Below are 56713 nucleotides of genomic sequence, written 5' to 3'. Positions count from 1 at the left end.
CTCCCTTCCCTATCACCCTGATCATCCTTCTTTTCAGGTCTATATCATTGGTTCTGAGGGAGAGAACCTCTGAAAGCCTCATTCCAGTGGATAGAAGGAGGGCTATTATTGCAGCCTTCTCTCCCTCCATTTCAGATATTCTTCTCTTCAGCTCCTCCATTCTCCTGAGCAGATCCTCATCGACCCTGGGTATCGGGCTCGACATCCTGATCTCCTTTGCCCTGTCCCTACAGTGCTTTGATAGATCCTCTCTCTCCACATACCTGAAGAACCTGGAGAGAACGTAAAGGTAGGTCTTCATAGTCCTCCTAGATATCTCCTTTTTTGAGATCCAAAGATCTATATCCTTCTTCTCCAGAGATTTCAGATCCTTGCCTACATCTCTCAGAAATGACTGGACTATGTATCTGTAATTCCTTCTGCTGATCCTGCTGAGGCTGGATGCAAACGCAGCTATCTCCTCCAAGCTTCTCCCTCCATAATTCTCAAAATCTCCTCCTTTATCTTATCCCAGTCCCTCTCAAGCATCTCCCTGTTTGGATAGTTGTAAATAGGTCCCTCAGGCCTTTCATTGTAAAAAGGCCTGTTGCATCCGGGACAACCGCTCGTCAGAAAGGCATCCTTAAGCTCGCTTCCTCCGCTCAGCAGATACCTGTAAAGCTGGACAGCTCTGTATCCAAGAACATCAGGATATCCACCGTTTTCATTTGGGGTGAATGAGAACAGAGCTATCTCTGCTCCCATCGATTTTATCCTTCTCATTATCTTCATCATCTCCTCGATGGTCTCCCCTATGCCATATATCAGATGAACATACACTTTCCCCCTCCCAAAAACTCTCACAGAGTCCTCTATGAACTTCATGTAGGCTTCCCAAGAGAACGGCTTTCTTACAAGCTTAAATACGCTTTCAGATGAAGCATCAAGCCCTATTCCAAGGAAATCAACTCCTTTTTCTGCTGCTCTTTTCAAAAAATCTGCTGGAAGAGGAGTTGTTGCCAGAGAAATGCTTTTTCCACACTTGGACAGCTCATCCAGTATGCTGATGGTCTCCTCCTCAAATCTGGGCTTTATTATAGTTTGAAAACATATTCTATCAAAGCTATGGAATTTATCAATTATATTTTCAAGCTCCACCAAGGGCCAAGTTATCCTGGAAAGCTTGTCCTTTCTTGCTGGATTATACATTGACTGAGCGCAGAAGGAACATGATCCCATGCATCCATTTTCGCTGTGCTGAAGGAGATATGCTGTCCTTGGCTCAGCCTCCATTCTCCCTCTAAGCATCCCCATCTTCACAAGAGTTCCATAAGATGCCCTTATAAGCACACTAAGTGCAACCTGAAGGTTATTTAACTTTTTTGCTATAAGAACAGTGAAAATATATGAAGCTAGACAAAAGGAAATTAATAAGGGGGATGTTTTAGGCTTAATGAGGGTGCTGAGGGAGTTTGATCCATGGAAAGGGGAGCTCTGCACATGTCCCAAGAAGTTCTCCTTCTCCCCATACACTGGATGCGGCCACTCATGTTTGTACTGCTACATCTCAGCTTATATAAGGGATCCCTTCAATCCAAGGGAGAAAAAAGATGTCTTGAGATTTCTTAGCATGGATCTCAGGGAGATAAAGCCCGGAAGCATCGTGGCAATGAGCACAAGCTCCGATCCATACACCCCTCCTGAGAAGGAGAGAGGGATAACCAGAAGGGCAATAGAGATCATAAGAGGAGCTGGAATGAGGCTTCTGGTCATGACAAAATCTGATCTTGTCGTCAGAGATTCTGATCTCTTGGAAGGAGCTGCAGTGAGCTTCACCATAACAACTCTGGATGAAAAAATAGCAAGCGTATTGGAGCCTGGAGCACCTCCTCCTCTCAAGAGGATAGATGCGATGAAAAGACTTTCAGAAAGGGTAAACTTAATCTTAAGGCTTGATCCGATAATACCCGGCCTGAACGATGATTTTGAGGACCTGCTCGAGCTGGCAAAGGAGGCAGGGGTATCTCATGTCGTTTCATCAACATACAAGGCCAGACAGGACAGTTTAAAGAGGATGGAGGAGGCATTTCCTTGGCTAAAGCTTCATAAGCTCTACTCCGAGGGCACGAGAATATCCGGATACCTATATCTTCCATATAGAATCCGAAGAAATCTTATGGAAAGGGTTAGAAGAAAAGTTTTGAGCCTTGGAATGACATTTGCCACTTGCAGGGAGGGAATGCCGGAGATTCACAGCCCAGGTGTTTCGTGTGATGGCTCCCATCTTTCCTCAGCTATAAGAAAATTTTTTGTATAAAGTATTCATGTTTAAATTATGTTCTTTTATCTTTATGGGGGATGGATTCTCGTGAGGACTCCGGCTGTCGTCATATCTGGATATAGAGGGAAAATAGGAAAAACCTCCATCACAATGGGCATAATAGAGGGCCTGAAGAGGATGGGTCTCAGAGTTCAGCCGTTTAAAATAGGCCCGGATTTCATAGATCCATCTTATCACTCGCTTCTAGCTGGCAGGGAGTGCAGAAATCTGGACTCGGTTATGTTCACAAGGAGGACTCTGGTGTCCCAGTTCATCAGGAACACGAGAGATGCAGATATAGCAGTTGTAGAAGGGGTTTTTGGGCTTTATGACAGTTATGATGGGATAACAGAGGCTGGCAGCACAGCAGAAGTGGCAAAGATAATTAAAGCACCTGTTATACTCATACTCAGTGCGGAGAGGACGAACAGAGGATTGGCAGCTGTCCTAAAGGGCTTTCTCTCCTTCGATAGAGAAGTGAGGATAAGAGGGGTCATAGTTAACAACATTGCAAATGAAAAGCAGAGAGATAAAATAGAAAGAATATTAAAAGATTATGGAGTTGAGATTGTCGGAATGATAAGGAGGGATGAAGAGATCGAGAGGATAATGGGGTACAGGCATCTAGGTCTTATCCCAATTGAGGAGAGAAGGGAGGAAGAGAGAAGGATAGAGGAAATGGCCAGAAGAATATCGGAACAAATAGATCTGAAAAAAGTGCTGGAGATAGCGGAGGAGGCTGAGGAAATAGAGGCAGAGCCAGAGACCTCGGATGAGCGGAGAGTAAATGTAAAAGTTGGTGTTATAAAGGACAGAGCATTCTCCTTCTACTATCCTGAGAACATAGAGTTCATTCAAGCCCACTCCGATAGAGTTTACTTCATAGACTCCCTGAACGATAAGATTTTGCCTGAGATAGATCTTCTTTATGTTGGAGGAGGATTTCCAGAGGTATATGCACCCATGTTGAGCAGAAACGAGGAGCTTCTGAGGGAGATAAGGTCCAGATATGAGAGGGGAAGGATCTCAATATACGCTGAGTGCGGTGGGCTGATGTTGATGTGCGATAACCTTGTGGATCTAAACGGCAAAGAGCACAAACTCATTGGAATAATAGATGGAGATGTTTTCATGGAGAGAAAGCCTGTTGGTCACGGATATGTTCGCTTAAAGACTGTAAAGGACACAATATTCGCCAAAAAAGGGGATACGCTGGTAGGACACGAATTCCATCACTCAAGATTGAAGCTGAGGGGAGAGGAAAGCTTTGCTTATGAGGTTATAAGAGGTCATGGGATCGATGGAAGGCATGATGGCATAGTTAAGGACAGATTTCTCGCATCTTACACTCATGTGCATGTGCTGCACAATAGAGAGGTATTCTTAAACCTGCTTCTCTCCTCAGCCGATATTAAATAAGGAGCTTTATGTCGTTTTTGGACGGAACAAACTCAATTAGCTCAGATGGATGCTCCGTGAGGAAAAGCCTGTCAACGCTGATGTAATACCTGTACCTATTGTCCTCTAACTTTCTCCTGAACCTGAATATGCCGTCCATGCAGTAGAGAAGGGGGCCAATCATTTTCTTGTATACATTTGAATAAAGTATGTATAATTGGGTGTAACCGTTCTGCTTGAGCATCGCCTTCAGCACCTTGAAGACCTCACTTATCTCCCTCTGAGTCTCCCCATGACTCACAGATATCACTCCAGTGAGAGAATCTAGGACAAGTCTTCCATTTTTCTCAGAGGACGATATCTCCTTTAACCTCCTGTAGACATTCTGAAAGTCCACAGGGTTGCTTACTCCCTCCTCCTCAGCAGCCCTTCTTATTCTCCAAGACCAGCAGTCCACCAAGTGAAGCTTCTCAACTAGGTCAGGACTCCCCCCTCTTGCTGCGATAATCCCTCTAAGAGCCTCCCTCACCATTTCAGGGGATCTATCGTAGGTCACATAGATGACAGGCTCCCCTCTCATAAGACCTTCTGATGCAAAAATTCTAGAGAAAAGGGATTTATAAGTTCCAGGAACGCCTAGCAGTGCCACTGAAAATCCTCTCAGTATTCCACCTTCTATCAGCTTGTCCAGTTTCTCTATCCCCAGAGGGACCCTTTCCATTCTATCTCCTCCTGAACACAAGCTCAAAAACATTTCCCCTCTTGATGGAGTTTATGAGCTTTAGATCCCTCTGAACTGCTATCCTCATCATGCAATCCCTAGAGAGCTCATCATCGGTGCAGACCATCAATATCTCCCCGTAATCTAGGTTTTTAGCCACCCTTCTAAACCTTATGATGGAGAAGGGATACTCGCAGCCTATCAAGTTCAGGACTCTTCCTCCATCCATCTTATCCAATGTCCCACAGGCCTCACATAGTATCTCATCAAGGCTTTTTGCTAGGACATAGACATTCTTGGGCCTCCCAACCCCCTTTCTCATCTTTTCAACTCTAACCCATCCGCTCAAATGCAGAAACCTCAGCATGAAATATAGGCCCTTCAGGGAACATCCAACAGCGGAGGCTATATCCTCAACAGTCGCTCCATCAGCCCTGTTCGCAAGATATTTTAATATCTTAATTTCAGTTTTTGAAAGAGGACCCCTCAACATTTTCTCCTGCATTTTCATCTAGAAAAAACATGGACAAAGCCTAAAAATTTATCTGTCTTAGGCAGAAGTCGAACAAAAAGCTTTAATTAATTAGGCCTGCCTAACTTTCATGTGAAAAAAGCACTAAAGAATCTTCAGATAGAGGTATCAACTTTCTGCGGGATGAGATGCTCCTTTTGCCCCAGAAATCTGTTTTCTTTCAAGTGGAAGCAGAAGAACATGGATTTAGGCCTGTACAGGAGGATATCGAAAGTATTTCCATTGGTTGAATATGTACATCTTCAGGGATGGGGAGAGCCCCTACAAAACCCAGATCTCCAGGAGATGATAAGGATTGCTAAAGAAAATGGCTGTAAAGTTGGTTTAACAACAAATGGTGTTCTAATAGACGATAAAATGGCCGAATTTCTGCTTGAGAGTGTGGATAGAATAACCTTCTCCTTGGGAGGTGCCTCCAAGGAAACTCATGAAAGAATAAGGGTTGGATCTAGCTATGAGAGGCTTTTGAACAGGATAAGGATAATATCCAAGGGGAGAAAAGGGAAGAAGCCGATTATAGCAATAACATTTCAGCTGACAAGGGATAACATAGAGGAGTTGAGCTCTGTTGTGAAGCTGGCATATGAACTTGGAGTGGATGAGGTCATAGCTCCAAATGTGGATTATGTGCCAAACAGAGAGGTGGAAAAGATGGTGGTCTTTTCCTGCTCTAAAGCTGACAAAAACTTTCTCAGGAAAATAGAAGAAGCTAAAAAAACCGCAAAAGAGCTGAATATTGCCTTTGGAAGTAGATCTCTTGAGATGCTGGAAACTCCTGTGTGCGCAGAGGATCCTCTTGAGAGTGCTTTTATCTCGGTGAATGGGGATATATCTCCGTGCGTTTACCTGAACCTTCCAACAGAGGGAGAAAAAATAGAGAGAATCTTCTGCGGGAAGGAAGTTCGAGTAAACAAGGTGATATTCGGCAGTATTGCCGAAAAAACTTTTGAGGATATATGGAACTCTCCTAGATACAGAGAATTCAGGGATCATTTTCACAAAAGGTCGGTAGCATGGAAAGGTCCTGTTGATATTTTCAATTTGTCTGGGGAAGTTCCTTCCCTTCCGGAGCCATGCAAGACATGCTACAAGGCATACTCTATCTGACGATATCTTCCATTCCTTCCATGGGACTATTTTCCAATTTTTCCATGAGAGATTATATATTTTCCCTACCTTCACTAAAGGTCGGGGTGAGAGGTGATGCCCGAGATAGAATTCAAGGGTCAGAAATATATTATAGATGAGGATGGATTCCTGCAGGAGCCTGAGAAGTGGACTCCTGAGCTAGCCGAGTTCTTTGCCAAGACGTTTGAGGGAATAGAGAAGATGACAGAGGAGCACTGGAAGGTGGTGAACTACCTGAGGGACTACTTCCTCAAATACGGCATAGCTCCTCCGATAAGAATGCTGACAAAGGCAACTGGATTCAGCTTGGAGAAAATATATGAGCTGTTCCCGAGCGGACCTGCAAATGGTGCGTGCAAGATAGCTGGCCTGCCAAAGCCAACAGGATGCGTCTAAAAGAGGTGCTGGGATGTCCAGCACTGCTGAGGAGAAAACAGTGATGAAAGTTGCAGAGGAGGAAGTGATAAACGAGAGCAGAAGAAACTTCCTCAAAAGCATGGCTTTTTTATCTGCTGTCTTTGCATTTTCTGGAATCTTAGGTATTGTAAGAGCTTTAGGACCAATTCAGATGAAGATACCAGAGTGGCCTAGGATAAAAGTGGCAAACATAAAGGATCTGAAGGAGAAAGAGCCTATAATATTCAACTACCCCCTTGAGAACACGCCAAACATCCTAGTTAAGCTCGGGAAGAGGGTTACCAATGGAGTTGGGCCAGATGAGGACATAGTTGCATACAGCCAGATATGCCAGCATCTAGGCTGCATGGTGAGGTTTATGCCAGCTGGATCCTCAAGCGAGTTTCCGGACAGAAATCTGTTCTACTGTCCATGTCATGCAGGTTTTTATGATGCGGATGATGGAGCTAAGATTCTGGCAGGTCCTCCTCTGTATCCTCTTCCGCCTGTTAAGCTGGAGTACGATAGCTCCACTGGAGATATCTATGCTGTGGGCATGGGGCCTCCTGTGATATTCGGAAAGGGGCCTCCTGGATCAACTGAAGTGTGGCGCGATCTGGTAGGGGGCAAGCTTGTAGGGGGTGGTTGATATGGCTTCGGAGGAGAAGGGCACAATCTACAGAATAGTCGACTGGATAGACTCCAGATTTGGCTTCAGCAGGACGATATTGAGGCCCGCCCCCCGATATTCCCTGAGCCCCACATACTGGCTTGGCGCAATAGCATTCGTGGTCTTCCTCCTTCAGGGTGTCACCGGAATTCTGATGATGCAGTACTATGTCCCATCTCCAGATAAAGCATATGAATCTACGATGCAGATAGTATCATCAGTTTCCTATGGTCTATTCATAGAGACAGTTCATCTATATGGAGCATATGCGATGATACTTCTGGCATTCCTTCATCTGGTGAGAGGCTATTTTGTTGGAGTTTACAAGAGACCTAGGGAGCTCATGTGGATAGTGGGTATGGTGATGGGGCTGGCTGCATTGGCCATGGGATTCACAGGATACCTTCTCCCATGGACTGTCATATCAAAGAGCGCTGTTGATGTCTCAATAGGTCTGATAAACAACCTTCCGGATCCGATAAGAGGGATGATTGTATACATAATAGCTGGAACTGGAAGCGACGAGGAGCTCCTCCTGAGGTTCTTCTCATTTCATGTAGTTGTGCTTCCAGTAATAATAATACTGTGCTTTGCAATAAAGCTACACATGTTCGAAGTGCATGGTGCCTCAGAGCCTCTGTCCGAGGAAGCGGATAAAAGAGAGGTGAAGTGGTTCCCGGACGTATTAGTATACCTGCTGATGCTTTCCTTTGTATTCTTATCAGTTCTTTTTGCTATCTCGGCCATATTTCCGGTGGAATTCCCGCCAAAATTCTCTCCTGAGGTCGCAGCTCAATATGCACCTCAACCGGAGTGGTACTTTCTCTGGATGTATCAAATACTGAAAATACCTATATTTGAAGGGAAAACTGGAGTTCAGGCAGCTCTAGCTCTGTTTATGCTTATAGCACTTGTTGTCACATTTTTGCCATTCATAGACAGGTCAGAAAAGAGGAATCCGATGGAAAGACCTTTTGCAACAACAATAGGAGTTATAGCAGTTGTTGAAATAGTGATTCTAACAATATGGGGTGCTCTTACTCCAGGAAAGGGGGTCTCTCTAGTTGATGCAATAATAGTCTTAGGACTTCCCATACTGATAGTTGGCCTCATCTCCAGGGCAGTCTATCTGAGATATCAGCATGTGAAGGCATTGAAGATGCCGAAGAAATTCGCATGGGAGTTCGTGGAGGCATCCACGTCCAGCAATCTCCTGCTGTTCTTTGCCATGAGCTTCTTTATAGCAGTTGGCAGCTGCTCCATCTCCATGATAACGATGTCCACCAATTTGTTCAGCGCCATAATGAACACAATATCGCTGATAACCTCAATAATAATGTCGGTGTGGATTCTCTACTCAGCTGAACCGAGAAATGTGCTGAGGAGGTGATCCTTATGGATAGATTCCAGGCAGGAGTTTTAGCGATCCTTGTATTTCAGCTCGTAGTTCTGGGATATATCCTGTATCTTGATCCAATATTATCTCAAAATAAGTTTGCAGCAGGTCTTTCAGCAGAATTAGCGGCCTCTGCACTGATATTTTACCTCTACAAGAACATAAGGGAGGACTATGATCAGGAGTGGATAGCTGCGGGCATTGCATTCATAGCGCTAGTCGTCCTGTTGATGATATTCTATGTGAGGTGATGACATGGGAGTTCTGGAGTTCACCATAGGCATATTTTTGGCATACATATCTGTGATAGTCCTGATAGTGGGATCTATCTACAAGTTCCTCACTTGGATAAAAGTGCCAGTTCCCCTGAAGGTCCCCCTGACGCCAGGCCCTACAACATATACAGGTGTTGTTGCAAGGCTTGCAACAGATGCATTTCTATTCAGACCCCTGTTGAAGGGTGCAAAGAAGCTCTGGCTTGGGGGATGGATATTTCATGTGCTGCTTCTCACCACGATAATAGCCCACATAATAAATATCCTGTTTCACGATCTCTGGAGCGTCATAGGCTACACTTGGTATGATATAATAGGCTACACAGGAATAATATTTGCTGGAGCTCTAGCATTCCTCATAGTGAGGAGGATTGTGATGCCAAATCTCCGCTACATATCCCATCTATCCGATTACCTAATACTGCTCCTCCTGATATCGATAGTCCTGCTGGGGAATTATGTCAGGTTCTACTCTGGGGTTGATGTGAAGCAGGTGTCCGCATTTATCTACAGCTTGATATACCTTAAACCGATAGAGCCTCCTAGCAACATCTACTTCCTTCTTCACATGTTCCTAGTAGAGCTTTTGATGATATATATACCGTTTAGTAAAGTAATGCACTTCATAGGAATATTTCTCAATCCGGTGAAAAATCAGAGAAACGATGCCAGGATGAGGAGAAAGGTGAACCCATGGGACTTCCCGGTCGAGATAATGAGCTGGGAGGAGTATTACAATAAGTTCAAGGATGAGCTCGAGATGATAGAAAGGGGTGGTTGATATGAAGTTGGATTTCTCAAGGCCTGGGGAGAAGTTTAGGCTTCATGCATCTAAGAAGAGTGATATGGAGTTGATGAAGCTTCCGTTTCCAAGAGAGTGGTCAAGGGACGACTTCAAGCTTCCAGAAAATTGGAAGGAGATAGCTCTGAAGAAGTTCGATGAGGTGCTGAAGAAGTACAGATCTGTCAGGCTTTACATGGATCTCTGCGTCCACTGCGGTGCCTGCTCTGACAAGTGTCCATTTTTCCTAGCGACAAACGATCCATATAACATGCCTGTCGGAAGGCAGGATCTGATGAGGGCTGTCTACAGGAAGTACTACACAAGAGAGGGGAAGCTTCTTGGAGAAAAAGCTGGAGCTAGGGATTTTGATGAGGAAATGGTCAAGCTATGGTACACATACTTTTACCAGTGCTCGGAGTGCAGAAGATGTGCTGTATTCTGTCCATATGGAATAGATACAGCCGAGATAACTATAGCGGCAAGAGAGGTGCTAACAGCAATAGGGCTCAGCCCTAGATCCACTACCGAATCCATAGCAAAGTGCGAATATATAGGAAACCACATGGGCATCCCGCCAGCAGCTCTTGCCGATGCCTGCAGGTTCATGGAGGAGGAGATAAAGGAGGAAACAGGAGTGGAGGTGAAGATACCGATAAATAAGAAGGGAGCTGAGATTCTCTTTGTCCCTCCATCAGCAGACTTCTTCGGAGGACCTCACTGGGGTACATTCAAGGGATATGTGAAGCTGTTTCATCAGATAGGCCTTGACTACACGATAAGCACTTATGCAAGCGAGGGAGGAAACTTCGGTCTATTCCTCAACTATGAGCATATGAAGAAGATAAATGCAAAGATATATAAGGAGGCGAAAAGACTGGGTGTGAAGTGGATACTTGGAGGGGAATGTGGCCATATGTGGAGGGTCATACACGATTTCATGGGGACCATTAATGGTCCAGCTGATTTTCTGGAGGAGCCTGTATCCCCCATAACCGGGACAAAGTTCAAGAACGCTGTCTATACAAAGATGGTGCATATATGTGAATTCACAGCTGATTTAATAAAGCACAACAAGTTGAAGATAGATCCGAGCAGAAATGATCAGTACGTAGTCACGTACCACGATTCCTGCAATCCAACTAGGGCAATGGGGCTCATAGATGAGCCCAGATACATATTGAAGAGCGTCTGCAGGAATTATGTTGAACTGGATCCCTCTGTTAACAGGGAGAGAACCATATGCTGCACTGCTGGAGCTGGACTGCTTGCAGATGAGACGTTGGAGCTGAGGCTTAAGGCGATAAAACCGAAGATGGAGGCCATAAAGAGGACCGGAGCTAACTTTCTTGCGATGATATGTGCAATAGATAAGGCATCGTTTGACACATATGTCAGGCATTACAAACTCCCGATAAAAGTAGGGGGAGTTCACGAACTGGTCGGCAATGCTATAGTCCTTTGAGAATCCCCTTATCTTCTTTTTTATTTTCATAAAAAGGAGGTGGTCAGGTGAACATAGGGATAGTTGCATGCGAGAAGATGATGGACAGGATATGTCTGGGTTGCCTGAAGTGTCTTAATTCAGCAAAGGAGGGGTTGGGAATGTTCTCCGATTACGAAAAAGCAGATGTTCTGTTCATAACAAGCTGCGGTGATTGTCCCGGATTTATTGTGAACAAAGTGGGCCTGATGCTGAGAGAGGCGAAAAACTACGGGGCTGAGATAGATGTGATTCATATAGGAACCTGTATAATTAGTGCAACTAAGATAGGAAAATGTCCCATAAATGTGGATGAAACAAAGGCCAAGCTTGAGGAGAAGTTCAAGAAAAAGGTTGTCCTAGGCACGCATCCATATCCTCCATGATTTTATGAATTTTTCCATAAATATTTTTTTAATCTCCTCTAACGAGACTGCTGGGTGATTGCATGGCAAAGGTCAAGGTGAGGATATCTGTGGATTTTGCCACATGTCAGGGATGTGCTACATGCCAAGCTTTATGTCCGGAGCTTTTTGAGGTGAGAGAGGACGGAAAAGCTTGGCCTAAGGAAATAGTAGAGGTGGAGGAGAGCGAGCTGGAGAATCTGCTGAGCAGGATAAAGGAGGCAGCTTCTACATGCCCTCTCGGATGCATAACATATGAAGTAATAAAGTAAAGTTAGCTGTTCTTTTTCTCAATTTTTCCATCTCAAGGTTTAAGTCTTTATGTTTTCAGTAAAAACGGGGGAAAGCATGGTATCGAAGACCCCTCTTTTGGATGAGTTGAAGAAGGGACCTTGGCCCGGCTTCGTCCAAGAATATGAGAAAATGGCTGCAAAAAAGGAGATAGCAAGAAGAATGTTGAATCAACTTGAGCTTTCTTACAGAGACAAGCGCACATACTGGAAGCATGGTGGAGCTGTCACGGTGAAGGGGTATGGAGGAGGAGTTATAGGAAGATACAGCGCCATACCTGAGGTTGGTCCTCCTGCCGGATGCCATACTTTCAGAGTTGCACAACCAGCGGCTTGGTTCTACAAGACAGATGCACTAAGGACTGTATGCGATGTCTGGGAGAAGTATGGAAGCGGTTTGATGAACCTTCATGGATCAACTGGTGATATAATACTACTTGGGGCTCCGTCTGAGGTGCTGCAACAGTGCTTTGATGAACTTTCTAGCAAGGGATTTGATCTTGGAGGATCCGGATCAGACATAAGATCCCTTAGCTGCTGTATGGGACCTGCTCTATGTGAGTGGGCCTGTTTTGATACGCTGGATGTATATCACACCCTAACAATGGAGTTTCAGGATTGGATACACAGACCTGCATTTCCATATAAGTTCAAGATAAAGATATCCGGCTGCCCGAATGATTGTGTTGCGGCTCTTGCAAGAGCTGATTTCGCAATAATAGGAACATGGAAGGATGAGATACAGATAGATCAGGAGGCAGTAAGGGAGTATGCTAAAGCGGGAATGGATATAAAGGCGATAACGGAGAGATGCCCGACAAAGTGCATGAGCTGGGATGGAAAGGAGCTGAAGATAAACAATGAGGACTGCACAAGGTGCATGTACTGCATAAACAAGATGCCAAAAGCACTAAGGCCTGGAAAGGAGAGAGGAGCAACAATACTTCTTGGAGGAAAGGCCACAATACTGCAGTCAGCCATGCTCGGGTGGGTGATAGTCCCATTCATGAAAATAGAGAAGCCTTACACTGAGCTCATAGACCTGATAAAGCGCATTGTAACTTGGTGGGATGAGAACGCTAGGACTAGGGAGAGAGTAGCTGAGCTCATATACAGGGTTGGAATGAGAGTATTTCTGAAGGCTGTTGGACTTCCTCCAGTTCCTCAGATGGTGTTCAGGCCTAGGAATAACCCATACTACTTCTGGTCTCCTGAGGAGCTTGAGGAGGTGAAATGAGGGAGGTGATGGTGAATGCCCATAATGATAGGTCCTCCTCACTATGAGCAGATGTTACATCCTGCTATAAAAAAGAATTATGGAAAATGGTTATACCATGAACATGTAAAGCCGGGAGTGATAAAGCATGTATCCCAGACAGGGGATGAAGTTTACACGGTGAGGGCGGCTATTCCAAAGATAATAAGCGTAGATTTCGTGAGAATGCTGTGCGACATAGCTGACAAGTATTCAGATGGCTATGTGAAGTTCACAAGCAGGCATGCAGTGGAGTTCATAATAACGGATAAGAAAAAGATAGATCCCTTGATAGAGGAGCTGGAGAGCAAGGGAATGCCTGTTGGAGGGACTGGAAAATCATACAAGCCTATAGTGCACACGATAGGTTGGAATCACTGCCACACATCCGTGATAGATGCACCGGGTCTTGCAAAAGCTATATCAGATGCCCTATTCGAGTACTTCAAGAGGAATGATCTGCCTGCTAAGCTGAAGATAGCGATAGCCTGCTGCCTCAATATGTGCGGTGCAATTCACTGCTCAGATATAGCTATAGTTGGTATGCACAGAAAGCCTCCTGTTGTTGATGATGAGATAGTGTCCAAGTTCTGTGAGATACCAACAACAGTGGCAAGCTGCCCAACTCTCGCAATAAAGCCGAAGGTTCTTCCGGATGGAAAGAGAAGTGTTGAGATAAATCCGGAGAGATGCATGTACTGCGGAAACTGCTACACTGTATGCCCAGGTTTGAACATAATAAACCCGAAGTACGACTGCCTCTCTCTCTGGGTTGGGGGCAAGGTTCCGAATGCGAGGAGCCCGCCGATGTACTCGAGGCTTGTCATACCATATTTGCCCAACAATCCGCCAAGATGGCCCGAAACTGTTGAGGCAATAAAGAAGATAGTGAAAGCATGGATTGAGAATGCAAGAGAGGACGAGAGAATAGGGGAGTGGATAGAGAGAATAGGATGGGAGAAGTTCTTCAAGATAACAGGGATACCCTTCACAGACAAGCACATAGATGACTTCATATTCTCAATAAGAGACTTCAGGACGACAACTCAGTTCAAGTTCTGAGATTCCTTTCTCCTCTTTTTTTAGAAAATCTTTTAAGTTCCTCCTTCTGAAAGAGTAAGGGTGATGTATTGCACTTCCCAGCCTCAAGACCGAGAAGATTGAGGAGAACAAGATTAATCAGGGATCTTGTGGCGGAGACAAGAGTTTACCCAAGGGATTTGATATTTCCCCTTTTCGTTAAGGAGGGGCTGAGCAAAAAGGAGCCAATAGAGGCTATGCCCGGTCAATATAGGTTCTCCCTTGAGGAGCTTACAAAGGAGGTAAATGAGCTGGTAGAGCTTGGAATAAGAAATATTCTGCTGTTCGGCATACCTGAGAGGAAGGATGAGATCGGATCCTCTGCATATGATAGGGAGGGAATTGTGCAAAGGACAATCAAAAAATTGAGAGACGAGTTCTCAAATGAGATAACTATATTCACGGATGTATGCCTTTGCCAGTACACAACTCATGGGCACTGCGGTGTGGTGATAGGGAATTCTGTGGACAACGATGAGACCCTGAAACAAATAGCAAAGATAGCTGTAAGTCATGCGGAAGCTGGATCAGATGTTGTGGCCCCATCCGGGATGATGGACGGGGCTGTCAGAGCGATAAGAGAGGCTCTAGATGATGCGGGCTACAAGGATACAGCCATAATGTCCTATTCCTCCAAATATGCATCCGTTCTCTACGGGCCCTTTAGAGAAGCTGCCTCCTCAGCTCCTAAATTTGGAGATAGAAGGGGTTATCAGATGGATCCGAGAAACTCTGATGAAGCCCTGAGGGAGGCCCTCTTAGACATACAGGAGGGAGCTGATATCATAATGGTGAAGCCGGCTACTTGGTATCTGGACATAATAAAAAGGTTGAGCAGGCTTCCAGTTCCTCTAGCGGCATATAATGTGAGCGGGGAGTACTCGATGATCAAGCTGGCTGGCGAAGCTGGGTTTTTTGATGAAAAAATGGCTGTATGGGAGATTCTTCACTCAATAAAAAGAGCGGGTGCTGACATAATAATAACTTATTTCGCAAAGGACTATGCGAAGTGGCTCAGAAGTGGTGAGATTATCCCTTGAAATACAGGGTTGGCACAAGGGGAAGCAGATTAGCTCTAGCCCAGACAGAAGAGGTGCTGAATCTCCTGAGAAGGGAGTTTCCGGAAGCTGAGTTTGAGATAGTTGTAATTAGAACGAGAGGGGATGTCGACCTTAGGACTCCTCTGTATATGATGGAGTCAAAGGGGATCTTTGAGAGGGAGATAAATGCTGCTGTAGAGAGAGGAGAGATAGACTTTGCGGTTCACAGCATGAAGGATCTTCCGACTTCAGTAGATCTTGTGATAGCAGCAGTTCCACCAAGAAAGAGCCCGTATGATGTGATAGTTACAAGGGATGGATCTGGCCTTGCTGAGCTTCCCAAGGGCGCAAGAGTGGGGACTAGTAGCATGAGGAGGATAAGTCATCTTAAATATCTTAGGCCGGATTTGGAGATAGTTCCGATAAGGGGAAATGTTGACACTAGGCTGAAAAAGCTGAGGGATCTGGATGCTGTTGTAGTGGCCGAGGCGGCTCTGGAAAGGCTGAACTCCTCCATGAAAGGGAGAAGGATAGAGGAGATGACCCCGGCTGCAGGACAGGGTGCTCTTGCTGTTGTCTCAAGGAAGGAGATTGCTCCTCTGCTCAGCAGGATAAATGATGAGACAAGCTTTAATGAGGTAATGCTTGAGAGAAAGGTGATGTCTGGCTTGAAAGCTGGATGCAAAACTCCAATAGGAATACACGCAGACCTGAAAAGAAGAATTATCACAGTTTCGGCTGTATCGAAAGACTTCAGAAGGATTGCAAGGGCAACTGTGGAGATAAGGGATATCAGCTCAGCGGCTGATGAGGCAATAGAGGAATTTCTCTCATCAGGGGGTATGGAGATACTATCTGAGTGGAGGGGATCCTGATGGGCAAGGTGTATATTGTAGGGGCTGGACCAGGTGATCCGGAGCTCATAACTTTGAAGGGACTTAATATTTTAAGAAAAGCAGATGTTGTGATATATGATAGGCTTGTGAGCGAGGATCTGGTGGCAATGGCCGTGAATGCGAAGGAGCTTATATACATGGGAAAGCATGTCGGGGAGTCGGAGAGACAAAAGGAGATAAATAAGCTCCTGATAGAGAAGGCAAGGCAGTACGAAGTGGTGGTCAGGCTGAAAAACGGGGATCCATTTGTTTTTGGAAGAGGAGGGGAGGAGTGTGAAGCTCTTAGAGATGCGGGAATAGAGTATGAAGTTATCCCAGGGATAAGCTCAGCGCTTGCAGCCCCTCTTTATGCTGGAATACCGCTGACGCACAGGAATTTCTCATCATCTGTAACTATAACAGTAGGCCACAGAAAGGAAGGGAAGGAACTGGATCTCAAAAGAGCTTTCAGATCCGCTGATACAGTGGTTGTCCTCATGGGGGTTTCTAATCTGGCAGAGATAGTTAAGCAGGCAATGGAAGCTGGCCTCAGCACCAAGACTCCTGTAGCCATAATAGAGAGAGCCACAACGCGTGAGCAGAGGGTGATAACAGGAACTCTTGAGGACATAGTCAAAAGGGCAGAGGAGGAAAAAGTATCTCCACCTGCTGTGATAGTCTTCGGCAATGTTGTCAGGATGAGGGAAAAGCTTAGGTGGATATGATGAAGCTTATCGTGCTGGGAACCGAGGAAACCGCTCAAAGACTTAGAAAAATGCTGAACTGTATTGATGTAGAGGTATTTGAGCTGATAGATACAGCTTTCATACCAGAAGCAATAGAGAGGGTGAGATCCTGCTTAAAGAAAATGAAGCCGGATATAAGCGTGTTTACAAGCAAAAGTGCGGTGAAATATATCTGGGAGCTTGTTCCCGAGGCAGCTGAGGTGGCAGGGAAATGCTCTCTCGCCATAGGTCCCGGAACTGCTGAATCTCTCTTCAAAAGGGGTGTAAAAAATGTTTTAATTCCAAAAAGAAATTCATCAAAAGGTATAGTTGATTTTTTAAATTCTTTTAATGGAAGTGCATTTATATATTCTTCTGATAGAGTTGATCACAGCATTGAAGAGCTCTGTAGTGAGAGGTTCCTCCTGTTCAAGGTATACAGGCTTATTCCCAAGGTTGACAGGGCCAGAGATCTCCTCAGTGTTGTATCGGATGGGGATTTCATATTGCTGACATCAGCATCAGTTTTAGAAGCCCTTCTCACTATAAAGGATGATCTTCTCAGAAGGAATGTGAGAATAGCTGCTATAAGCAGGAGGATAGCAGAAAAGACCGTGAACACCATAGGGAGAATAGACCTGTTTTATGATGGAGATGATATGTCAGGGCTGAGCAAGTTCCTTTCACTGAATTTATGCTGACTCTAATGGATTTTCTACTGGTGAAAAATTTCTCTTTCTCCTCGGAGGATTTCCTGTTCTGGAGATTAAATGACAGCCTTTGAGGTGCTTATTTTCAACTCGGGAAGCCACTGGACGCAGAATATTCGAGATAGCATGCTCTTTCTTTTATTACAAGGAGTATAATCCTACAAGATCCAGAATAAGGGTGCTGAAGAACGAAAAGGACGGAATATACTGATGGTATGCCTTCAGTGCTAGTCCTTCATGCGAGAATGTAGCACAACAGGGGCAATGTACAGGTCAGGTTGTTCTGCTGAGCTTGATTTTTTTAAATGCATAAATTGTAAGATGTGAAATTAGAAATCTAGAGGCAGTAATATATGCAAATCATTCAGCTAACCTCTAAGAGATGCCATATCGACTGGACATCGATCTCATGAGCTATGAAGTGTTATAAGAGGGCTGGAAAAACTATATGATAGCTCTCTAAGGAATTTCTCCAGTATTCAACTAATAAAATAATGACCATGAGTTGCTCATTTTTATCTCATATAAGAGGCTATTACCCTTATTCCTCTCTTCTCAGCTTCTTTCTCAGCAGATGGGTGTATCAAAAACCCAAACATCAGCTTATAGATCTCACCTTTTATCACCTTTCTTGCCTTTTCTGAATTTCTATGGAACTTCTTCACGTCATCCCCATATATTCTGTGCTTTGCCTCTCCTATAACAACGATTTTCTTTCCATTTTTCACTCCTTCTCCGTACAGATTCAGGTCGATCTCCTCTCCATCCACATAAATAATCTTCCTCTCAAGCTCAACCTCTATGCCCTCATGCCTATAAAGCCATCCAGGAACAACAACTTTGGCTATGTCCTCAAGTCCGAATCCAATTGTACTGGAGAGGGAGCCTACTTCTTTTGCTAGGCTGTCAACCCTCTGGGTCAGCGTGTTCAAGCTCTCAGTGAGCTTTATGTGGCTCTGCTCTAGGCTGTCAACCCTCTGGGTCAGCGTGTTCAAGCTCTCAGTGAGCTTCTTCTGAGCCTCAGTTAGTGCACTGATGTTGCTGGTCAGTTTGTTCACATTCTCTGTCAGCGTGTTCAACGAGGTCCTTATGTCCTCTATTCCCAGATGTGCCATGACGGCATGTCTGAACATCTCATCCTCCTTCAGCATCTTGAGGAACCTTCTCTTTAGATCCGCGCTCATCCTAGGAATCTTTTGTAGTTCGCCTAAAAAACATTTCCATACGCCACATAATAATGTGATGATTATTCAGCTTCTTTTTATTGAATTTCATGCTATTTCGCATTCCATGCCAAGGGCATCTGCTAGATAGCAGAGCTCACGTGAGATATCAGCAAATGAGATGACATAATGGTTGCCCATCGGCTTTTTTATCATTATGGAGGGATCTCCCTCCATCCTCACCTTTATCTGGGTCCTGCAGAGGTCATCTCTCCATTTTACCTCATCAGTAACACCTTTCATTATTCTTATTCTTTTAAGGTCATCCGAAATTCTAATCAAAGTCACTTTAACGTTCTTCTCAACTTCAGCAGCTACTCCAACTCCTATTCCTGACTCAAAGTGGGTCATAAACTTATATCTCTTTGCAATAGATAATGGAAAAGTGCAGTGAGCTAAAACAACCTCTTTTTCATCTATTCCGCTGATATTTCCCATGAATGTTGGTTTCTCACTGAGAAGATACCCGAAAAGCATTGCTAGAAAGGCTGGAACATCTCCCTCGCATCCAGCCACTATTCCAGCTGAATTTAGCTCTGATAAAGCCAAGCATGCTGTCACTCCCATGGGCAAAAGATCAAAGCACCTTATGGTTATGCCATCTAGCTTTTCCCTTGCTATCAGCTTATTTATAGCTTCTCTCATCCTTTTTGCATTTTCCACCCCATCTTTGCTATCCCTTGGCATTTCCACCTTTTTATACTCATTTATCAGGGCCTCAATGGATATGCGCACCGGATGTATACCTATTATCCTCAGATCCTCATCAGAACTCCTGCTGTAGGTCAGCCATGGGCTTGGATCCCCTATTATCCCTAACCTGAAGCCCCTTATCCTTTTCATGGCCTTGATAGCAGATAGAATGACTGGAATCTCAGGTGATGACCAATGGGCTAACCACACAATCCTTCCTTTCTTTCTAAGAGATGAAGCAGCCTCTATAGCAGCAGGAAGGCTGTTCTCTGAGTCATGATATATGAGAAGGAGCGGCCAGCTTCCACCGATTTTCTCCACAATTTCCTCAGTTCCTCCCGTCATTACCAGTATTGCAGCTTCCTCAACAGCTGGAACATCAAAGAACAAGCCCAGAGGACAAAAAAGATCGGAAATTCTGTTTGATATCTCCCTGTACTTCTCATCTACATGGCGAAGCCTGCTTGCAATTCCAACCAACGGATATCTCTCCATTTTCTCGCCTTAAAATCCGATAAGCTGTCCCCTTGGAAGAAATGATATCAGTATAACGGATATCAATGCCGCTATTATTATGAAAATTAGATAGGCCAGAACTGTTATCAAGAAAGCCCTGAACCAACCAACCTCAAAAACCTCCTTGAACACAAGAAGTCCAGCTAGAAAGCCCAGAAGAAGGCCTAAGGGAGCTGTTATAATGGCAGGCCCAAGATGAAGCACTAGAAGGAACACCAAGGAGAAAAGAAGGCTGGATCCGAGTGATGCAACCATCGCTCTTATAAAGCTGGATTTTCTGGATATAAGCTTGGAGGCTATGTATATTGGGATGGAGACCACGATCCATGCGATTACTGATGACATGAGGAGAGCTAACTCAGGAGGCATAAAGCTGGATGAGGTGGATGGATAAAAACTCAGTTTTAATAAAAATATCATTCATTTTTACCAAATACAGTTAGATAGACACCTAGGATCACAATTCCTCCTCCTATTATCGTGCTAATTGAAGGTACCTCTCCCAAAAGGGCAGCTCCGAGCAGACTCGCCCCAACAGGTTCTCCCAAGATGCTAGCACTGACCACAGATGCTTTCATATATTTTAAGGCATAGTTATATGAATTATGGCCTAGGCAAGAGGGCCCGAGCGCCAGAAGGATGAATATGATAAGCTCCTTAAGATCTGCAGTTAAGCTGTTTCCAGAGACAAGAGCGGATAAAAGAAGAACTACTGCTGCTACCCCGTAAACTGAGAATGTGTAAGAGGCTAATCCCATCTTTCTTCTCAGGATCCTCCCTATAACTAGGTATATCGCGAGAAAAATAGCCCCTAAAAGCGCTAGAAAATCTCCATAAAGGTTCGATTTGAATTCAGCATGTCCTATTGCTATTATTATAGCTCCCATAATTGATATAGCTATCCCAAAAGCTTCTCTTGTGTTTACCCCTTCTCTCAGGAATATCCAGGATATCAACACAACGAATATGGGGGAGGAGTCCACTATGACAGTGCTTGCAGCTATGGATGTGTAAAAAAGGGATGCTGTCCAAGCGCCGAAATGTGCACCAATAGATACACCGGATATGAGGAGAAGAAGCGTCTCCTTTCGGTCTATCCTCCTCAGGTCACTGATTTCATTCATCCCTAGGAGGCCCATTATCATGCTTGAGAAAAGCATCCTGTATCCTGCTATCACCAAGGGAGGGGAGATGCTGAGCCTTACTAGTATGCTGGCAGTTGAAACAGCGGATATTCCTACAAGTAAAGCAATCCTTGGATCAATTTTCATCGGGACTAGCTCAGCAGATATCTTTTTAACCTTTTTCTTGAAGCTCTTGCTATGTCTCAGATAAGAGGAAAGGTGGTCTTTGAAGGGGATATGAAGTTCAGGGCATCGGTAGGTGAATCCTCAATAGAGATGTCAGAGGATGGGCTTAAGCCGATGGAAGCAGTTCTTCTTGCAGCAGGAACTTGCACTGCCATGGACATCGTGGCCATAATAAGAAAAGCAGGCTATGAAGTTCAGGGCATGGAGGTGGAGCTCGAGGCGGATAGGGAGGAGAAATATCCAAAAGTTTTCAGGGAGATAAGAATTATTTACAGGGTAAGGGGGAATATTCCTGAGGAGCTTGTCAAAAAGGCCATTGAGATGTCTCAGAACAGATACTGCTCAGTTGGCATAATGCTAAAGAGGGGAGGAGTTAAAGTGGTAACGTCGTTTCATGTAATAAACGCTTAGCATTAATGGAACGAAAGGTTTATAGGTAACTAAAAAAAAGAAATGCATATGCCGCATAATCTGCCTCTGTTTACTATAACATCGATCTCAAGACCCGAGGGATATGTTGTTTTGGAGCTCTCCCTGTTGCTCAAGGATGTTCCGGGAGCAATTCACTCGGTGAGCAATGTGATAAAATCCTATGGCGGGGACATAAAATGGGGAGTAACGCATGAGTCTGACAAGCCCGGCCTTGCATGGTGGTGTACTTTTCTCCTTGTGAAAGAGGATTCTGTGGATGAGATGATAGAATCCCTCAGAAAGTTGGATTTGGTCTCGGATCTAGAATATACAGTTCACAGGGACAGAATAATAATCACAAGGCATCATGATAGGATATTGAGCCTTGGAGGAAGGGCTATTCTCTTCAGAACTGAGTGGCTTAAGCACATACATGCAGCAGTTGGAAAGACATGGGGTACAGAGGGAGCAAAGGCGTTGGCCTACATAGTTGGAGTTGATATGGGAAAGGCAGCACATAAAAGTCATGTGAGCTTTATTGGAGACCTGAAAGATGAGCTTCTTAGCTTTCTGCTTGAAATGATGGGAGGAACTGGGTGGATATCAGGAGGAAGCTGGAGGAAAGATGGGGAGAAGTACATAATAAGGCTTTATGATCTTTTCGAATGCGAAATTGCAGGGGAAAGCCATTTGGTTAGAGGAGAGCTGGCGGGATATATAACGGCTATAAGGGGAAGGGATTATAAGGCGACAGAGGTGAAGTGCAAGGCAAGAGGGGATGAGTACTGCGAGTTTGTTGTTGAGCCAGTTGAGAGAGTATACGAAAGATGAAGTGCTTAGGAGGCTTAACCCGTTAGTAGCTAAATGGTTTGGCAGCAGATTCAAAGAGCTCACTCCTCCACAGAAATACGCAATAATTCCAATAAAGGAAGGAAGAAATGTGCTCGTATCCAGCCCAACAGGCTCAGGGAAAACTCTGGCTGCATTTCTCAGCATAATAAGCGAGCTATTTGACATGGCAGTAGAGGGAAGACTTGAGAACAGCATATATGCTGTATACATAAGCCCCCTAAGAGCTCTGGACAATGACATATACAGAAACCTGATGCTTCCTCTGCAGGAGATAAGGGAGATGGGCGATGGAATACCTGAGATAAGGCATGCAGTGAGGACAGGGGATACAACTCAATCGGAGAGGCAAAGCCAGCTTAGAAAACCGCCTCACATATTGATAACAACTCCAGAGACATTCTCAATAGTGATAACTGCCCCGAAATTTAGGGAGAAGCTGAGAACAGTAAAATGGGTCATAGTGGATGAGATACATAGCATTGTGGAGAACAAGAGAGGAAGCCACCTGAGCCTCTCCTTGGAGAGGTTCAGCAATTTTTTGGGCAAGTATCCGGTGAGAATAGGGCTTTCTGCAACAATAAACCCGCTTGATAGGGTTGCTCAGTTCCTTGTAGGCTATGAAAATGGAAAGCCAAGAGAATGTCTCATAATAGATGTATCATTCTTGAAGAAAAAGGATGTAGCACTCTTGGCTCCATCTGAGGACATGGTCAACACGCCAGTTCAGAAGCAGAGCGATGAGCTATACAACATAATAAGTAGGCTTGTCAGAAGGCACAGATCAACGCTGATATTCACTAACACGAGAAGTGGGGCTGAAAGGGTCACATTTCACTTAAAGCAGAAGTTCAAGGATGTGGAGGAGATAGATGAGGAGATAGCAGCCCATCACAGCAGCCTGAGCAGAGAGGTCAGGATGAAGGTGGAGGATCTGATGAAAAAGGGGAAGCTGAAGGCAATAGTGAGCTCCACAAGCCTTGAGCTGGGGATAGATGTTGGTTATATAGATCTAGTTGTGCAGGTAGGAAGCCCGAAATCGGTGACAAGAGCTGTGCAGAGGATCGGAAGAAGCGGACACGGTTATGAGGATGTGATAAAAGGAAGGTTCATAGCAATGGATAGAGATGACGCAGTCGAACTTGCAGTTATGGCGCAGAAAGTTATGGAGGGATTCTTAGATGAGGTTCACATACCTGAGAAGCCTTTGGATGTTTTGGCTCAGCACATAGTTGGCATGGCTCTTGAGAAGAAGTGGAGTGTGGATGAAGCCCTTTCTCTCATAAGAAGGGCATATCCATTCAGAAATTTGGAGAAGGAGGAGTTTATATCAGTTTTAAGGTATCTGTCAGGTTCCTATGAGGAGCTCGAGGGGAAGAAGGTTTATGGAAAGATATGGTTTGATGGAGAATACTTCGGCAGGAGAGGAAGAGCTCTGAGGGCGATATACTCAACTAATGTTGGGACAATACCGGAGCAGACCGGGATAAAAGTATACACTGAGCAGGGGAGGTTTGTTGGGAAGATAGAGGAGGAGTTCTTCGAGAGATTAAGCCCTGGAGATAGGTTTGTCCTAGCAGGAAAGGTGTTTGAGTACGTTAAATCCAGATCTGATAGGTTGATAGTAAGACATGCAAAGGATCAGAAGCCGACAGTTCCATCTTGGTACTCTGAGATGCTCCCTCTTAGCTTCGATCTCGCAGTGGAGATAGGAAAGTTCAGAAGGTATGCTGCAATGCTGCTGGAAAAAGGAGAGGATGGCGTGCTCCTTGAATATCTCAGGGAAAAGTGCAGAGCTGATGAGAGGGCGAGCAAAGCAATATACAATTACATAAAACTGGAGCTCGAGTATCTAAGGTCTCTGGGAATCTCAGCCGATAAAATACCAAGTGACAGGGTGATTCAGGGGGAGATCTTCTTGGATGAGGATGGAAGGTACAGACAGATATACCTTTCACTGTTTGGCAGGAGGACAAACGATGCTTTAAGCAGGGCCCTCGGTTACATAGCTTCCAGGAGATTGGGAAGGCCTGTTGGTATCACGGTGACAGATAACGGCTTTTCCCTATCTTATCCAATTGGAGAGAAGCCTGCTGCATCCTTCAAAGACCTTCTTGATGTCGATCTGGAGGAAGTTCTGAAAAAAGCTCTGGAAGCAACAGATCTGATGAGAAGCAGATTCAGGCATGTGGCTATAAGAGGGTTGATGATACTCAGGAACTACAAGGGATATGAGATAAGTGTTTCAAAACAGAGGATGAATGCAGATAGCCTGATAAAAATAGTGAAGAAGCTGAACGACTTTCCTCTTCTCAGGGAAACCTACAGGGAGATAATGGAGGACTACATGGACATAAAAAGAGCGAAAATCGTGATAGATAAGGTGAGAAGAGGGGAGATAGAGATAGTTGAGCTAGGACTGCTGGAAGTTCCAACGCCCTTTGCCCAGCTCATAGCTGTGGAGAGCTTGAGCGATGTGATATTCATGGAGGACAGGATGAAGGTGTTAAGGGATTTTGAGAGAAGGATAAAGGAGATGCTTCATGCAGGAGCTGGAGCTTGATGACTTCACGCTCTTCCCCTACGGTGTTTACATAGGGGAGTTATCCTCTTTGGTATTTGCAGACTTTCACCTCGGCTTGGAAAGGGCGATGGAGGAGGAGGGCCTTTACCTGCCCTACAGGCAGTTCCCTGAGGTAGCTGGAATTATCAGAAAGGCAATTGATAGATACGATGTAAAAAATATAATATTATTAGGAGATGTAAAACATGAGTTCGGAAGAGCTAGCGATCAGGAGTGGGGTGAGGTGCTGTCCCTCCTGAAAGAGCTGAGAGGGCATAAGGTCAGAGTTGTCAGGGGAAATCACGATAACTACCTCATACCCATACTGAAGAGGGAGGGAGTAGAGCTGGACGATCCATATCTGGATATGGGGAATTACAGATTTGCCCATGGTCATATAGACGTGCCATTGGACAGGAACTTGGTTATGGGACACGAGCATCCGGCTATATCGATAAGGGATGATTTTGGCACATCAGTTACGTACAAATGTGCTCTTTACAGGAGAAAGGAACCTAAAATTCTGGTGCTTCCAGCTATGGTGAGGCTTGGATATGGAAAGGATATTTTATTATCTCCTAGAGAGGAGCTGATCTCCCCAATACTAAGAAGAACGGGAATAGATGATATGGAGGTCATAGTTGTGGATGAGGAGGTAGGAGTGAGCGATCTGGGAAGCGTAAATGACCTCAGAAGGCTGATGAGATGAGGATTCTGCAGGGAAATCTGTTTCTTATCAACCTAATAGCTGATATTGTATAGTAAATGGAGAATGCTATAGCTATGAACTCACCCAGATACCTAAGGATATCCTGCAGCAGGATGGAAGATGCCTCCGCGCCTAGAAGAGGAAAAAGAGGCAGTACTGTGAAGCTACAGCAGGAGTAAGCTGTTGCTGCCTGCACAGTGAATATTGATCCAAGGGATGCTCTCGATCCCTTGCTCAGAGCGGAGTAAACAGCAGATACTATTGATACAATCAGTATCACCACAAGGACATCATTCCCAAGCCCTAGCTTCACAATACTGTTGGGATTTCTCTCGGCATATTCCGGCAGTTTGCTGGGATCGACAAAATAGAATGTGAGAAAATCCTGTCCTCTGAAAAGGTAAGCTGATGAAGGAGGATTTCCGGCAAGAATTGATCCGATCAAAATAGCTAAGAATATGGGGAGGAGAAATGCCAAGAAGAAGCTCATCAGAAATCTGGGCAAATTCTCTTTTATAGTGGTATATGCTATTTTAACATAAAATCCAAGGCAGCTCATAATGAAAGACACCTTAGCAATACTTAAACTTTTCATATAGCTCTTGCAACGATGTTCATATAGGATCTGGATGGATGGAACTGCTGGAGCTTTCTGAGATCTCCATATACAGAATCAACCCCCCACCCAGCCCTTCTCAGTATGGAGCTCATCTCTGTCACTGTGTAGACTCTTATCTCCATCGATATGCTGTTTATCACCTTTCTCATCACAGTTCCCTCATCCTCCAGTATGGTCCAGTCCGATATCAGCTTGGAGCTTATTGGGTCAAAAACATCTCTCTGGAGGACTATAACATCGCCATATCTCTGGTAGTAGCTCCTATTCCCATCAGCTGCTATTTTATCCCTGTGTATGGTATCTGCTATTATAAGAACTCCATTGTCATTTGAAAGCTTTCTTATCTGCTTCAGCACCTCTAGATCCGTCGCCTCATCGTAATATCCAAGGGAAGTCCAAACTATTGTGGCAGCATCAAATCTCTCATTCCCAATGAGCTCTACAAGCCTTCTCGCATCTCCGGCAACGAACTTCACTTTATCCGATACCCCATATTTCTCAGCTTTCATTATTGCATTTTTGATAAAAGGCATTGATATGTCAACTCCCACGACTTCATATCCCTTTCTAGCTAGATTGACTGCAACTCTCCCATTACCGCAGAATAGATCCAGTATTCTCCCCTTCCTCACCCCATAGCTCTCAAGCACTCTCGCAATTCCATCGGATAGGGCTTCTCCATCGGACCAGAGGGAGTCCATTATCTTAATGTATACATCAGCATTTTCTATAAACAATCTCTGTATCCAGTCGTAGCTCAAGCTGACACCGTGAAGTCTAGAGACACTGCTTAAAAAGATTCTCTATCCGAATCCATACAGATGTTAAAGATCTTTCTCATGGTAAAGAGGATCAGCTTGAACAAGGATTGATGATACTCTTGTCATATCAGAAAAGGTTAATTAGCGGGGTTGCAAACACCCGTTTATGAGGCCGGCTATAATAGTACATGGTGGAGCTTGGTCAATACCTGATGACGCAGTTGAGGATCATATAAAGGGATGCAGAGAAGCTGCTATAAGAGGATATGAATGCCTTAAGAGCGGATCTGCAATAGATGCGGTGGAGGAAGCTGTGAAGTACATGGAGGATGATCCAACTTTCGATGCTGGTTATGGATCCTTCCTTAATTCAGAGGGAGAAGTGGAGCTGGACGCTCTGATAGTTGATGGAAGAAGCCTCAGATTTGGTGCCGTTGCTGGAGTTAAAAGGATAAGAAATCCCATACTGCTTGCCAGAGCTGTTATGGAGAGGACTGAGCATCAAATGTTCATCGGGGAGGGAGCTGAAAAGCTAGCTGTTAGATTTGGGATGAATCTCTGCGATAACTCAGAGTTAGTGCATCCAAGGGAGCTTGAAAGATGGAGAAAAGGGGGAAATAAGGACATATTCTCAACAGTAGGTGCTGTTGCAATGGATTCAGATGGAAATCTAGCGGCAGCAGTTTCCACAGGAGGAACTCCAATGAAGCTGCCTGGAAGAGTGGGGGACACTCCACTAATAGGCTGTGGTGCGTATGCCGATAATTCGCTCGGTGCAGCTGCCTCAACCGGATATGGGGAGGCGATAATGAGAGTTATACTGGCTAAAAAAGCCGTGGATTTAATGGAGAACAAGCCATCTCCTCTGGCAGTAAAAGAAGCTCTTTTGATTATGAAGGAGAGAACAGGAGGTTTAGGTGGACTAATAGCAATAGACTCCAGGGGAGAGATAGGTTTTTACCACACGACAAGCAGAATGGCTTTTGCCTACGTGAAAGATGGGGAGATCAGGGCTGCTGCGAGCATAATATGATCACCATACCTTTGTTCCAACGGGCACAGCATCATCAACTGTTATCAGATGAACCTTTCCTGAATCCTCCTCAGCCAATATGAGCATTCCCTGACTTTCAACATTCATTATCTTCTTGGGCTTTAGATTAAGCACAAAGATCATCTTCTTTCCCACAAGATCATCAGGAGAAAACTGATCCGCTATTCCGGTTACTACAACTCTCTTTTCCCTTCCAAAGTCCACAAGAAGCTTGATCAGCTTTTTTGAATTCGGAACTCTTTCAGCCTCCTCTATCAATCCAACTCTCATGTCGAACTTCCAGAAGTCCTCTACATCGTACATAAGCTGTCTGTTCTTAGCTGGTTTTTAAATATAATGCCTCTTAAAGCAACTTCTGCTATACAAGTAGGTGAACAAAAAGATCAAGAGAAGGACATTTTCCTGCGATTGAGAGGCATTATAGGACTCTGTAAAGTGGCCTATCTTCTCCTTATCAACATGCCGAGCATCAGGCCCAGCAAGAAGCATGCTGCCATTAGCAAGTAGTTATCCAGCGATGGGACTGTCACCTTCTCAACAGTCCTGTTCACTGTTCTGTTCTGCGGCGGTGAAATAACAGTAGGGGTCAAATTCACCTGATATCCCTTTGATCTCGAGGCTATTTCTAGGGACATCGCGCTTATAGCTGACATCTCATAAAGGCTCAGGGATGTCAGAGGATCGCTTTTTTCATAAAAAGATGCAAGCTCATAATAACTCATTGCTAGAAGAGGTTCTAACCCTCTTGATTTGGCACGAGATATTGCTTCTAGGGCACTTTTCCTCACACTATCCATCACTGTGCTCACATCTGTGTAGTAAACAGCATGTATCGCTGTTGTTGCATCCGATATGGCCTCAATTGATAGGCCTAGAGCACCCACATAGTTGCCGGCTGAGTATGCATCCCTAGCATCTATTAGTCTCTGCTGGGATTCGTCCAGCAATGCGCTTGATGCACCGCTATAAAGAGTGTATGCGTATGATGAAGAGGTCTCAGCTCCATATAACATCGTGTCTGCCATGCTTTTCAGGGAAGTCTGGCTCATTAGAGTTCCCTGTTTGTAGAGGGAAAGCCATGTCTTTGCAGTGATTGCTCTCCATTTAGCATATGCAAGGTATGATATAGCGCCATATTGAATGCCTCCCCAAGTAGAGCTGTCCAAAATTGCTCCATTGGAGTAGGCGGAGGAGGATAGATCCAAGTTCCTCCTCGCATCATAATATCTTATCCAAGCTGCTGATAGCACATCAATTCCCTCTAAAGATGGTTTAAGGCCGACAATCTCCTTGTATAATTCATTCAAACTCAAGTTGACATCTTTGAATATCCTTTCAAAGGCTGATTTTCCCTCTGTCAGGTAAAGCGCTGTCTCATATGCTCTCTCAGAGTAAAATGCTGATTGGAATGCAGCGCTTGCTGCAGTGTAGTAAAATCCCCTGTTTATGAGGTCAGATGCATTTTTTGCATACTTCTCAGACTCACTTACTAGATAGCTTATGTAAGATCTCTGGCTTGAGCTCAGCTTGGATGCCAGATCCATGGACTTTCTGTTCATTGAGCTGGCATTGTTAAGGTACATGTCAACCCAAGATGATATCGCTTTTTTCACATCACTGGGAAGCTCCACTTTCTGAACCTCCGGCATCTCTATCTTCATCCCTGTGAAGTACTTGAATGCGTCGGCGACATTTGATACCTCCACTACATCCACGCCCAGTTTCTTCCCAAGATCCACCAGATCAACACTGCTCTGCACGGTTCTGGTCACTGTTATTATCCCTATTGTGGTTCTCTGCACCCTGCTCTCAGTTACCACTCTCTGGCCGGCCGGTATGAGGAAAATTTTTGCTCCTCCCTCAGCAGCAGCCCTCAGTTTATCGGGTATTCCGCCCACAGGTCCGATAGTTCCATCGGGATTTATCATGCCCGTCATCACCACATCTCCTCTTGGCTGTATCTCCATGAGGGCGGCCATTGTAGCTACAGTCATGGCAGCTCCTGCACTGGGTCCTCCTATTATCATGCTCTTGGATGACATGAGATAGAAGAAATCGTAGCTGTTCAAGTCCTTTCCCAGCAGATAGCATGCAACAAAAGCAGCAACTCTGGCCGATCCCTGAGTGTCAACATCTGTCAGAGGCTCAGCTGAGAAATACACTTTTCCCGAACCTGGATATGCTACAGTGACTGTGAGATTGCTCAGAACTCCTGCTGTGCCATTTTCAGTCTGAATAACTGCAGGAGCGCTTATCGTGACCTGATACACTTTTTGTGGTGATGATACCACAATATTGACCGTGAGAATTAGAAGAAGGAGCAATAGAAAGGGCCTTCGCATAATGCCTTTACCTCTTCTCTATTTTAACCTTACTTAAATAAATATAGCATATTATCCGGAACTGAACAGCATGCATCAAATGATTGAAAATCTTTATTGATTGCAGGTAGAGCTATTCTATCCACCCCCGCCTCTAGGGCAATTTCATCTATTTCTCTCATGTTTCTCGGCCTCATACAGCCAAGAGATAGCTCATTTGATTTCTTTCTAGCATAGGAAATGCACTTTCTTATCAGCTCAGGGGACAGAGTGTTTTGAGACGCGGAATTCGGGATAAATACTAGAATAACAAGTTCTTCAGCCCCATATTCATAGGATAAATCCACAGAGTGCTTAAAATCATCAAACGATGAGTATGGAAGCCCTATTATCGCATGGGGGACTACATGTTTTGGTCCTCTTTCCATCAGAATCTCAAAGCTTCTCTCATATAGCTCGGGGCTTCCCTTCATATAAGCAGCCTTACCGGATAAAAGCTCAAAATCCACTATGTCAACAGATTCCCTGAGAAGGGAGGATTCCTCCTCATCCACCAATCCAGGATGGATGCTGATTATTGCTCCTCTCTTTCTAGCCTCTATAATTTCATTTAAAAATGGCCTGAACGGAAGAACACCTCTTCTGTTGAATCCTCCGCTTATCAGAAAACCGATAACCCCTCTCTTCATCTCCTTCTCCATGCTCTCCCTGAGCAGGGAAGGGGATGGAGCGGGTATCATGCCCCTTAGATATCTTCCCCTGCACATCTCGCAGTTCAGCTCACAGAAATATCCAGTTATGCTTATTGATCTGAATTTTCTTCTCGGATAGAAGGCTTTTGTCACTTGATAAAAAGATCTGCATTGAGTTTAAAAATCTCCGCTGCCTTTACAACTATAGTTTTTTCTGGAATTTTTCTACCAAAATATTGTTTTTCTATATTTCTATGTCAACCTTTAAATGATCTCCATCTTTATTTCCCCCGGTGGGACGATGTCCCAGCAGAAAATAGATTGGTCTGCTATGTGGAAAAAGGAGGACTGGTGGGCCCTCTGGCTCGGTCTTCTGATCTTCTTCCTCGGTCTTGGCCCATTTGCAAACATAAGCCTGATAGGATGGAACTGGCATGGAAACGTGTGGATCGACATCACAAAAGCGATATCTCCAAATAACAAGATGTATGAATGGGTAGGATGGGGCTCCCTTGTGCTTCAATACATATTCCTACTAGTGCTTCTATGCATAGGAGCTTATGCGATGAAGTACAACTTGAAGAAGTTCGCTGCAGGCTTCACCTTCATATACTGGGCAACTGCAATAATATGGATTATTGGATGCTGGGGATACAGCGCAGCAGTACCAACATGGGATCCGAAGCTGGGAAGGGCGGTTCCCAAGGTTGGAAATGTTGTTCTGCCCTTCTCACTTGGGTTAACTCCAGAGGGAGGCTTCGTATACCTGTTGATAGTGGGCCTGATAATAAGGAACGCATTCAGGGGATTTGCGGAGAAGCTTCTCGATGCAGCTAGGCCTGAGTGGTACATAAAGACAGCCATAGTCCTGTTGGGAACTACTATAGGTGTGAAGGCAGCAGGAGCACTTGGCTATGCTATGGTAGTCCTCTTCAGAGGGTTATGCGCTATAGTTGAGGCATACTTAATATACTGGCCTCTAGTTTACTTTATATCAAGGAAGTACTTCAAGATGACAAAAGAATGGGCTGCTCCTCTTGCATCGGGAATATCTGTATGCGGAGTATCCGCAGCAATAGCAACAGGAGCTGCTGTGAAATCAAGACCATTTATACCCATAACTCTATCGAGCATAATTGTTGCATTCGCTGTCGTTGAGCTGCTCATACTGCCTTGGCTATCATGGGCTCTATACCCGACCTTTAGCGGGATGGTGATGGGCGCATGGATGGGATTAGCTGTTAAGACAGACGGGGCTGCAGCAGCATCAGGAGCTCTTGTGGATGCCCTGATAAGGGCAAAGGCAGCAGGAATGGGACTAAATCTTGAGTCTGGGTGGATGCTAACAGCAGCTATCACAACAAAGATATTCATAGACATATTCATAGGAGTCTGGGCTTTTGTGCTAGCAGTGATATGGGTCACGTGGATAGAGAGGAAGCCTGGAGAGAAGGTGAGAAAGCTAGAGATATGGTTCAGATTTCCAAAGTTCATAATAGGATACTTCATAACATTCCTTGTTATGCTGGCAATAGCTGCATCAAGCTCTGCAGCAGCCAAGCTGGCAAATGCAGCAATGGGTGAGATAGATCCTATAAGAGTGTTCTTCTTCGCAATGACGTTCTTCTCAATAGGGCTTGTGACCGACTTCAGGGTTTTCAGGAAGGAGGGACTCGGAAAGGTCATTGTGGTGTACTTAATATGCCTCTTCGGCTTCATACTTTGGATAGGGCTGTTCATATCTTGGATATTCTTCCACAATGTCCCAGTTCCTCTTGCAAAGGGGTGATCTAGATGTTCTGGTTCAACTTCCTAGGTTTTCTGGTCTCCAAGCTTGTGAATGCAGCTGAGACAAAAGCTGAGGAGGGAGAGGCATACCATCCACTTCTCCCCATAGAGAAGAAATTCATCGCATACAGCTTGATACTGGCTGTGATACTGCTGGTGATACTGATATACGTCTCCTACACCTACTTCGGAGTGGCCCACTGATCTCTCTTCCCCTCTTTATTTTTTTAGAAAGAAAACTTTTTAACTGTTTGTTGAGCTAAGTAATGGGCGCAGGGGGAGCTGGGGAAACCCGGCTGAGAGGGCAGCTCGTGGCTGCCGACCCCTCGAACCTGATCCGGGTAATGCCGGCGTAGGGATTGCGCCCGCTGGTTGGGTTCGAGGATCTCCCTGCCCTGGGAGAACCTGAATGGAGTTCGAGGTAGAGCCGGTTCCGAGCAGGAAATTGGGTTTTTTAGATGTATCCATCCTGTGGCTTGATCTTGGGATAGGGCTCTTGGTATTTCAAGCGGGGGCTCTTCTATTCCCTGGCTTGAGCATATGGGAGATACTTTTTGTCTCCATAGCAGGATCCCTTATCGGAAGCCTTCTTCTTGCTCTGACAGGAATACCCGGAACTAAAAAGGGAGTGCCAACAATGGTTTCTCTGAGGCCATTTCTCGGCAGCATGGGATCATATCTGCCCACAGTTCTCAACATAATTCAGCTAATAGGATGGACTGCATTTGAGATATTCATAATGGCTGATGCTGCTTTCAGGATAACTGGGTTGGATAGATTTCTCTGGATACTCTTCTTCTCAGCATGGTGCATGCTTATGGCTCTTTGGGGACCTCTAGCTGTGATAAGGCATTATATAGAGAAGTTTGTTGTCTGGATAGCTCTAACGATAACAATATGGCTTGCCTATCAGACAATTCCGAGGATTCCAAGCTACTCCCCCCATGGGATGCCTTTGTTGTATGCCATGGACTTTGTTGTTGCGATGCCCATATCTTGGTGGCCTCTTATATCAGATTATAACAGATTTGCAAAAAGCATAAAGAGCTCTGTTATAGGAACTGTAGCAGGATATACGATTGCCAACTCATGGTACTACTTTTTGGGAGCAGCAATGGCAGCAGCAACAGGCCAAATACTAACTCCTGCATCGATAGCAACGATGTACTTCGGCTCATTAGCTCTTCTCCCACTAATAGCTGATGAGACAGACAATGCATGGGCCGACATATACTCCACAGCGATGTCTGTTAAGAACATGTTTCCGAGAGCAAGCGGGAGGAAGCTGGTCGTAGCAGCCACCGTAGCAGGAGGAGCCTTGGCATCCCTTTTCTCTCCAGAGACATACGAATGGTTCCTTCTGCTCATAGGAGGGCTCTTTGTCCCGTTGTCAGGTGCTTTTATCTCCGATTTTCTTCTTAAAAGGGAGGAGGAGAGGATGCTGAGGCTTGAGTCTTTGGTATCTTGGGCATTGGGCATTGTAACATATTTTCTTATAATAAATTACTTTAGCTGGCTCGGGGCCACAATACCCTCATTTCTTGTTTCATTTGTCATGCAGCAGGTGCTGGGGAGGTTGATGAGATGATTTCCGTCGCTCTCACAATAGCTGGCAGCGATTCCGGAGGAGGAGCTGGAATTCAGGCTGATCTCAAGACTTTTGCAGCTCTAGGAGTTCATGGAACATGTGCCATAACAGCAATAACTGCTCAGAACACCTTTTCTGTTACAGCAGTTCAGGAAGTTGATCCAGATGTAGTTGAGAAGCAGATAGATGCTGTAGTTCAGGACATGGGGGTGGATGCAGCGAAGACAGGAATGCTGAGCAGCTCAAGGATAATAGAGGCTGTTTCAAGAGCTGTCAGAAGATATGGATTTCCTCTTGTCGTCGATCCGGTTATGATAGCGAAGAGCGGTGCTCCTCTTCTGAGGGAAGATGCTGTTGAGGCCCTCATAAAGGGGATAATACCGCTGGCAAAGGTGGTGACTCCAAACATTCCTGAGGCGGAGAGGCTTTCGGGCATAAAGATAACCTCGCTGGAAGACATGAGAAGAGCTGCTAAAATCATAGTGGAGGAGCTAGGAGCAGAAGCTGCTGTTGTGAAAGGAGGGCATGCAGAAGGGGAGGAGAGCGTGGACGTCCTTTATTATTCGGGCAGCTTTAAAGAGCTCAGAACAAGAAGGATAAAATCCAAAAATACCCATGGAACTGGATGTTCGTTTTCAGCTGCTATAACTGCCGAGCTGGCAAAGGGGGAGGGAATAGAAATCGCTGTTAAAAAAGCAAAGGAGTTCATATACATAGCTATAGAGTACGGTCTGTCTATCGGAAGAGGAAACGGGCCGGTCAATCCCATGGCTTATCTTCAGCTGGATGCAGAGAAATTCAGGGTTCTGGAGAACCTGAAGGAAGCCATAAAAATTCTGGAGGAAAATGGAGCCTTTGTCTCAAATCTTGTCCCTGAATGCCAGATGAACTTGGTTATGGGTCTTCCGAGGCACTACCTGAGAGGGGTTGAGGACGTCGCAGGAGTGCCTGGTAGAATAGTAAAAATAGGAACAAAGGTGAAGGCCTCCTCATGCCCCGAATTTGGAGCCTCTTGGCACATGGCCAGGGCCCTGATAAAGGCATCGGAGTATGATCCAAGGATCAGGGCAGCTGTGAACATAAAATACTCTGAGGAGGTTATGCGGGCTATTGAGAAGCTCGGAATCGAGACATCCTACTACAACAGGAGTGAGGAGCCGGAAGAGATAAGGAGAAAGGAGGGAGCAAGCATTCCTTGGGGGATAGAACAAGCAGTAAAAAGAGCTGGAAAGCTAACCGAGGCAATAATAGACCTTGGGGGGATTGGTAAAGAGCCTATGGTGAAGATATTTGGGCTGAATGCGGTGGATGTGGCAAAAAGAGTTGTTGAGATAGGGAGGGGTCTTTGATGGAGATATTTCCTGTTGAGGAGTACGTTGTCACAAGTGCGATAATAGAGAGAGGATCAAAATTTCTGATGGATCTAGCAAAAAATGATGTTATAATAGTAGGCGCTGGACCATCCGGACTCGTGACCGGCATGTATATTGCCAGAGCTGGTCTCAAGACATGTATAATTGAGCGAAGGCTCAGCTTTGGAGGTGGAATTGGTGGAGGAGGAATGCTCTTTCCTAGGGTAATAGTGCAGGAACCAGCTCAAGAGATTCTAGAGGAGATAGGCGTCAAGTTAGAGCCCTACTCAAGGGGCATATGGGTTGTGGATGTTGCTGAGTTTATTGCAAAGCTAGCTGTAGGTGCTATAGACTCAGGTGCTAGGATCCTTCTTGGCGCTAATGTGGAGGATCTTATAATAAAGAACTCCCGTGTGCACGGAGTTGTAGTACAGTGGTCTGCTGTGACATCAGCGGGCCTTCATGTCGATCCCCTTGCTTTTGAGAGCAGGGCTGTTGTGGATTGCACAGGCCATGATGCGGAGGTTGTAACAATAGCTGCGAAGAAGAATCCAGAGCTCGGAATAAAAGTCCTAGGAGAGCACTCCATGGATGCTGTAAGGGCAGAAAAAGGTGTTGTTGAGTCCACTGGAGAGGTTTTTCCTGGTCTCTGGGTGGCTGGGATGGCTGCAGCTGCTGTAAGGGGTGGACCAAGAATGGGCCCAATATTCGGTGGTATGATTTTATCTGGTAAAAAAGTTGCTGACCTAATTATCAAGGAGTTAAAAAGGTGTCCATAATGGAGAAGTTAGGTAAACTGAGCTCAGATATATTTAATGAGATAATATATCCTAACTTGGGAAAGAGAGATCCCAGTGTTGCTGTGCCGCCAAAGCACGGGGTTGACTTTGGAGTGGTGGAACTGGGAGATCTAGCAATTATAGTAAAGAGTGATCCTGTTTTTGTTGTCCCTGAATACGGATGGGAGAGGAGCTCTTGGTTTGCAGTTCATATACTTGCGAGCGACGTCTCTGTATCAGGTGTTCCGCCAAGATACCTTTCGATAGACTTGAACCTTCCGCCTAAGATGAGCAAGGAGGAGTTCAGGTTGCTCTGGACTGGGATAAGCAGGGAGTGCGAGAAGCTTGGAGTATCCATAGTAGCGGGTCACACAGGCAAGTACGAGGGAACTGATTATCCGATGATAGGTGGTGCCACGATGCTTGCAGTTACTACCAGAGATGGATACGTCACAACGGAGATGGCAAGGCCGGGAGATCTTGTCATAATGACAAAAGGTCCTGCTGTCGAGGCAGCAGGAATACTCTCAACAATGTTCCCAGAGTACTTGGAGGGGAGGTTCGGGAGGGAGTTTGCTGAGAGAGCAAAGAACATATTCTATTTGCAGAGCGTTGTAGAGGATGCTCTAACACTTTCCTCAGTAGGACTTAGGACAGGTGTGACATCGATGCATGACGCAACAGAGTATGGAGTTTGGGGAGCCCTTCATGATATAGCGAGGGCAAGCAATGTCGGAATAGTCGTAAGAAAGAGGGGACTTTTCATTAGAGATGATGTGAGGATGATAATCTCAGCTTTCTCTGAGCTAACAGAGATAAAAGCTGATCCTTTTGCTGCTATAAGTGAAGGGACATTAATAGCCACAGTTAAACCTGAAAAAGCTCCAGAAGCCCTTAGAAAGCTTAAGGAAAGGGGAATAGAAGCTGGGATAATAGGGGAAGTTGTTGAAAGAGAGGGAGTCTTCATGGACAATGGGGAATCCATAGATATGCCTTCTGAGGACCCCTTCTGGCCGATGTTCTTCAGAACGGCGGAAATTCTGAGGAAAAAATGAGAAGCAAGAGCTGGATTCATGAAGCTCATGGTGGAATAAGAGATAAAAATGAGCTAAAAAACGATATTACCCTCGATCCAGCTGGCTAAGATTTAAATAAGGTTCGGCATCATTCATATGCGGGAGTTCCTGAGCAAGATAACCAACTCTTTGGACGCTATAGGGTTTGATGATCTGATTCTTCTGCCCGGTATGTCCTCTGTTGAGCCATCTGAAGTGGATCTCAGCACTAGGGCATCGAAGGGCATATGGATGAAGGTTCCATTCATATCTTCTCCCATGGACACTGTTACAGAGAGCGAGATGGCAATTGCAATGGCTAGAAGTGGTGGGATAGGGATAATACACAGGAACTGCAGCAAGGAGGAGCAAGTTGAGATGGTAAAAAGAGTGAAAAGAGCAGAATCCTTCATAATAAGGGATGTAATCACGATAGATCCTAGGTCGACAATAAAAGAAGCAGCTGAGATAATGGAGAAGAACAGGATATCCGGACTTCCTGTTGTGGAGGAGGGAAAACTTGTCGGGATAATAACGGGGAGAGATGTCAGGTTTGCGGATCCATCGCTTAGAGTTGCAGATGTCATGACAAGGGATGTAATAACTGCTAAGGAAGGGATAAAAATGGAAGAGGCCGAAGAACTTATGAAAAGCCACAAGATAGAGAAACTTCCTGTTGTAGATGAGGAAGGAAGGCTTAAGGGCCTGATAACATACAAAGACATAGCTTTAAGAGGAAGGTATGGAAATGCGACAAGAGATGAGCATGGAAGGCTCAGAGTTGGAGCAGCTATCTCTCCTTTCGATTTGGAGAGGGCAAAGGAACTTTCAAAAATAGCGGATCTCTTGGTTATAGATGTGGCTCACTTTCACAGCTTAAGAGTGATGGAGGCGACTAAAAAGCTGTTAAAAGAGGTGGATGTGGATGTAGTTGCAGGAAACATAGGAACTTATGAGGCAGCTGTTGACATAATATCGTCGATGGATGTCGCAGGGCTCAGAGTTGGTATAGGAAGCGGGTCTGTTTGCACGACAATGGAGGTAACAGGGGTTGGAGCTCCAACTCCTTTTGCTGTAGCTCAAGTTGCCGATGCTGTCAAGGAGATGGGAGCTGATGTGCCCATAATAGCGGATGGTGGAATAAGAGGGGCAGGAGATATCGCTATATCTCTTGCTCTCGGTGCTTCCTCTGTCATGATGGGCTATATATTCGCTGGATGCAGGGAGAGCCCGGGAGAGCTTATATCAATAGGGAGCAGGTACTACAAGAGGCACAGAGGAATGGGGAGCGAGGCGGCAAGGAAAAAGAGGATGGCTTTAGACAGATATAGTCAGCCGGCAAAGGGAATGCCTGAGGGGATAGAGGCATTTGTTCCATATAGAGGGGAAGTTAATATGGTTGTAGAAGAGCTTTCTACAGCCTTAAAAGCCGCTTTTGGCTATGCTGGTGCTTCATCAATAGAGGAACTATGGAGAAAAGCAAGATTAGCCAGAAAAACACCTCATACACACGAGAGGGCGAGGGATTTGATAATACCGACTTAGAAGTCGATGTAAAATCTCCTCTCCCACTCGCTCACATGTCTTCTCGATTCCATTATCTCTGCTTTCTTCAGCTCCACGTATCTGGAAAACAACCTTCTTCCAACAGCTTCTATTAGGACATCGTCCTCCATAGCATATTTCATGGCCTCCTCAAGGCTTCCCGGAAGGGTGTCAGTATCCCTGCTATGATATAAATTGTCCCCTCTCGGCTCTCCCGGATCAATTCTCCTCCTTATTCCATCTAGACCAGCAGCCAAGACTGTGGAGAATAGTAAGTATGGATTGCTCGTTGGATCGGGTGCTCTATACTCAATTCTGCATGAACCCTGCCCGTTGTATGATGGGATCCTCACAAGAGCAGATCTGTTCTTATATCCCCAGGATATGTAGACTGGTGCCTCAAAACCGGGAACTATCCTCTTATACGAGTTTACAGTAGGTGAGGCGAAGAAGGAAAGCCCTTTTGCATGGGCCAATAAGCCCCCTATGAACCACTTTGCATAATCGGATATATCGCTGTCATGATAGAACAAATTCCTGCTGCCTGAGAAAAGGCTCATGTGAATGTGCATCCCCGATCCGTTCACTCCCTCAAATGGCTTTGGCATAAAAGTAGCTCTCAATCCCATCGTTCTTGCAGCTTTTTTCACGGCCATCTTGTAGATCAATATGTTATCAGCTGTCCTAACAGCTTCATCAAACCTGAAGTTTATCTCGTTCTGGCCTGGTGCCACTTCATGGTGCATGAGCTCAATCTTCAAGCCCATTCTCTCCAGCTCCTCCGATAGCATAAGCCTAGCACTCATCATCTCATCAACGCTGTCAAAGTAAATTGATTCATCCGCAGGCTTATCCCCTCTCAGGAGGAAGAACTCGACCTCAGCTCCAACCATGAACTTTAGATCTACTTTAGCTATCTCATTAAGATTTCTTCTCAGGGTATATCTGGGATCCAGATCGGGCTGATCTGCTATCTCAGCCATTATAAAGCCCATTTTTCTTCCATCTAAGTTAATCAGCCTGAATGTACTTTCATCCCCCTTTAGCACTATGTCGGATCTCTCTATATCCGTCATGCCGACAGAAGAGCCATCCACATCTATTCCGCTTGTGACAAGATCTTCAATGAGATCTCCTGATACAACAAAGCTTCTCAGCCTTCCCTGTATATCAGAAAAACTCACTATGCATCTCTCTACTTTTAATTCCTGCATAGAACTCAGCTAAACAGAAGAGATATATATTTCGCTGAAAAATCGAGGAGGAGGGGGCAAACTAATTCCCCTCTCAGGAGGAGGACAATGCCATCATTACTAAAACTTGGGTTTTTCCAGTAAAAGTTATATTTTGTCATTTCTTCTTTCAACATGCATGTCCTGAACTCAAAAGGGGAGATATACAGGACTGTATTCATCCCTTTGAAATCTATTAGAGCTGTAAACAGCACTCTAGCTGAGAAGATATTAATAGAGCTGTCAAAAGGTCCAAAATGTGCTGCAGATATAGCCAAATCACTTGGAGAAGCTGAGCAGAAAGTTCACTATCACATGAGAAAGCTGAGAGATGCTGGTTTGATAAAAATATCCAGGACTGAGGAAAGAGGAGGCGGAACTGCCAAGCTATATGAGCTGGTTTCTGGAGTGATATCAGTTAAGCTCTCAGAGGAGAAGCCGATAAAGATCGGAGGAGTGAGGGATCCGGGAAACCTCAGGCCATTTATAGAGGAGGGAAGGCTCAACTCGATAATAGTGGTCGGAAGTCCTGAGCCTCATGGAAGGTATAGGGCACCCGCTTCCGATGGCTATGCTGCCATAGGCCTTGCTTTATACCTCGGAAGTTTTCTGGAGGAACAGAGAATCCCGGCATATAAACTGGACACACAGCTCAGGGAATCAGATTTGAAGGAGAATCTAATACTTGTTGGAGGTCCAAAAGCCAACACTGTATCGGATGAGGTCAATGGAAAGATGAAAGCATGGTTTGAGTACTCGGATGAGAGGAAGGAGTGGATCATAAGATCCCCTTGGAACTCGTATTTCGGAAAGGGCATAGGTGTTATAGCAAGGGGTAAAAACCCGTTTAACGAGGAGAAAGAGGTACTTCTCCTAGCTGGAACAGGATTCAGGGGGAGCAGTGCGGCGATAATAGGGCTAAAGAAGTTCTCAGAACTTGTGAGAAAGGACTCAGCTCTAATAGTAAGAGGAATAGATGTTGATGGAGATGGAATAATGGATGATTGCGAGCTTCTAGAGACAATATAACAAAGTTATGGTTATAATCAAATTTTTATTAGATGCTATTTCATCAGAAAATTTTTATACTTTCGCTTTCAATTCGCTAGGTGAAGTTCATGAAGAGGGTCCTCACCTTTGAGGAGGGAGATTACGAGGATAACAAGCTGTTGGGAGGAAAGGGCGCCGGTCTTGCAATGATGACCCAGATGGGTCTGCCCGTCCCTCCAGGTTTCACCATAACGACAGAGGTCTGCAAGGAGTTCTACAAGAATGGAGAAAGGCTTCCTGATGGCCTAATGGATGAGGTGAAGGAGGGAATCAAGTACATAGAGAGAAAGACTGGAAAGAGGTTTGGAGATAAGGAGAACCCGCTTTTGGTATCGGTTAGAAGTGGAGCTGCTGTTTCAATGCCCGGAATGATGGACACAGTTCTAAACCTCGGAATAAATGATGAAATAGTAGAAGGTTTAGCTAAACAATCAGGAGACCTCAGGTTCGCTTACGATGCCTACAGAAGGTTCATACAGATGTTCGGACAGATAGTGCTCGGGATAGAGCATGAAAAATTCGAGAAGATAATGGATGAGGTGAAGGAAAGGTATAAGGCCAAGAGCGATGCAGAGCTTGGAGTGGAGGCATTAAAAGAGATTGTTGAGAAGTTCAAGGAGCTTGTAAAGAAGGAGAAAGGAGGATTTCCTGAGGATCCATGGAAGCAGCTGGAAATGGCTATAGAGGCCGTGTTTAGATCTTGGAACTCACCTAGAGCTGTATACTACAGGAAGGCAAACAAGATAACTCCGGATATAGCCGATGGAACAGCTGTAAATGTGGTTGCAATGGTATTTGGAAATATGGGGGAGAAATCTGCCACAGGGGTGCTTTTCACAAGGAATCCAGCTACAGGGGAGAATGAGCTGTACGGAGAGTATCTACCAAAAGCACAGGGGGAGGATGTAGTTGCCGGCATAAGGACACCGAAGGGCATAGAAGAGATGAAGAAAGAGTGGCCTGATGTTTATGAACAGCTCTATGATATGGCAAAGAAGCTAGAGAGGCTGAAAAAAGAGGTTCAGGACATAGAATTCACAGTGGAGAATGGGAAGGTATACCTGCTTCAGACCAGAAACGGAAAGATGAATGCCCTTGCAAGAGTTAGAACAGCTGTGGATATGTACAAGGAGGGCCTTCTCTCAAAGGAGGAGGCCATAGTGAGGGTAAAACCGGAGCACATACAGCAGCTTCTCTACCCAAGAATAGATGAGAAATCCAGACCAAAGCCAATAGCAAAGGGACTTGCCTCATCTCCGGGCGCTGTCAGCGGTCATGCCGTGTTTGATGCCGACACAGCTGTCAAATGGGCCGAGGAAGGAAAGGATGTGATTCTGGTCAGGGTGGAGACAAAACCTGATGATGTTCACGGATTCTATGCATCAAAGGGAATACTGACAAGCAGGGGTGGAATGACAAGCCATGCATCTGTTGTTGCTAGGGCAATAGGAAAGCCCTGTGTAGTGGGAGCTGAGAGCATAAAGGTGGATTATGACAGGAGATTGTTCGAGGTAAATGGAGTTGTGGTGAGAGAGGGAGATATAATAACAATAGATGGATTTTCAGGCGAAGTTTACCTAGGAAAAGTGAAAACTGTTGAACCCGAACTTCCAAGAGAGTTCTTCGAGGTACTGGAACTTGCCGATTCTGTGAGGAGACTGGGGGTCAGGGCAAATGCAGATACTCCTGAGGATGCCAGAATAGCGAGAAAGTTTGGTGCAGAGGGAATAGGTTTGCTGAGGACCGAGAGGATGTTCAGGGCTCCAGATAGGCTTGAGATATTCAGAAACGTTATAATGGCTTCTAGCAGCGAGGAGAGGGAGAAAGCCCTTGAAAAACTGGTGCCTCTGCTGAAGAAAGACTTCTTGGAGATGTTTGAGATTATGGAAGGACTTCCAGTTACCGTCAGGTTGTTCGATCCTCCTCTTCATGAGTTCCTTCCAAGCATAGAGGAGCTTCTCACCGAGATTTATGAGCTGAAAATGAGGGGAGAACATGAAAAAGCAAAGGAAAAGGAGAAGATGCTTAGCTTAGTGAAGAAGCTTGTGGAAGCCAATCCGATGATGGGACACAGGGGTGTGAGAGTCGGAATAACCCATCCGGAGATCTACAGAGCGCAGGTCAAGGCAATACTCGAGGCAGCTGCAGAGCTCATTATGAGAGGAAAGAACATAAAGGTTCAGATAATGATACCTCAAGTGGCAGATGTCAACGAGATAAAGTATGTGAAAGAGCACTGCATAGAGCCTGCTAGGGAGGATGTCGAGAAAAAATATGGGATAAAAGTGCCCTTCAAGGTAGGAACAATGATAGAAGTTGTCAGAGCATGCCTAACAGCTGATGAGATAGCCCAAGAGGCCGAGTTCTTCAGCTTTGGAACAAACGACCTCACTCAGGGAGTGTTCACATTCTCAAGGGATGATGTTGAGGTGAAGTTCATGGCAGACTACTTGGAGAAAGGCATACTTAAGTTCGATGTGTTCGAGAGAATAGATGAGAAAGGCGTCGGAAAGCTGATGGAGATGGCTGTCAAAATGGGAAGATCCACTAGACCCGATCTTGAGATAGGAATATGCGGTGAGCATGGAGGAGATCCCAGCTCAATACACTTCTGCCACAAAATCGGGCTAACATATGTCAGCGCATCTCCTATGAGAGTTCCTATTGCTAGGCTTGCGGCAGCTCATGCAGCTGCATATGAGAAGGGGATACTGCCATCGGTGTACTGAATGAGGCGTCAAGTAGAGGGAGTTCCTCCACGCAGGACGGATAGAGGCCTCATCTGGATACCATTCTTTGAGCTCAGAGGGAGAAGAAAAATATGGTTTGACGCCTATTTCTCCTCTTTTTTGGATAAGAAGATCAGAAGAGCAGCTTTGATGAAGAAGCCGGAGGGAACGTCTATCGTTATTCCATCTGAGAGGGATATTGTGCTGAGTCCATGCACAGAGGATGCTGAAAAGTTGATCCATGAATGCTATGCTGAGGCTATTGAAGTGATAAGATCGGAAAGAAGGAAGCTAAGAGAGAGCATTGGGATAACAAGGACTTTGGAATCAATAATAATTCCAGGAAGAAGGATATTGGAGCAAAGCAGGGATGTAGCAGAAGCTAACTGGTCAAAAGCTATAGTTGAAGAGGTTTTTGGACATGATATTCACTTAACCGTGGAGAGGGTAGTATGGGTCCCATTTTTGCTGGAAAAGGGAAAGATGCTGAGAGGAAGCGATGGAACTGAGGACAAGGCGTATACTGGGTTACTGGAACTGGATAAGACCTTCAGGGATGAGATAACCAAGCTGACAGGGGCTATTGCAGAAAGGAGAAAGCTATAGAGAGGGATAAACTCAAATTTCTCCACAAAAAGTATTAAAAATTTCCTTTTGATTGCTGGGTGTGAATGTCGGGGATCTTCTCAGAAAAGCATCCGAAGCTCTCGGCCCGAGCATACATGATGTGCTTAAATTCCATCTCAGGAAAAATCTAGGAGAGGATCCCTTCCTTGTTGTGGAGAAAAATCCAAGAAGATTTCTAGATGCTCTTATGCTGACAGCGGGAAGTGAAAATGCCGTGGTATATCTGAAGCTTCTCTGCATACAGTTGAATAAAATGGGTATAAATATAAATGAAACAGAATTCATAAATGCATTTAAGGAGAGGAAGCCCGATAAGCTCAAAAAAGCACTCGGATTGACCTAAGGTGTCAGAATGCTTTACTTTCTGATGACAACGGGAAAATGTAACCTGAAGTGCTCTTATTGTGGTGGGAGCTTTCCTGAAGCTGTCGTTCCTTGGAGAGAGCAGTTTTCATTGGAAGATCTGGAGGAGTTTATAGAGCCAAACTCAACAATAGCCTTCTATGGAGGTGAGCCCCTTCTAAACTCAGCCCTCATAAAGAGGGTGATGGACAGAATAGAGGCCAGGTACATAATCCAAACAAACGGAATTCTAGTGAGAAAGCTTGATCCCAGTTACTGGAGGAGGATGGACACAGTTCTGCTGTCGATAGATGGAAGAGAGGAAACAACAGATTTTTACAGAGGAAAGGGAGTGTATAGAGCTGTTATTGAAGCAGCTAAATTCATAAGGAAATCCGGGTTCTCAGGAGATTTAATAGCAAGGATGACAGCATCAGAGGAGACAGATATCTGCAGCAATGTAACTCATCTCCTCTCGCTCGGGATATTCGATCATGTTCACTGGCAACTGGATGTGATCTGGAGCGATAGGTGGAGGAATTTCGAAAAGTGGTCCCACAGTTACATGAAGGGCTTGAAAAAGCTCATGGATTTATGGATAGCCAACATGAGGGAAGGAAGAGTGCTAGGAATAGTGCCATTTCTCGGAATATTTAAAGGTATACTAGAAGGTGGGCTTCAAGCCCCGCCATGTGGAGCGGGCAAGGATGCCCTTGTCATATCCACAGATGGAAGAATACTGGCCTGTCCTATAGCTGTTGATGTAGAATGGGCTTGCTTAGGGGATATTAAATCAGGGATTACGAGAAAGCCTCCTGAAATAGGAGATCCGTGCATAAAATGCGAGTACTTCAGGTACTGTGGTGGAAGATGCCTCTACGCTCACTTGGAGAGGATGTGGGGTGATGAGGGATTTAACTCTGTGTGCAGAATCACAAAGTATACGATAGATCTTGTGAGGAAAAACTTCAACAGGATAATGGATCTTGTATCGAGTGGGATTGTGAGAAAGGAGGATCTGATCTACCCCAAGTACAATAACACAACTGAGATAATACCTTAAGGTTTATTAGCTGTTTCTATCAGGATATGGGATGGATTACGAGTTAGCGAAGAAGAAGTTTTATCTCGAGCTCTGCAATTCAATGGAACAGGCTTTAAAGAGCAGGGGCTGGAGGACAAGGGTATTTGAGAGACTGGAGGATGCAAAAGAAGCTATTCTTATGGAGATACCTGAAGGGGCATCTGTAGGAATACCTGGAAGTGTGACAGCGAGACAATTAGGCTTAATAGATGCTCTGAAGCAAAGAGCAAGGGTATTTGAGCACTGGACAAGCCCTGATACAGCAGATGAGATGAGGATTATGGAGACAAGAGCAGATGTGTTCATATCAAGTGCTAATGCAGCATCCTTAACGGGGGAGATAGTTGTGTTGGATGCCACTGGAAATAGGATAGTGGGCTCCACTCTCGGGCCAAAGAAGATAATATTTCTGCTTAGCGCAAACAAGATAGAGAGGGATCTAAACTCAGCCCTTCAGAGGGCTTGGTGGAAAGCCGTTGAGATAAATGCAATCAGGCTTGGAGTGGATCCAAAGAGCATACTGAACTTCACCTTAATACTTCATGGTCCTCCGAGGAAAGCTGAGAGTCTAGTTGTTCTCATAGCAGATGAGATGGGATACTGATCAGATTCCAGGATTCTCAGCCATCGTCAATGCAAGCACTGCTGCTTTTGAGTAGAGGTTGTTCTCAGCCTGTTCGTATATAGCAGAGTTTGGTCCATCCATGACATCATCTGTAGCTTCCTCCCCCCTGAACACTGGAAGAACATGCGTCACTATGGCCCGTGGCTATCAATATCTCCTCCTGTATGCTGCATGGACCTCTCAGCCTACTGGAATAAGCCCACATCACGGTGAACTTCTTTCCCTTCAGCTCACCAAGCCTCTCCTGTACTGTCATTATGTCCCCTATTCCCTGAGTTGGATGAAACATGTCATCAGCCATGTTTATCACCGGCTTCTTCGATGCCTTTGCATACTCTCTCACTACCTTGTTTCCCTCTCCATACTTGAAGTCTATAATCTCATCGAGTATTCTGACACCTATCCCATCTCCATATGCCTCGTACATCTTTGCAACATCCTTTGTAGCTTCTCCGGCCTTCAGTCTGGTGGTGCTCACATCTATATAGGCAGCATGGCCCCCAAGATAGGTCATTGCCGATTCAAAAGCAGCTCTTGTCCTCGTTGATGATGCATAAAAGACCATGAAGAAAGTCTTCTTCCTGAGTATATCTGGCCAAGGTTTTCCCATCCTGCTCAGCTTCTTCAGCTCTTTAGCTATTCTTAGGGCTTCATGTAACTCATCCACAGACCAATCTTGGGTTGTTATTAAATCTCTACCGTATAACCTCACCATCTCGATCCCCTTTGGAAAAAGAGCAACAAGATAAAAATAGATTCCAGTTAATTTAATAAAAATCATGAAAGTGAAGTATACTTAGAATACTAGTGCTCACTCTCTATACTTAAGGAAGATAAGCAGTCCTGCACAGGATATAATCAAAGCTTCGAGGATAGCAGACCAGTCTGGATCCCCCATTCTGGTCACCTCGTAGGCAATGTCTGTACTCTGATCATAAAAGCTTCTTATAGATAGAATATGCCAGCCTCTCCCGCTTGGGTGCACTTCGATCATGAGAGGTCCTCCTAGGCTTCTGTTGATCTCCGTCCTTCCGTCTGGGCTCATTAAAATAAATGATCCATTGAATCCATCTGGAGCAAGTATCCTAACTATATGCCCTGTTCCTAATAGGTATATCTTGCTGTATAAAACCTCTCCTTCAGAAAGGGATACTCGAGATGCAGCCGTTGTCTGGGTTATAACAGGATTAAAGAGAAGTCCGACGGAAATAGAGATACCAAGGGAAATTAAAAAGGAGCCCACTCTTCTGAGATTCATGCTTCCACCCTTCTCTCAAAGTAATAGCATGAAACTCCTACAAGTAGCAGAGATATGCCCCACTTAACAGCGATCAGCTTTATTGTCTCATTGGAAGGAGAAGTTATCACCTCGAAAGTATATGGCATGATTATCCAAGAGAGAAATGTCGCCCGTGCTATGAAGTAGAGACCCATCAAGAAGAGAAATGAAGAGATAGTCGAGAGGAAGGAGTTCTTCCCTAGAACAGAGAGCAAGGTCGATATGCTGAGCGGTAGTGCTATTTCAGTTAATATAAATATTATAACTTTCGCCATAGAGGGAGAGAGAACTGTGATAGCCCAACCTGCCGGATCGAGAAACAAGAGGCAAACAACTACTGCTGTGATAATCGAAAGAAATAACAGGAGAAATGCAGCGAGAAACTTTGCCATAAAAATAGATGTTCTTGTGACCGGAAGGGAGAACTCATCCCTGAGATACCCCGCCTCTAGGGCCCTCGTGAAAAGAGTTGCTGCGAGGACAGCTGAAATCAGAAATATTATGATTGGTTGTGGCACTATAATGCTCCAAGCTAGCTCCACATGAAGCCAGTATTTTCCCTCTAAAGCCCTTAGACACTGACTTTCCACTGTATACATGTTCCCCATGAAGCTGAGCATTGCAGTGAAGGAGAAAAATCCAACTAAAATCTCTAATACCGGATATCTCGATACAGAACTCAGCTCCCACACGATCTCCTCCAAGAACTCCTTTCTCATCTATCATCACCTCTCACCATCAGGAAGAGCTCCTCCAGAGTGGGAGGTCTCAGCTCAAGATCCCTCGGAATTCTGCCCCCATTTTTTACATAATCAGAGATTCTATTAACCAAGCTATCAATGCTCGTTGATCTGACAACAACAGTATCCCCCTCTACCTCGACAGTAAAGCTCTTTTTTAGGAATTCAATGAGCTCTGGGGCCTCTTTTCCGCTGAAAGATAGAGTAAATGGGCCCATTTTTCTCATCTCCTCCATAGATCCCTTCATCAGAATTTTTCCTTCATTCAAAAATATAATATGTTCACAGATTTTCTCTAGCTCAGGGAGTATGTGGCTGGATATGAAGAAGGAAATTCCATCCCCTTTCAGCTTTGCTATCGCTCTTAGTAGCCTAAATCTTCCTATGGGATCAAGATTTGCTGTGGGTTCGTCCATTATGACAAGCTCTGGGTCACCAACAAGGCATGCGGCTATCGATATTCTCTGGGTCATGCCTGCTGAGTAGCCCGATATCGACCTGTCCAAGTAGTCTAGATCTAGGATCTCAGACACTCTCCTTATCTGGTTCTCGATGTCCTCCACCCCCTTAACTTTGCACACATGCTCAAGAAACCTCTTCCCTGATACCCATGTTGGAGGTTTTGGCTTTTCATGGAGGACTCCCACCTTTTTAAGAACCCCTCTGTCGCTCCATACACTCTTTCCTAGCAAATATGCCTCGCCTGAATCCTGCCTAGCTAAGCCCGTTAATATTCTTATGATGGTCGTCTTCCCAGCACCATTCGGCCCTATCAACCCAGCTACTCCCCCTGAGAACTCAAAGGAAACTCCATCAAGAGCCTTCACTTTTCCATAGCTCTTTCTTAGCTCTCTGACCGAGATCATCTGAACACCTTCCTCTGTATCATTAGAACAAGAACAGCCGCTATAATCATTGCCATGGCAACCAAAAAGTACAGATTACTGAGCAGAATTCCTCCTCTGCCTCCGGTGTTCTGCTGTCCATATGCTCTTATCAGCTCAAATCCCACGGAGTCACCTCTCATGGATTCATTATTATCCATACACATAATATATACAATTCCGAATTTATTATATAAAACTGGATCAACATATCCTCCCACCCTGCTCCCCACAAGCATACCATCTGGGGAGTACACATATGAGATGGGCGGAAAATAGAACAGAAGAGGAAATGGAAAGTACTTTTTCTTAAGCTCATTACTTATTTCATCAATATTACCAGTAATAGCTATATATTCTCTATCTAGGCTCGCCAGATCGGTTCTGAACCTATCATTGGATGGGAACATCCTCCACATCACCGTTGTGTTCCCCAGCCATCTCATGAGAAACTCCTCCTTGCTTTCGCTCAATGGGTATCTAGCAACGTTTATCCATGGCACCCATCTCCCCAGCTCTTTTCCATCATCGTATACAATTCCGCTATCTACATTAAGAAGAAGGTCAAATGATCTGTTCAGGGTTAGGTTTCCAAGCAAGGTGACGCCACAATCGCTGCAGTTCACTCCTTCCACTAACACTCTTGCATTAGAGTAGTTTACTCTCCTTATAAAGGATAGATCCCCTACTTTAGCCATTTCTATTGCCTTCCTGTCCTTATAGATCAAGAAGTTTGTCTCGAGGAATAAATTCACATGAACCCTCGCCACACCCTTGCTTCTGTTCACTATGATCCATTCATATAAAACCCTTACATGTCCGGGGATGAAGCCCTCTCCCTCTACAAAGGTAGATTGTTCCGTATAACCGTTATCATCGAAAACCAAGGTGCAGGTGGAGTTCTCCCCTCCAAACTCTATCACCCCTCCATATCCAACTGGAAGGACACTCTCCTCACCTAAAACCTTAACATTGGGTATCAGAAGAAAAAATAGTAAGAGAAGGGGAATTTCCCTCCTTAACAAGGGCATCCTATCCCCTTATCTCAGCCTTTGTGCATACAACACCCCAGTCAGGAGAATTGAGGTTATAAGCCACACAATATTCAGTATAACCATACCAGCCAGAATAACCGCATCTATCCCCTTGGCGAGTTATTCTTCCGTCACAGGGTGGCCAGTAACACTCTGGATATCCATTATGATCAAAATCACATACGTAGCCAGTTCTGAGATCTCTCCAAGCACCTACATGAGCATTGGCACAAGCAAAAACAGTAGGAGGGATTAATGATTTAGCACAATTCCTTGTATTTTGCTGGATATACTGGACTCCTTGTTGTGGAAGGATAACTCCGCTTGCAAGGAGCAGGATGCCCAAGGCAAGCACAGCCTTTGCTCCCACGCAATCCCCCAGTATTAAGGGATAAGTCTAAATATAAACCTTTATTTTTTTTAAAAAAATATTAAACAATTACCGCTGGAAGAATATTTTCCTAAAAACTGTCTTAAAAATAGCGATAAATTTCCTTGAGGCTAAAAGTCTTTAATACTTGGCGGCCCACTCTAGGGCCTCTTTTATCATTTCCTTGCTCAAGCTAGGGTAATAATCTCTTATTATCTCCTCAGGAGAAACTCCTGCCGCTATAAGTTCTATCACATCGCTAACCAGAATTCTGGTGCCTCTGAAGGTGGGCTTTCCATGGCATATCTCATCATCTATGACTATATATCTTCCGATCCTCATAATAAATCTTAACTAGAAGAAGGATATTTAAGGTTTCTAGGGTAGCATATGCTTTTTATGGATATTCAAACTTATTAAAGAAATCTCCTTAGAGCTTATTCTCTAAAAACAGTAAAACCAAAAAATCCTTTAGATTAAAAGTCAAGCTTATAAATACCATGAGCTTGGGCTCGTATGGCCTATTCCGGATTTGTTGATCTCTCTCATATCCCAGAGGAGGATGAGCTAGTAGCTCTCTTTTATGTGGAGCCAGCTGAGGGAATAAGTGTTGAAGAGGCAGCTGCAAGAGTTGCTTCTGAGAGCTCGAATGGAACTTGGACAGATCTTCCCACTATGAGCGAGAGGATAAGGAAGCTGAGCGCTAAGGTCTTTAAAATAGATGGAAAGTGGTTCTTAGTATCCTATCCAGTTGAGCTATTTGAGCTAGGAAATATGCCTCAAATATGGAGCTCTATAGCTGGAAATATATTTGGCATGAAAGCTGTTTCAAGGCTGAGGCTTGAGGATGTATTCTGGCCTAAAGATATTGTAAGATCATTTAAAGGGCCAAAATTCGGCCTGAACGGGGTAAAAAATATTATGAAAGTCGAGAAAAGGCCGATACTGGCTACAGTTCCGAAGCCAAAGGTTGGGATGACATCAGAGGAGCAGGCGGAAGCTGCATATGAGATCTGGTGCGGTGGGGTTGATCTGCTCAAAGATGATGAGAACCTCACCTCACAGAGCTTTAACAGATTCGAGAGGAGGATAAGGCTGATGATGGAGATGAGAAGGAAGGCTGAAAAGGAGACCGGAGAGAAGAAGTCCTATCTGGTGAACATAACAGCTCCATATGAGGAGATGAAGAGAAGGTTGAGGCTCGTTGCTGATTATGGAAATGAGTTCGTGATGGTGGACATACTGACAGCTGGCTGGTCTGCTCTTCAGTCAATCAGGGATCTGGCTGAGGAGAATGGGCTTGCATTACATGCTCATAGGGCCTTTCATGCAGCATTTGACAGAATAAGGGAGCATGGGGTATCGATGAAAGTAGTTGCTGAAAGCGCAAGGTTGATTGGAGTTGATAATATCCACATAGGCACTGTGGTGGGAAAGCTCGAATCCCCACTAGAGGAGGTTATGTCCCTCATAAGGATAATAAGGGATGAGAAAGTTGAGGAGAACTGGGATATGAAGCTTCTGAGAAAGGACTGGCTTGATATAAAGCCAGTTATGCCAGTTAGCTCTGGAGGCCTTCATCCGGGCTTGATACCTGAGATAATGAGGATATTCGGAGGGGATGTGATAATACAAGCAGGAGGAGGAGTTTTAGGCCATCCAGATGGACCAAAAGCAGGAGCTAAAGCCCTTAGGCAGGCAATGGAGGCAGTGCTTGAGGGCGTGGATTTGGAAGAGTATGCTAAAAAGCATCAGGAGCTCAGAAGAGCGCTTGAAAAATGGGGTTATATGAAGCCCGTTTGATCTATGGATATCTGCTTTTATATCCTATTTTCCTGAGAAAGTCCATTCTTTCTCTTTTGTTGTTTTCATCCTCCACTCCAAGCGGAGTCTCCCCATCTATGACTCCAAGAACACCCCTTCCATCACCCACATCTATCACGGCTATTTTCAGCTTATTGGCAGTTGCAGCATAAACACAGGCAACTTCACTTAACCCCTTTATCCTGTTGAGGACGTTTATGGGCCATGCATCCTTTATTATCACCACAAATACATGACCAGCACCTATTCTTTTAGCCCTTTCTACAGCTTCTTTTTCAAGGTCTGGATCGTTTCCAGCGTGCCTTATCAACCTAGGACCTGAGGACTCATTGAATGCTATCCCGAACTTTATCGATGGGCATGACTCAACCAAAGTCTCGTAAAGATCCTCAACGGTCTTTATGAAGTGCGTCTGTCCAACTATTATATTGGTTCCCTCAGGAGGGCTCACATCAACTATCTCTATCCGCCACTGCATAGGGTTTTTTGCTATTATCAACATAAATACTTTACGCCTGATCATCCGACCTAAAAGTTTTTAATAACTTCTTGGAAGCTGTATGGAATGTCCTATCAGGTTGCAGTGATAGGAGCGGGACCATCAGGCTCAATAGCAGCCTATATATTGGCTGAGAAAGGATATAAAACAGTGCTTCTGGAGAGAAAGAAATTTCCTAGAAAGAAGACTTGTGCAGGTGGTCTAACTTACAAAGTTGAGGGACTGCTTAAATCCATAGGAATAGAGATGAGCGAGCTTCCGATAGAGAGAGTTTTCGAGAGAGTGAAGGTAATGGGATATGGCAAGGAGATAGAGGTTGAGATGGATCCATGGGTGATATCCACTACAAGCAGGAGCTTATTCGATAAAAGTCTAGTCGATATTGCTGTCTCCTCCGGAGTTAACTTTCTAGATGGAAGTCCTGTCACTGAAGTGAGGAGAAAAGATGGAATTTTCGAGCTTCTAGCAGGATCCAAACTCGAGGCAGAGAGGCTTGTAATAGCTGAGGGAGCTGTTCCTCTTATATCAAGAAAGCTCGGTATTAGAAATTTCTGGCCAAAAGGAGAGGTAATATTCGCGCTAGAGGCTGAGAGAAAGGGAGATTTCAAGGATATAGAGTTCAGGATGGATGCCGTGGAGATGGGATATGGATGGGTCTTCCCTAGAAATGGAAAAGCCAGTGTTGGAGTCGGGGGAATGTCAAATCCAGCTGAGATAAGAAGAAGATTTCAGGAGATGTTTGGCTCTGATGGAATCTCAGCTGGGATGATACCGATAGTGGGAAACAGGAGATTGGAGGCTGAGAGAGTGTACCTAATTGGGGATATAGCGGGTCTGGCTGATCCTATGACAGGAGAGGGAATATACTATGGGATGAAAAGCGCGGTTGAGGCTGCTAGAGCATTGACTGAGGGAAAGAGTTACGAGGATTTGATGAAACCAATTATAGAGGATTTATCCCTCAGAAGAAGGGTAGCATCCATAGTTCTCCCCAAGATGAGGAGGTTCTTCCTCCTCATGGTCGATAAAGAGGAGATAGCTGAGAGATTTACTTGGGCCTCTGCCGGAAAGATTTCATTCAGGGATTTCATAAAATGGGTTGTATTCAGATTTCCAAGCTTGGTTCCTAGCCTTTTGAGAGCTCTTCTATGAGGATGTCTGCCATTTTCGTCCTTCTGTTAACAAGAAGGACAAGAAGCAATCCCTCCCTTGCCACAAAATCGATTATCTCATCAGCGGATGAGGGATCCTCCTTGACCTTAATGGCCTTATCTCCTATAAATCTGGCAACAGAGCTCGAGGCAGGACCGCTCACGAATATCCTTCTCACCCAATCCAGCTTGGAGAAATCCCTGAGAAAAACGGAGAAAACAGCAGTTCTGTCCCTTCTATCTCCTCTTAAGTTGGCAGATATCGCTATCTCCATGTTGTACTTTTTTCTGAGATAGTTCAGGACTATCTCAGCGCTATCAGGATCGTTTATCTTAGCTCCATTGTACCAAAAAAGACTCCTGCTTTTTCTAGCACTGAACATCTCATCCAATCTCTTAAGCATATCCCTCTTCTCATCATAATCCATTCTCTCACCAAAAACATGCATTAGGACTGCTTCTGCTATTCCAACAGTTTCCGAGCCAGGAATTTCGTAATCCTCAGCCTTTACATAACTTGCTCCAATTTTTTCAGCCCCCTTTTTCAGTATTTCTCCTATTTCCTGCCTTTTCTCTCCACTTATCACAGTTTTTATCGATTTGACAAAGGATGAGCAGAAGGATCTGGCTATCTCCTCTCTTTTTTCACCCAAGAATTCGGTGTGATCCAGTCTCACATTTGTTATTATGACGATATCGGGCTTTACCATCAAATTGAATGCTCTCATCGTATAGGGAGTTATTGCTTGGTTCTCTACTATTATTATATCATAATTAGATTTAATAATATCAAGGTTCTCATACAAAACAGATCTCGGTCTCTCCGCTATCTCCCTCTCGGTATTATCCCTCACTACCGCCCTCTCTCCTGTGGTTTTCGATATAACACTCAATCCCCTCGATCTTAGCATGTCATGCAGCATGTTAACAGTGGTCGTTTTTCCTCTTGTCCCTGATACCGAGATCCTCATAGAAACAACCTCATGAGAGAATATAGGGTGTATGATAAAAGAAAAGTAATCACGAAAAGAAGGGCAGTTCTTGCTTGATCCCTGCTTGAATGGGCATCATATGCCATCTGTCCAGAGAGAGTGCCCAGCAGGATGGAAAGAGAATCGGATGCTGTTATAGAGTATGGGAGCATTATTGTGGCTGATAGGATAAGTTGTATGTGGAAAACTCTCATACCATACACCAGAAATCTCCTGAAAATCAACTCACCTACTAGAAGAGAGATAAGAAATGATAGCAAAAACAAAATGCCAAATGCAGGTCTCTCAAAGGAGTATATTGCTCCAACAACTGGATAGGGAACTAAGTTCCTTATATTCCATCTTCTATAAGCTAGATAAGATGCAGATGTTGCTAACAGCACCAACAGGTACTCAGGTAGCATAGTCATTCGGAAAGAAGAACTTGTATTTTACAGTATCTGTTATAGATTTGCCTTGTTATAGGAACGATGTAAAATAAATTTAGTAAAAAAATAAATTTGGTAAGTCCATCTAAGGAAAAACTTTTAAGCTATAGAGGTATTAATTTCTTGGCCTCAAGAGGAGGGGTTATTATGGCGGAGAAATTAAATCCTTGGTTAAATGCCCTAAAGCAGTTGGATAAGGCTGCAAAGGCCATAAACTTGGATCCGGGCTATCATCAGATCTTAGCTCATCCAAAAAGAGTCCTAGAAGTGGGGCTTCCTGTAAAAATGGATGATGGCTCGATAAAAGTCTTTATGGGATGGAGAGTGCACCACAACGATGCAAGAGGTCCATGCAAAGGAGGGATAAAGTATCACCCGAACACAGATATGGATGAGGTAAAAGCCCTAGCGATGTTGATGACTTGGAAGACAGCTGTTGTGGACATACCCTATGGAGGTGCTAAAGGAGGGGTAAGGGTTGATCCAACTAAGCTCAGCAAGGCTGAGCTTGAGAGATTGACTAGGAGATATGCTTAT

63 protein-coding genes and 1 riboswitch (1 of these 64 cut by a window edge) are annotated in these 56713 nt (G+C 44.8%); of the genes, 38 read left to right on the top strand and 25 right to left on the bottom strand.

What is annotated here, in order from left to right:
• Nucleotides 1–466, bottom strand: the 5' portion of a protein-coding gene (locus D6D85_RS11175; RefSeq protein ID WP_125672116.1) for a tyrosine-type recombinase/integrase. 311 nt of this gene lie to the left of the window's left edge; the window shows 466 of its 777 coding nt (coding positions 1–466); the start codon lies at nt 464–466; the stop codon falls past the left edge of the window.
• Nucleotides 454–1329: a radical SAM protein gene (locus D6D85_RS11170; protein WP_125672115.1), complete on the bottom strand. Its 876-nt coding sequence runs from the start codon at nt 1327–1329 to the stop codon at nt 454–456. Before D6D85_RS11170 ends, D6D85_RS11175 begins: the two co-directional genes overlap by 13 nt.
• A 103-nt stretch (nt 1330–1432) precedes the next feature.
• Here D6D85_RS11170 and D6D85_RS11165 point away from each other — a divergent pair, with 103 nt between their 5' ends.
• Both D6D85_RS11165 and D6D85_RS11160 read left to right on the top strand, forming a co-directional pair.
• Entirely contained in the window at nt 1433–2296 is an 864-nt protein-coding gene (locus D6D85_RS11165; RefSeq protein WP_125672114.1) for an SPL family radical SAM protein, read from the top strand.
• A gap of 18 nt (nt 2297–2314) precedes the next feature.
• Nucleotides 2315–3718 (top strand): cobyrinate a,c-diamide synthase, encoded by a 1404-nt coding sequence (locus D6D85_RS11160; protein WP_125672113.1) that lies wholly within the window; start codon nt 2315–2317, stop codon nt 3716–3718.
• On the opposite strand, the gene D6D85_RS11155 is transcribed toward D6D85_RS11160, so the two are convergent.
• Nucleotides 3711–4418 (bottom strand): RAD55 family ATPase, encoded by a 708-nt coding sequence (locus D6D85_RS11155; RefSeq protein WP_161969839.1) that lies wholly within the window; start codon nt 4416–4418, stop codon nt 3711–3713. The two genes, D6D85_RS11160 and D6D85_RS11155, sit on opposite strands and share 8 nt — an antisense overlap.
• A 1-nt stretch (nt 4419) precedes the next feature.
• Nucleotides 4420–4929: a helix-turn-helix domain-containing protein gene (locus D6D85_RS11150; protein WP_125672111.1), complete on the bottom strand. Its 510-nt coding sequence runs from the start codon at nt 4927–4929 to the stop codon at nt 4420–4422.
• A 93-nt stretch (nt 4930–5022) separates the two neighbouring features.
• Between D6D85_RS11150 and D6D85_RS11145 the strand changes: the two genes are divergently transcribed.
• The 15 genes from D6D85_RS11145 (at nt 5023) to D6D85_RS11075 (ending at nt 17449) form a co-directional block, all read left to right on the top strand.
• Entirely contained in the window at nt 5023–6057 is a 1035-nt protein-coding gene (locus D6D85_RS11145) for a radical SAM protein (protein WP_125672110.1), read from the top strand.
• Nucleotides 6058–6153: 96 nt separating this feature from the next.
• Nucleotides 6154–6474, top strand: a complete 321-nt coding sequence (locus D6D85_RS11140; protein ID WP_125672109.1) for a TusE/DsrC/DsvC family sulfur relay protein — start codon at nt 6154–6156, stop codon at nt 6472–6474.
• Nucleotides 6475–6487: 13 nt separating this feature from the next.
• Nucleotides 6488–7123 carry an arsenate reductase (azurin) small subunit gene (locus tag D6D85_RS11135; protein WP_125672108.1) on the top strand — a complete coding sequence of 212 codons (636 nt, stop codon included), beginning with the start codon at nt 6488–6490 and terminating at the stop codon, nt 7121–7123.
• 1 nt (nt 7124) lies between these two features.
• Nucleotides 7125–8534, top strand: coding sequence for a cytochrome b (locus tag D6D85_RS11130; RefSeq protein WP_125672107.1), 1410 nt, complete (start codon nt 7125–7127; stop codon nt 8532–8534).
• 5 nt (nt 8535–8539) lie between these two features.
• Nucleotides 8540–8791: a hypothetical protein gene (locus tag D6D85_RS11125; RefSeq protein WP_125672106.1), complete on the top strand. Its 252-nt coding sequence runs from the start codon at nt 8540–8542 to the stop codon at nt 8789–8791.
• A 4-nt stretch (nt 8792–8795) separates the two neighbouring features.
• Nucleotides 8796–9596, top strand: a complete 801-nt coding sequence (locus D6D85_RS11120; protein WP_125672105.1) for a respiratory nitrate reductase subunit gamma — start codon at nt 8796–8798, stop codon at nt 9594–9596.
• A 1-nt stretch (nt 9597) separates the two neighbouring features.
• Nucleotides 9598–11061, top strand: coding sequence for a sulfate reduction electron transfer complex DsrMKJOP subunit DsrK (gene dsrK / locus D6D85_RS11115; protein ID WP_125672104.1), 1464 nt, complete (start codon nt 9598–9600; stop codon nt 11059–11061).
• Between the two features lie 47 nt (nt 11062–11108).
• Entirely contained in the window at nt 11109–11465 is a 357-nt protein-coding gene (locus D6D85_RS11110; RefSeq protein WP_125672103.1) for a CGGC domain-containing protein, read from the top strand.
• A 62-nt stretch (nt 11466–11527) separates the two neighbouring features.
• The gene (locus D6D85_RS11105) at nt 11528–11755 is read left to right on the top strand and encodes a ferredoxin (protein ID WP_237558835.1); all 228 of its coding nucleotides are present in this window, start codon (nt 11528–11530) and stop codon (nt 11753–11755) included.
• 76 nt (nt 11756–11831) lie between these two features.
• Complete coding sequence (gene dsrA / locus D6D85_RS11100) at nt 11832–13010, top strand: dissimilatory-type sulfite reductase subunit alpha (RefSeq protein ID WP_125672102.1); 1179 nt, start codon at nt 11832–11834, stop codon at nt 13008–13010.
• A 15-nt stretch (nt 13011–13025) separates the two neighbouring features.
• Nucleotides 13026–14090: a dissimilatory-type sulfite reductase subunit beta gene (gene dsrB, locus D6D85_RS11095; protein WP_125672101.1), complete on the top strand. Its 1065-nt coding sequence runs from the start codon at nt 13026–13028 to the stop codon at nt 14088–14090.
• Nucleotides 14091–14158: 68 nt separating this feature from the next.
• Nucleotides 14159–15148 carry a porphobilinogen synthase gene (gene hemB / locus D6D85_RS11090; RefSeq protein WP_125672100.1) on the top strand — a complete coding sequence of 330 codons (990 nt, stop codon included), beginning with the start codon at nt 14159–14161 and terminating at the stop codon, nt 15146–15148.
• Nucleotides 15145–16023 (top strand): hydroxymethylbilane synthase, encoded by an 879-nt coding sequence (gene hemC / locus D6D85_RS11085; RefSeq protein ID WP_125672099.1) that lies wholly within the window; start codon nt 15145–15147, stop codon nt 16021–16023. Before hemB ends, hemC begins: the two co-directional genes overlap by 4 nt.
• The gene (cobA, locus tag D6D85_RS11080) at nt 16023–16748 is read left to right on the top strand and encodes a uroporphyrinogen-III C-methyltransferase (RefSeq protein ID WP_125672098.1); all 726 of its coding nucleotides are present in this window, start codon (nt 16023–16025) and stop codon (nt 16746–16748) included. The genes hemC and cobA overlap by 1 nt, the downstream gene beginning before the upstream one ends.
• A complete protein-coding gene (locus tag D6D85_RS11075; protein WP_161969838.1) occupies nt 16748–17449 on the top strand; it encodes a uroporphyrinogen-III synthase in 702 nt (233 codons plus the stop codon). Before cobA ends, D6D85_RS11075 begins: the two co-directional genes overlap by 1 nt.
• 524 nt (nt 17450–17973) lie before the next feature.
• On the opposite strand, the gene D6D85_RS11070 is transcribed toward D6D85_RS11075, so the two are convergent.
• The 4 genes from D6D85_RS11070 to D6D85_RS11055 form a co-directional block, all read right to left on the bottom strand.
• Nucleotides 17974–18642: a hypothetical protein gene (locus D6D85_RS11070; protein WP_125672096.1), complete on the bottom strand. Its 669-nt coding sequence runs from the start codon at nt 18640–18642 to the stop codon at nt 17974–17976.
• A gap of 87 nt (nt 18643–18729) precedes the next feature.
• Nucleotides 18730–19869, bottom strand: coding sequence for a hypothetical protein (locus D6D85_RS11065; protein ID WP_125672095.1), 1140 nt, complete (start codon nt 19867–19869; stop codon nt 18730–18732).
• Between the two features lie 9 nt (nt 19870–19878).
• On the bottom strand, nt 19879–20259 hold the full coding sequence (locus D6D85_RS11060; RefSeq protein WP_125672094.1) for a hypothetical protein: 381 nt from the start codon (nt 20257–20259) through the stop codon (nt 19879–19881).
• A gap of 47 nt (nt 20260–20306) precedes the next feature.
• Complete coding sequence (locus D6D85_RS11055; protein WP_125672093.1) at nt 20307–21161, bottom strand: DMT family transporter; 855 nt, start codon at nt 21159–21161, stop codon at nt 20307–20309.
• Nucleotides 21162–21212: 51 nt separating this feature from the next.
• Between D6D85_RS11055 and D6D85_RS11050 the strand changes: the two genes are divergently transcribed.
• Genes D6D85_RS11050 through D6D85_RS11035 form a run of 4 tightly spaced genes read left to right on the top strand, consistent with a single transcriptional unit; the run spans nt 21213 to nt 25732 of the window.
• Nucleotides 21213–21611 (top strand): OsmC family protein, encoded by a 399-nt coding sequence (locus D6D85_RS11050; protein ID WP_125672092.1) that lies wholly within the window; start codon nt 21213–21215, stop codon nt 21609–21611.
• Nucleotides 21612–21659: 48 nt separating this feature from the next.
• Entirely contained in the window at nt 21660–22442 is a 783-nt protein-coding gene (locus D6D85_RS11045; RefSeq protein WP_161969837.1) for a V4R domain-containing protein, read from the top strand.
• Nucleotides 22390–25023 carry an ATP-dependent helicase gene (locus D6D85_RS11040; RefSeq protein ID WP_125672090.1) on the top strand — a complete coding sequence of 878 codons (2634 nt, stop codon included), beginning with the start codon at nt 22390–22392 and terminating at the stop codon, nt 25021–25023. The genes D6D85_RS11045 and D6D85_RS11040 overlap by 53 nt, the downstream gene beginning before the upstream one ends.
• A complete protein-coding gene (locus tag D6D85_RS11035; RefSeq protein ID WP_125672089.1) occupies nt 25004–25732 on the top strand; it encodes a metallophosphoesterase in 729 nt (242 codons plus the stop codon). The genes D6D85_RS11040 and D6D85_RS11035 overlap by 20 nt, the downstream gene beginning before the upstream one ends.
• Here D6D85_RS11035 and D6D85_RS11030 read toward each other — a convergent pair.
• Both D6D85_RS11030 and D6D85_RS11025 read right to left on the bottom strand, forming a co-directional pair.
• On the bottom strand, nt 25713–26291 hold the full coding sequence (locus tag D6D85_RS11030; protein ID WP_125672088.1) for a hypothetical protein: 579 nt from the start codon (nt 26289–26291) through the stop codon (nt 25713–25715). The genes D6D85_RS11035 and D6D85_RS11030 overlap by 20 nt on opposite strands.
• A 32-nt stretch (nt 26292–26323) precedes the next feature.
• A complete protein-coding gene (locus tag D6D85_RS11025; protein ID WP_125672087.1) occupies nt 26324–27112 on the bottom strand; it encodes a class I SAM-dependent methyltransferase in 789 nt (262 codons plus the stop codon).
• Nucleotides 27113–27278: 166 nt separating this feature from the next.
• On the opposite strand from D6D85_RS11025, the gene D6D85_RS11020 reads away from it, so the two are divergent.
• Nucleotides 27279–28145: an isoaspartyl peptidase/L-asparaginase gene (locus D6D85_RS11020; RefSeq protein WP_125672086.1), complete on the top strand. Its 867-nt coding sequence runs from the start codon at nt 27279–27281 to the stop codon at nt 28143–28145.
• Here the strand turns inward: D6D85_RS11020 and metG are convergent, their stop codons facing one another.
• The 3 genes from metG to D6D85_RS11005 all read right to left on the bottom strand — a co-directional run bounded on the left by metG (nt 28146) and on the right by D6D85_RS11005 (nt 31332).
• Nucleotides 28146–28469, bottom strand: a complete 324-nt coding sequence (metG, locus tag D6D85_RS11015; protein ID WP_125672085.1) for a methionine--tRNA ligase subunit beta — start codon at nt 28467–28469, stop codon at nt 28146–28148.
• A gap of 137 nt (nt 28470–28606) precedes the next feature.
• Nucleotides 28607–30508, bottom strand: a complete 1902-nt coding sequence (locus D6D85_RS11010; protein WP_125672084.1) for a S16 family serine protease — start codon at nt 30506–30508, stop codon at nt 28607–28609.
• Between the two features lie 29 nt (nt 30509–30537).
• Entirely contained in the window at nt 30538–31332 is a 795-nt protein-coding gene (locus D6D85_RS11005) for a hypothetical protein (protein ID WP_125672083.1), read from the bottom strand.
• Between the two features lie 115 nt (nt 31333–31447).
• Here D6D85_RS11005 and D6D85_RS11000 point away from each other — a divergent pair, with 115 nt between their 5' ends.
• From D6D85_RS11000 to guaB, 7 genes are all read left to right on the top strand, one after another.
• The gene (locus tag D6D85_RS11000) at nt 31448–32968 is read left to right on the top strand and encodes a putative sulfate exporter family transporter (RefSeq protein WP_237558834.1); all 1521 of its coding nucleotides are present in this window, start codon (nt 31448–31450) and stop codon (nt 32966–32968) included.
• A gap of 5 nt (nt 32969–32973) precedes the next feature.
• On the top strand, nt 32974–33171 hold the full coding sequence (locus D6D85_RS16715; RefSeq protein WP_125672082.1) for a hypothetical protein: 198 nt from the start codon (nt 32974–32976) through the stop codon (nt 33169–33171).
• Nucleotides 33172–33232: 61 nt separating this feature from the next.
• Nucleotides 33233–33344, top strand: a riboswitch (TPP riboswitch).
• Between the two features lie 32 nt (nt 33345–33376).
• On the top strand, nt 33377–34555 hold the full coding sequence (locus D6D85_RS10990; RefSeq protein ID WP_125672081.1) for a purine-cytosine permease family protein: 1179 nt from the start codon (nt 33377–33379) through the stop codon (nt 34553–34555).
• Nucleotides 34552–35904, top strand: coding sequence for a bifunctional hydroxymethylpyrimidine kinase/phosphomethylpyrimidine kinase (locus D6D85_RS10985; protein ID WP_125672080.1), 1353 nt, complete (start codon nt 34552–34554; stop codon nt 35902–35904). Before D6D85_RS10990 ends, D6D85_RS10985 begins: the two co-directional genes overlap by 4 nt.
• Entirely contained in the window at nt 35904–36686 is a 783-nt protein-coding gene (locus D6D85_RS10980; protein ID WP_125672079.1) for a sulfide-dependent adenosine diphosphate thiazole synthase, read from the top strand. The genes D6D85_RS10985 and D6D85_RS10980 overlap by 1 nt, the downstream gene beginning before the upstream one ends.
• Nucleotides 36686–37741: an AIR synthase family protein gene (locus tag D6D85_RS10975; RefSeq protein WP_125672078.1), complete on the top strand. Its 1056-nt coding sequence runs from the start codon at nt 36686–36688 to the stop codon at nt 37739–37741. The genes D6D85_RS10980 and D6D85_RS10975 overlap by 1 nt, the downstream gene beginning before the upstream one ends.
• Before the next feature lie 117 nt (nt 37742–37858).
• Entirely contained in the window at nt 37859–39286 is a 1428-nt protein-coding gene (gene guaB / locus D6D85_RS10970) for an IMP dehydrogenase (protein ID WP_125672077.1), read from the top strand.
• Here the strand turns inward: guaB and D6D85_RS10965 are convergent.
• The gene (locus D6D85_RS10965; RefSeq protein WP_125672076.1) at nt 39283–40500 is read right to left on the bottom strand and encodes a glutamine synthetase family protein; all 1218 of its coding nucleotides are present in this window, start codon (nt 40498–40500) and stop codon (nt 39283–39285) included. The two genes, guaB and D6D85_RS10965, sit on opposite strands and share 4 nt — an antisense overlap.
• A 153-nt stretch (nt 40501–40653) precedes the next feature.
• Between D6D85_RS10965 and D6D85_RS10960 the strand changes: the two genes are divergently transcribed.
• The 6 genes from D6D85_RS10960 (at nt 40654) to D6D85_RS10935 (ending at nt 46954) form a co-directional block, all read left to right on the top strand.
• The gene (locus D6D85_RS10960) at nt 40654–41547 is read left to right on the top strand and encodes an ArsR family transcriptional regulator (RefSeq protein ID WP_125672075.1); all 894 of its coding nucleotides are present in this window, start codon (nt 40654–40656) and stop codon (nt 41545–41547) included.
• Between the two features lie 89 nt (nt 41548–41636).
• The gene (gene ppdK, locus D6D85_RS10955) at nt 41637–44297 is read left to right on the top strand and encodes a pyruvate, phosphate dikinase (RefSeq protein ID WP_125672118.1); all 2661 of its coding nucleotides are present in this window, start codon (nt 41637–41639) and stop codon (nt 44295–44297) included.
• The gene (locus D6D85_RS10950) at nt 44298–44903 is read left to right on the top strand and encodes a hypothetical protein (protein ID WP_125672074.1); all 606 of its coding nucleotides are present in this window, start codon (nt 44298–44300) and stop codon (nt 44901–44903) included.
• Nucleotides 44904–44955: 52 nt separating this feature from the next.
• Complete coding sequence (locus tag D6D85_RS10945) at nt 44956–45267, top strand: hypothetical protein (protein WP_125672073.1); 312 nt, start codon at nt 44956–44958, stop codon at nt 45265–45267.
• 9 nt (nt 45268–45276) lie between these two features.
• Nucleotides 45277–46329 carry a TIGR04084 family radical SAM/SPASM domain-containing protein gene (locus D6D85_RS10940; RefSeq protein ID WP_125672072.1) on the top strand — a complete coding sequence of 351 codons (1053 nt, stop codon included), beginning with the start codon at nt 45277–45279 and terminating at the stop codon, nt 46327–46329.
• A 31-nt stretch (nt 46330–46360) separates the two neighbouring features.
• Nucleotides 46361–46954: an LUD domain-containing protein gene (locus tag D6D85_RS10935; RefSeq protein ID WP_125672071.1), complete on the top strand. Its 594-nt coding sequence runs from the start codon at nt 46361–46363 to the stop codon at nt 46952–46954.
• Here D6D85_RS10935 and D6D85_RS16870 read toward each other — a convergent pair whose 3' ends face one another.
• From D6D85_RS16870 to D6D85_RS10900, 8 genes are all read right to left on the bottom strand, one after another.
• A complete protein-coding gene (locus D6D85_RS16870; protein WP_237558833.1) occupies nt 46955–47056 on the bottom strand; it encodes a hypothetical protein in 102 nt (33 codons plus the stop codon).
• Between the two features lie 4 nt (nt 47057–47060).
• The gene (locus D6D85_RS10930; protein ID WP_237558832.1) at nt 47061–47690 is read right to left on the bottom strand and encodes an ornithine carbamoyltransferase; all 630 of its coding nucleotides are present in this window, start codon (nt 47688–47690) and stop codon (nt 47061–47063) included.
• A 96-nt stretch (nt 47691–47786) separates the two neighbouring features.
• Entirely contained in the window at nt 47787–48233 is a 447-nt protein-coding gene (locus tag D6D85_RS10925; RefSeq protein ID WP_125672070.1) for a hypothetical protein, read from the bottom strand.
• Nucleotides 48230–48973: a hypothetical protein gene (locus tag D6D85_RS10920; protein ID WP_125672069.1), complete on the bottom strand. Its 744-nt coding sequence runs from the start codon at nt 48971–48973 to the stop codon at nt 48230–48232. The genes D6D85_RS10925 and D6D85_RS10920 overlap by 4 nt, the downstream gene beginning before the upstream one ends.
• On the bottom strand, nt 48970–49860 hold the full coding sequence (locus D6D85_RS10915; protein WP_125672068.1) for an ABC transporter ATP-binding protein: 891 nt from the start codon (nt 49858–49860) through the stop codon (nt 48970–48972). Before D6D85_RS10915 ends, D6D85_RS10920 begins: the two co-directional genes overlap by 4 nt.
• On the bottom strand, nt 49857–50909 hold the full coding sequence (locus D6D85_RS10910; protein WP_125672067.1) for a hypothetical protein: 1053 nt from the start codon (nt 50907–50909) through the stop codon (nt 49857–49859). Before D6D85_RS10910 ends, D6D85_RS10915 begins: the two co-directional genes overlap by 4 nt.
• 1 nt (nt 50910) lies before the next feature.
• Nucleotides 50911–51282, bottom strand: coding sequence for a hypothetical protein (locus D6D85_RS10905; protein ID WP_125672066.1), 372 nt, complete (start codon nt 51280–51282; stop codon nt 50911–50913).
• A 141-nt stretch (nt 51283–51423) separates the two neighbouring features.
• On the bottom strand, nt 51424–51624 hold the full coding sequence (locus D6D85_RS10900) for a DUF433 domain-containing protein (protein WP_125672065.1): 201 nt from the start codon (nt 51622–51624) through the stop codon (nt 51424–51426).
• Nucleotides 51625–51798: 174 nt separating this feature from the next.
• Here D6D85_RS10900 and rbcL point away from each other — a divergent pair, with 174 nt between their 5' ends.
• Nucleotides 51799–53085: a type III ribulose-bisphosphate carboxylase gene (rbcL, locus tag D6D85_RS10895; RefSeq protein ID WP_125672064.1), complete on the top strand. Its 1287-nt coding sequence runs from the start codon at nt 51799–51801 to the stop codon at nt 53083–53085.
• 1 nt (nt 53086) lies between these two features.
• On the opposite strand, the gene D6D85_RS10890 is transcribed toward rbcL, so the two are convergent.
• On the bottom strand, nt 53087–53584 hold the full coding sequence (locus D6D85_RS10890; RefSeq protein ID WP_125672063.1) for an adenosine-specific kinase: 498 nt from the start codon (nt 53582–53584) through the stop codon (nt 53087–53089).
• A gap of 87 nt (nt 53585–53671) precedes the next feature.
• On the opposite strand from D6D85_RS10890, the gene D6D85_RS10885 reads away from it, so the two are divergent.
• On the top strand, nt 53672–54757 hold the full coding sequence (locus D6D85_RS10885) for an NAD(P)/FAD-dependent oxidoreductase (protein WP_125672062.1): 1086 nt from the start codon (nt 53672–53674) through the stop codon (nt 54755–54757).
• On the opposite strand, the gene D6D85_RS10880 is transcribed toward D6D85_RS10885, so the two are convergent.
• Nucleotides 54732–55727, bottom strand: a complete 996-nt coding sequence (locus D6D85_RS10880; RefSeq protein WP_125672061.1) for a Mur ligase family protein — start codon at nt 55725–55727, stop codon at nt 54732–54734. The two genes, D6D85_RS10885 and D6D85_RS10880, sit on opposite strands and share 26 nt — an antisense overlap.
• On the bottom strand, nt 55724–56158 hold the full coding sequence (locus tag D6D85_RS10875; RefSeq protein WP_125672060.1) for a hypothetical protein: 435 nt from the start codon (nt 56156–56158) through the stop codon (nt 55724–55726). Before D6D85_RS10875 ends, D6D85_RS10880 begins: the two co-directional genes overlap by 4 nt.
• A 165-nt stretch (nt 56159–56323) precedes the next feature.
• Here D6D85_RS10875 and D6D85_RS10870 point away from each other — a divergent pair.
• Nucleotides 56324–56713 (top strand): Glu/Leu/Phe/Val family dehydrogenase (locus tag D6D85_RS10870; protein ID WP_272914441.1); only part of this gene is annotated, 390 nt, incomplete at its 3' end.

The organism is Candidatus Methanodesulfokora washburnensis (assembly GCF_003947435.1).
GTDB lineage: Archaea > Korarchaeota > Korarchaeia > Korarchaeales > Korarchaeaceae > Methanodesulfokora > Methanodesulfokora washburnensis.
Note: the sequence above shows the minus strand (reverse complement) of the source record. Positions and strands in the feature narration are given on the sequence as shown.

Bases quoted from the DNA above. Each gene is read 5' to 3' on its own strand.
- D6D85_RS11125 (WP_125672106.1), top strand. From the start codon at position 8,540: ATGGATAGATTCCAGGCAGGAGTTTTAGCGATCCTTGTATTTCAGCTC.
- D6D85_RS11105 (WP_237558835.1), top strand. From the start codon at position 11,528: ATGGCAAAGGTCAAGGTGAGGATATCTGTGGATTTTGCCACATGTCAG.
- D6D85_RS11135 (WP_125672108.1), top strand. From the start codon at position 6,488: ATGTCCAGCACTGCTGAGGAGAAAACAGTGATGAAAGTTGCAGAGGAG.
- D6D85_RS10875 (WP_125672060.1), bottom strand. From the start codon at position 56,158: ATGACTATGCTACCTGAGTACCTGTTGGTGCTGTTAGCAACATCTGCA.
- D6D85_RS11065 (WP_125672095.1), bottom strand. From the start codon at position 19,869: ATGGAGAGATATCCGTTGGTTGGAATTGCAAGCAGGCTTCGCCATGTA.
- D6D85_RS11130 (WP_125672107.1), top strand. From the start codon at position 7,125: ATGGCTTCGGAGGAGAAGGGCACAATCTACAGAATAGTCGACTGGATA.
- D6D85_RS11035 (WP_125672089.1), top strand. From the start codon at position 25,004: ATGCAGGAGCTGGAGCTTGATGACTTCACGCTCTTCCCCTACGGTGTT.
- ppdK (WP_125672118.1), top strand. From the start codon at position 41,637: ATGAAGAGGGTCCTCACCTTTGAGGAGGGAGATTACGAGGATAACAAG.
- D6D85_RS11155 (WP_161969839.1), bottom strand. From the start codon at position 4,418: ATGGAAAGGGTCCCTCTGGGGATAGAGAAACTGGACAAGCTGATAGAA.
- dsrB (WP_125672101.1), top strand. From the start codon at position 13,026: ATGCCCATAATGATAGGTCCTCCTCACTATGAGCAGATGTTACATCCT.
- dsrA (WP_125672102.1), top strand. From the start codon at position 11,832: ATGGTATCGAAGACCCCTCTTTTGGATGAGTTGAAGAAGGGACCTTGG.
- D6D85_RS11120 (WP_125672105.1), top strand. From the start codon at position 8,796: ATGGGAGTTCTGGAGTTCACCATAGGCATATTTTTGGCATACATATCT.
- cobA (WP_125672098.1), top strand. From the start codon at position 16,023: ATGGGCAAGGTGTATATTGTAGGGGCTGGACCAGGTGATCCGGAGCTC.
- D6D85_RS11000 (WP_237558834.1), top strand. From the start codon at position 31,448: ATGATCTCCATCTTTATTTCCCCCGGTGGGACGATGTCCCAGCAGAAA.
- D6D85_RS10935 (WP_125672071.1), top strand. From the start codon at position 46,361: ATGGATTACGAGTTAGCGAAGAAGAAGTTTTATCTCGAGCTCTGCAAT.
- D6D85_RS11010 (WP_125672084.1), bottom strand. From the start codon at position 30,508: ATGCGAAGGCCCTTTCTATTGCTCCTTCTTCTAATTCTCACGGTCAAT.
- D6D85_RS10885 (WP_125672062.1), top strand. From the start codon at position 53,672: ATGTCCTATCAGGTTGCAGTGATAGGAGCGGGACCATCAGGCTCAATA.
- D6D85_RS10925 (WP_125672070.1), bottom strand. From the start codon at position 48,233: ATGAATCTCAGAAGAGTGGGCTCCTTTTTAATTTCCCTTGGTATCTCT.
- D6D85_RS11020 (WP_125672086.1), top strand. From the start codon at position 27,279: ATGAGGCCGGCTATAATAGTACATGGTGGAGCTTGGTCAATACCTGAT.
- D6D85_RS11165 (WP_125672114.1), top strand. From the start codon at position 1,433: ATGAGGGTGCTGAGGGAGTTTGATCCATGGAAAGGGGAGCTCTGCACA.
- D6D85_RS10965 (WP_125672076.1), bottom strand. From the start codon at position 40,500: ATGCAGGAATTAAAAGTAGAGAGATGCATAGTGAGTTTTTCTGATATA.
- D6D85_RS16715 (WP_125672082.1), top strand. From the start codon at position 32,974: ATGTTCTGGTTCAACTTCCTAGGTTTTCTGGTCTCCAAGCTTGTGAAT.
- metG (WP_125672085.1), bottom strand. From the start codon at position 28,469: ATGTACGATGTAGAGGACTTCTGGAAGTTCGACATGAGAGTTGGATTG.
- D6D85_RS10940 (WP_125672072.1), top strand. From the start codon at position 45,277: ATGCTTTACTTTCTGATGACAACGGGAAAATGTAACCTGAAGTGCTCT.
- D6D85_RS11040 (WP_125672090.1), top strand. From the start codon at position 22,390: ATGAGTACTGCGAGTTTGTTGTTGAGCCAGTTGAGAGAGTATACGAAA.
- D6D85_RS11060 (WP_125672094.1), bottom strand. From the start codon at position 20,259: ATGCCTCCTGAGTTAGCTCTCCTCATGTCATCAGTAATCGCATGGATC.
- D6D85_RS10975 (WP_125672078.1), top strand. From the start codon at position 36,686: ATGGAGAAGTTAGGTAAACTGAGCTCAGATATATTTAATGAGATAATA.
- D6D85_RS10910 (WP_125672067.1), bottom strand. From the start codon at position 50,909: ATGCCCTTGTTAAGGAGGGAAATTCCCCTTCTCTTACTATTTTTTCTT.
- D6D85_RS10930 (WP_237558832.1), bottom strand. From the start codon at position 47,690: ATGGTGAGGTTATACGGTAGAGATTTAATAACAACCCAAGATTGGTCT.
- D6D85_RS11140 (WP_125672109.1), top strand. From the start codon at position 6,154: ATGCCCGAGATAGAATTCAAGGGTCAGAAATATATTATAGATGAGGAT.
- D6D85_RS11045 (WP_161969837.1), top strand. From the start codon at position 21,660: ATGCCGCATAATCTGCCTCTGTTTACTATAACATCGATCTCAAGACCC.
- D6D85_RS11070 (WP_125672096.1), bottom strand. From the start codon at position 18,642: ATGAGCGCGGATCTAAAGAGAAGGTTCCTCAAGATGCTGAAGGAGGAT.
- D6D85_RS10900 (WP_125672065.1), bottom strand. From the start codon at position 51,624: ATGAGGATCGGAAGATATATAGTCATAGATGATGAGATATGCCATGGA.
- D6D85_RS10990 (WP_125672081.1), top strand. From the start codon at position 33,377: ATGGAGTTCGAGGTAGAGCCGGTTCCGAGCAGGAAATTGGGTTTTTTA.
- dsrK (WP_125672104.1), top strand. From the start codon at position 9,598: ATGAAGTTGGATTTCTCAAGGCCTGGGGAGAAGTTTAGGCTTCATGCA.
- D6D85_RS11055 (WP_125672093.1), bottom strand. From the start codon at position 21,161: ATGAAAATTGATCCAAGGATTGCTTTACTTGTAGGAATATCCGCTGTT.
- D6D85_RS11160 (WP_125672113.1), top strand. From the start codon at position 2,315: ATGTTCTTTTATCTTTATGGGGGATGGATTCTCGTGAGGACTCCGGCT.
- D6D85_RS11050 (WP_125672092.1), top strand. From the start codon at position 21,213: ATGTCTCAGATAAGAGGAAAGGTGGTCTTTGAAGGGGATATGAAGTTC.
- D6D85_RS16870 (WP_237558833.1), bottom strand. From the start codon at position 47,056: ATGGATGGACCAAACTCTGCTATATACGAACAGGCTGAGAACAACCTC.
- D6D85_RS11150 (WP_125672111.1), bottom strand. From the start codon at position 4,929: ATGAAAATGCAGGAGAAAATGTTGAGGGGTCCTCTTTCAAAAACTGAA.
- D6D85_RS10890 (WP_125672063.1), bottom strand. From the start codon at position 53,584: ATGCAGTGGCGGATAGAGATAGTTGATGTGAGCCCTCCTGAGGGAACC.
- D6D85_RS11030 (WP_125672088.1), bottom strand. From the start codon at position 26,291: ATGAGCTGCCTTGGATTTTATGTTAAAATAGCATATACCACTATAAAA.
- D6D85_RS10920 (WP_125672069.1), bottom strand. From the start codon at position 48,973: ATGAGAAAGGAGTTCTTGGAGGAGATCGTGTGGGAGCTGAGTTCTGTA.
- D6D85_RS11075 (WP_161969838.1), top strand. From the start codon at position 16,748: ATGAAGCTTATCGTGCTGGGAACCGAGGAAACCGCTCAAAGACTTAGA.
- D6D85_RS10880 (WP_125672061.1), bottom strand. From the start codon at position 55,727: ATGAGGATCTCGGTATCAGGGACAAGAGGAAAAACGACCACTGTTAAC.
- D6D85_RS10980 (WP_125672079.1), top strand. From the start codon at position 35,904: ATGGAGATATTTCCTGTTGAGGAGTACGTTGTCACAAGTGCGATAATA.
- D6D85_RS10960 (WP_125672075.1), top strand. From the start codon at position 40,654: ATGCATGTCCTGAACTCAAAAGGGGAGATATACAGGACTGTATTCATC.
- guaB (WP_125672077.1), top strand. From the start codon at position 37,859: ATGCGGGAGTTCCTGAGCAAGATAACCAACTCTTTGGACGCTATAGGG.
- D6D85_RS10985 (WP_125672080.1), top strand. From the start codon at position 34,552: ATGATTTCCGTCGCTCTCACAATAGCTGGCAGCGATTCCGGAGGAGGA.
- D6D85_RS10915 (WP_125672068.1), bottom strand. From the start codon at position 49,860: ATGATCTCGGTCAGAGAGCTAAGAAAGAGCTATGGAAAAGTGAAGGCT.
- rbcL (WP_125672064.1), top strand. From the start codon at position 51,799: ATGGCCTATTCCGGATTTGTTGATCTCTCTCATATCCCAGAGGAGGAT.
- D6D85_RS10950 (WP_125672074.1), top strand. From the start codon at position 44,298: ATGAGGCGTCAAGTAGAGGGAGTTCCTCCACGCAGGACGGATAGAGGC.